At 63.3% G+C, this 57,671-nt stretch carries 52 protein-coding genes and 1 other RNA gene (1 of these 53 running past the window's edge); 36 read left to right on the top strand and 17 right to left on the bottom strand.

The window, feature by feature from the left end; genetic code table 11:
• The 3 genes from E7813_RS02825 to E7813_RS02815 form a co-directional block, all read right to left on the bottom strand.
• Positions 1-191: the 5' end (the start) of an ABC transporter permease gene (locus E7813_RS02825; protein ID WP_291570644.1), read on the bottom strand. 571 nt of this gene lie to the left of the window's left edge; only the first 191 of its 762 coding nucleotides appear in the window; it begins with the start codon at positions 189-191; its stop codon lies off the left edge, out of view.
• A complete protein-coding gene (locus E7813_RS02820) occupies positions 188-1,111 on the bottom strand; it encodes an ABC transporter ATP-binding protein (RefSeq protein WP_291570642.1) in 924 nt (307 codons plus the stop codon). Before E7813_RS02820 ends, E7813_RS02825 begins: the two co-directional genes overlap by 4 nt.
• A 68-nt stretch (positions 1,112-1,179) precedes the next feature.
• Positions 1,180-3,810: a UvrD-helicase domain-containing protein gene (locus E7813_RS02815; RefSeq protein WP_291570640.1), complete on the bottom strand. Its 2,631-nt coding sequence runs from the start codon at positions 3,808-3,810 to the stop codon at positions 1,180-1,182.
• A 297-nt stretch (positions 3,811-4,107) separates the two neighbouring features.
• On the opposite strand from E7813_RS02815, the gene E7813_RS02810 reads away from it, so the two are divergent.
• Positions 4,108-4,281: a DUF1328 domain-containing protein gene (locus tag E7813_RS02810; protein ID WP_291570638.1), complete on the top strand. Its 174-nt coding sequence runs from the start codon at positions 4,108-4,110 to the stop codon at positions 4,279-4,281.
• 7 nt (positions 4,282-4,288) lie between these two features.
• On the opposite strand, the gene E7813_RS02805 is transcribed toward E7813_RS02810, so the two are convergent.
• On the bottom strand, positions 4,289-4,801 hold the full coding sequence (locus E7813_RS02805) for a thioesterase family protein (protein ID WP_291570637.1): 513 nt from the start codon (positions 4,799-4,801) through the stop codon (positions 4,289-4,291).
• 77 nt (positions 4,802-4,878) lie between these two features.
• On the opposite strand from E7813_RS02805, the gene E7813_RS02800 reads away from it, so the two are divergent.
• Positions 4,879-6,297 carry an FAD-linked oxidase C-terminal domain-containing protein gene (locus tag E7813_RS02800; RefSeq protein ID WP_291570635.1) on the top strand — a complete coding sequence of 473 codons (1,419 nt, stop codon included), beginning with the start codon at positions 4,879-4,881 and terminating at the stop codon, positions 6,295-6,297.
• Between the two features lie 45 nt (positions 6,298-6,342).
• The gene (locus tag E7813_RS02795) at positions 6,343-6,756 is read left to right on the top strand and encodes a hypothetical protein (RefSeq protein ID WP_291570634.1); all 414 of its coding nucleotides are present in this window, start codon (positions 6,343-6,345) and stop codon (positions 6,754-6,756) included.
• 43 nt (positions 6,757-6,799) lie between these two features.
• On the opposite strand, the gene E7813_RS02790 is transcribed toward E7813_RS02795, so the two are convergent.
• Positions 6,800-8,131 (bottom strand): chloride channel protein, encoded by a 1,332-nt coding sequence (locus E7813_RS02790; protein WP_291570632.1) that lies wholly within the window; start codon positions 8,129-8,131, stop codon positions 6,800-6,802.
• Between the two features lie 269 nt (positions 8,132-8,400).
• Here E7813_RS02790 and dctP point away from each other — a divergent pair, with 269 nt between their 5' ends.
• From dctP to E7813_RS02765, 5 genes are all read left to right on the top strand, one after another.
• Positions 8,401-9,435, top strand: a complete 1,035-nt coding sequence (gene dctP, locus E7813_RS02785) for a TRAP transporter substrate-binding protein DctP (RefSeq protein WP_291570630.1) — start codon at positions 8,401-8,403, stop codon at positions 9,433-9,435.
• Between the two features lie 2 nt (positions 9,436-9,437).
• Complete coding sequence (locus E7813_RS02780) at positions 9,438-10,019, top strand: TRAP transporter small permease (RefSeq protein WP_291570629.1); 582 nt, start codon at positions 9,438-9,440, stop codon at positions 10,017-10,019.
• 24 nt (positions 10,020-10,043) lie between these two features.
• Positions 10,044-11,321 carry a TRAP transporter large permease gene (locus tag E7813_RS02775; protein ID WP_291570627.1) on the top strand — a complete coding sequence of 426 codons (1,278 nt, stop codon included), beginning with the start codon at positions 10,044-10,046 and terminating at the stop codon, positions 11,319-11,321.
• 93 nt (positions 11,322-11,414) lie between these two features.
• The gene (locus tag E7813_RS02770; RefSeq protein WP_291570625.1) at positions 11,415-12,365 is read left to right on the top strand and encodes a FecR family protein; all 951 of its coding nucleotides are present in this window, start codon (positions 11,415-11,417) and stop codon (positions 12,363-12,365) included.
• 40 nt (positions 12,366-12,405) lie between these two features.
• Positions 12,406-13,698, top strand: a complete 1,293-nt coding sequence (locus E7813_RS02765) for an MFS transporter (protein WP_291570623.1) — start codon at positions 12,406-12,408, stop codon at positions 13,696-13,698.
• 71 nt (positions 13,699-13,769) lie between these two features.
• Here E7813_RS02765 and E7813_RS02760 read toward each other — a convergent pair whose 3' ends face one another.
• Positions 13,770-14,381, bottom strand: a complete 612-nt coding sequence (locus E7813_RS02760) for a TetR/AcrR family transcriptional regulator (protein WP_291570621.1) — start codon at positions 14,379-14,381, stop codon at positions 13,770-13,772.
• A 142-nt stretch (positions 14,382-14,523) separates the two neighbouring features.
• On the opposite strand from E7813_RS02760, the gene E7813_RS02755 reads away from it, so the two are divergent.
• Both E7813_RS02755 and E7813_RS02750 read left to right on the top strand, forming a co-directional pair.
• A complete protein-coding gene (locus E7813_RS02755; protein ID WP_291570619.1) occupies positions 14,524-15,756 on the top strand; it encodes a cytochrome P450 in 1,233 nt (410 codons plus the stop codon).
• Positions 15,757-15,962: 206 nt separating this feature from the next.
• Positions 15,963-19,628 carry an AsmA-like C-terminal region-containing protein gene (locus E7813_RS02750; RefSeq protein ID WP_291570617.1) on the top strand — a complete coding sequence of 1,222 codons (3,666 nt, stop codon included), beginning with the start codon at positions 15,963-15,965 and terminating at the stop codon, positions 19,626-19,628.
• Positions 19,629-19,708: 80 nt separating this feature from the next.
• Here E7813_RS02750 and E7813_RS02745 read toward each other — a convergent pair whose 3' ends face one another.
• The 5 genes from E7813_RS02745 to ssrA form a co-directional block, all read right to left on the bottom strand.
• Positions 19,709-19,960 carry a ribbon-helix-helix domain-containing protein gene (locus E7813_RS02745; protein WP_291570616.1) on the bottom strand — a complete coding sequence of 84 codons (252 nt, stop codon included), beginning with the start codon at positions 19,958-19,960 and terminating at the stop codon, positions 19,709-19,711.
• Positions 19,957-20,145: a DUF4169 family protein gene (locus E7813_RS02740; RefSeq protein WP_291570614.1), complete on the bottom strand. Its 189-nt coding sequence runs from the start codon at positions 20,143-20,145 to the stop codon at positions 19,957-19,959. The genes E7813_RS02745 and E7813_RS02740 overlap by 4 nt, the downstream gene beginning before the upstream one ends.
• A gap of 270 nt (positions 20,146-20,415) precedes the next feature.
• A complete protein-coding gene (fumC, locus tag E7813_RS02735) occupies positions 20,416-21,834 on the bottom strand; it encodes a class II fumarate hydratase (protein WP_291570612.1) in 1,419 nt (472 codons plus the stop codon).
• Between the two features lie 105 nt (positions 21,835-21,939).
• The gene (locus E7813_RS02730) at positions 21,940-22,443 is read right to left on the bottom strand and encodes a ClpXP protease specificity-enhancing factor SspB (protein ID WP_291570610.1); all 504 of its coding nucleotides are present in this window, start codon (positions 22,441-22,443) and stop codon (positions 21,940-21,942) included.
• Between the two features lie 162 nt (positions 22,444-22,605).
• Positions 22,606-22,964, bottom strand: a transfer-messenger RNA (tmRNA) gene (gene ssrA, locus E7813_RS02725).
• Between the two features lie 97 nt (positions 22,965-23,061).
• Here ssrA and E7813_RS02720 point away from each other — a divergent pair.
• The 8 genes from E7813_RS02720 (at position 23,062) to E7813_RS02685 (ending at position 29,878) form a co-directional block, all read left to right on the top strand.
• Positions 23,062-23,664, top strand: coding sequence for a chromate transporter (locus E7813_RS02720; protein ID WP_291570609.1), 603 nt, complete (start codon positions 23,062-23,064; stop codon positions 23,662-23,664).
• Positions 23,661-24,194, top strand: a complete 534-nt coding sequence (locus E7813_RS02715) for a chromate transporter (protein ID WP_291570607.1) — start codon at positions 23,661-23,663, stop codon at positions 24,192-24,194. The genes E7813_RS02720 and E7813_RS02715 overlap by 4 nt, the downstream gene beginning before the upstream one ends.
• A gap of 141 nt (positions 24,195-24,335) precedes the next feature.
• Entirely contained in the window at positions 24,336-25,130 is a 795-nt protein-coding gene (locus E7813_RS02710) for a thymidylate synthase (protein ID WP_291570605.1), read from the top strand.
• Entirely contained in the window at positions 25,127-25,657 is a 531-nt protein-coding gene (locus E7813_RS02705; RefSeq protein ID WP_291570603.1) for a dihydrofolate reductase, read from the top strand. The genes E7813_RS02710 and E7813_RS02705 overlap by 4 nt, the downstream gene beginning before the upstream one ends.
• Positions 25,658-25,821: 164 nt before the next feature.
• Positions 25,822-26,979 carry an FtsH protease activity modulator HflK gene (gene hflK / locus E7813_RS02700; protein ID WP_291570601.1) on the top strand — a complete coding sequence of 386 codons (1,158 nt, stop codon included), beginning with the start codon at positions 25,822-25,824 and terminating at the stop codon, positions 26,977-26,979.
• Positions 26,976-27,899, top strand: a complete 924-nt coding sequence (gene hflC, locus E7813_RS02695) for a protease modulator HflC (RefSeq protein ID WP_291570599.1) — start codon at positions 26,976-26,978, stop codon at positions 27,897-27,899. The genes hflK and hflC overlap by 4 nt, the downstream gene beginning before the upstream one ends.
• A 93-nt stretch (positions 27,900-27,992) precedes the next feature.
• The gene (locus E7813_RS02690) at positions 27,993-28,193 is read left to right on the top strand and encodes a DUF2065 domain-containing protein (RefSeq protein ID WP_291570597.1); all 201 of its coding nucleotides are present in this window, start codon (positions 27,993-27,995) and stop codon (positions 28,191-28,193) included.
• 188 nt (positions 28,194-28,381) lie between these two features.
• On the top strand, positions 28,382-29,878 hold the full coding sequence (locus tag E7813_RS02685; protein ID WP_291570595.1) for a DegQ family serine endoprotease: 1,497 nt from the start codon (positions 28,382-28,384) through the stop codon (positions 29,876-29,878).
• A 176-nt stretch (positions 29,879-30,054) separates the two neighbouring features.
• On the opposite strand, the gene serB is transcribed toward E7813_RS02685, so the two are convergent.
• On the bottom strand, positions 30,055-30,948 hold the full coding sequence (serB, locus tag E7813_RS02680; protein WP_291570593.1) for a phosphoserine phosphatase SerB: 894 nt from the start codon (positions 30,946-30,948) through the stop codon (positions 30,055-30,057).
• A 5-nt stretch (positions 30,949-30,953) separates the two neighbouring features.
• Here serB and miaA point away from each other — a divergent pair, with 5 nt between their 5' ends.
• The 12 genes from miaA (at position 30,954) to E7813_RS02620 (ending at position 44,758) form a co-directional block, all read left to right on the top strand.
• Entirely contained in the window at positions 30,954-31,907 is a 954-nt protein-coding gene (gene miaA / locus E7813_RS02675; RefSeq protein WP_291570591.1) for a tRNA (adenosine(37)-N6)-dimethylallyltransferase MiaA, read from the top strand.
• A gap of 326 nt (positions 31,908-32,233) precedes the next feature.
• Positions 32,234-34,009: an acetolactate synthase 3 large subunit gene (locus E7813_RS02670; protein WP_291570589.1), complete on the top strand. Its 1,776-nt coding sequence runs from the start codon at positions 32,234-32,236 to the stop codon at positions 34,007-34,009.
• A 59-nt stretch (positions 34,010-34,068) separates the two neighbouring features.
• A complete protein-coding gene (gene ilvN / locus E7813_RS02665; RefSeq protein WP_291570587.1) occupies positions 34,069-34,611 on the top strand; it encodes an acetolactate synthase small subunit in 543 nt (180 codons plus the stop codon).
• Between the two features lie 3 nt (positions 34,612-34,614).
• Positions 34,615-35,310, top strand: a complete 696-nt coding sequence (locus E7813_RS02660) for a class I SAM-dependent methyltransferase (RefSeq protein ID WP_291570585.1) — start codon at positions 34,615-34,617, stop codon at positions 35,308-35,310.
• 11 nt (positions 35,311-35,321) lie between these two features.
• Positions 35,322-36,227 carry an EamA family transporter gene (locus E7813_RS02655; protein WP_291570583.1) on the top strand — a complete coding sequence of 302 codons (906 nt, stop codon included), beginning with the start codon at positions 35,322-35,324 and terminating at the stop codon, positions 36,225-36,227.
• 7 nt (positions 36,228-36,234) lie between these two features.
• Entirely contained in the window at positions 36,235-36,837 is a 603-nt protein-coding gene (locus tag E7813_RS02650) for a LysE family translocator (protein ID WP_291570581.1), read from the top strand.
• Between the two features lie 145 nt (positions 36,838-36,982).
• Positions 36,983-38,002: a ketol-acid reductoisomerase gene (ilvC, locus tag E7813_RS02645; protein WP_291570579.1), complete on the top strand. Its 1,020-nt coding sequence runs from the start codon at positions 36,983-36,985 to the stop codon at positions 38,000-38,002.
• A gap of 275 nt (positions 38,003-38,277) precedes the next feature.
• On the top strand, positions 38,278-39,585 hold the full coding sequence (locus E7813_RS02640; protein WP_291570576.1) for an MFS transporter: 1,308 nt from the start codon (positions 38,278-38,280) through the stop codon (positions 39,583-39,585).
• Between the two features lie 188 nt (positions 39,586-39,773).
• The gene (locus E7813_RS02635; RefSeq protein ID WP_291570574.1) at positions 39,774-40,625 is read left to right on the top strand and encodes an SDR family oxidoreductase; all 852 of its coding nucleotides are present in this window, start codon (positions 39,774-39,776) and stop codon (positions 40,623-40,625) included.
• Positions 40,626-40,815: 190 nt separating this feature from the next.
• Positions 40,816-42,525, top strand: coding sequence for a sulfatase-like hydrolase/transferase (locus tag E7813_RS02630; RefSeq protein ID WP_291570573.1), 1,710 nt, complete (start codon positions 40,816-40,818; stop codon positions 42,523-42,525).
• A gap of 139 nt (positions 42,526-42,664) precedes the next feature.
• The gene (locus tag E7813_RS02625; protein WP_291570571.1) at positions 42,665-43,651 is read left to right on the top strand and encodes a VOC family protein; all 987 of its coding nucleotides are present in this window, start codon (positions 42,665-42,667) and stop codon (positions 43,649-43,651) included.
• Between the two features lie 174 nt (positions 43,652-43,825).
• Positions 43,826-44,758 (top strand): aspartyl/asparaginyl beta-hydroxylase domain-containing protein, encoded by a 933-nt coding sequence (locus E7813_RS02620; protein WP_291570569.1) that lies wholly within the window; start codon positions 43,826-43,828, stop codon positions 44,756-44,758.
• Between the two features lie 29 nt (positions 44,759-44,787).
• Here the strand turns inward: E7813_RS02620 and E7813_RS02615 are convergent, their stop codons facing one another.
• Both E7813_RS02615 and E7813_RS02610 read right to left on the bottom strand, forming a co-directional pair.
• A complete protein-coding gene (locus tag E7813_RS02615) occupies positions 44,788-46,362 on the bottom strand; it encodes an ABC transporter permease/substrate-binding protein (protein ID WP_291570567.1) in 1,575 nt (524 codons plus the stop codon).
• Positions 46,359-47,159: an ATP-binding cassette domain-containing protein gene (locus E7813_RS02610; RefSeq protein WP_291570565.1), complete on the bottom strand. Its 801-nt coding sequence runs from the start codon at positions 47,157-47,159 to the stop codon at positions 46,359-46,361. Before E7813_RS02610 ends, E7813_RS02615 begins: the two co-directional genes overlap by 4 nt.
• A gap of 142 nt (positions 47,160-47,301) precedes the next feature.
• On the opposite strand from E7813_RS02610, the gene E7813_RS02605 reads away from it, so the two are divergent.
• Positions 47,302-48,129, top strand: a complete 828-nt coding sequence (locus E7813_RS02605; protein ID WP_291570563.1) for an ABC transporter ATP-binding protein — start codon at positions 47,302-47,304, stop codon at positions 48,127-48,129.
• Positions 48,130-48,277: 148 nt separating this feature from the next.
• Entirely contained in the window at positions 48,278-49,066 is a 789-nt protein-coding gene (locus E7813_RS02600) for an ABC transporter permease (protein ID WP_291570561.1), read from the top strand.
• Between the two features lie 140 nt (positions 49,067-49,206).
• Here the strand turns inward: E7813_RS02600 and E7813_RS02595 are convergent, their stop codons facing one another.
• The gene (locus E7813_RS02595) at positions 49,207-49,662 is read right to left on the bottom strand and encodes a cupin domain-containing protein (protein ID WP_291570560.1); all 456 of its coding nucleotides are present in this window, start codon (positions 49,660-49,662) and stop codon (positions 49,207-49,209) included.
• A 248-nt stretch (positions 49,663-49,910) separates the two neighbouring features.
• On the opposite strand from E7813_RS02595, the gene E7813_RS02590 reads away from it, so the two are divergent.
• Genes E7813_RS02590 through E7813_RS02575 form a run of 4 tightly spaced genes read left to right on the top strand, consistent with a single transcriptional unit; the run spans position 49,911 to position 53,035 of the window.
• A complete protein-coding gene (locus tag E7813_RS02590) occupies positions 49,911-50,939 on the top strand; it encodes an ABC transporter substrate-binding protein (protein WP_291570558.1) in 1,029 nt (342 codons plus the stop codon).
• Positions 50,940-50,953: 14 nt separating this feature from the next.
• Positions 50,954-51,655 carry an NUDIX hydrolase gene (locus E7813_RS02585; RefSeq protein ID WP_291570556.1) on the top strand — a complete coding sequence of 234 codons (702 nt, stop codon included), beginning with the start codon at positions 50,954-50,956 and terminating at the stop codon, positions 51,653-51,655.
• Between the two features lie 18 nt (positions 51,656-51,673).
• Positions 51,674-52,624 carry a polyphosphate kinase 2 family protein gene (locus tag E7813_RS02580; protein ID WP_291570554.1) on the top strand — a complete coding sequence of 317 codons (951 nt, stop codon included), beginning with the start codon at positions 51,674-51,676 and terminating at the stop codon, positions 52,622-52,624.
• Between the two features lie 15 nt (positions 52,625-52,639).
• Positions 52,640-53,035, top strand: coding sequence for a cupin domain-containing protein (locus E7813_RS02575; protein ID WP_291570552.1), 396 nt, complete (start codon positions 52,640-52,642; stop codon positions 53,033-53,035).
• 60 nt (positions 53,036-53,095) lie between these two features.
• On the opposite strand, the gene E7813_RS02570 is transcribed toward E7813_RS02575, so the two are convergent.
• Positions 53,096-53,971, bottom strand: a complete 876-nt coding sequence (locus E7813_RS02570; RefSeq protein WP_291570550.1) for a J domain-containing protein — start codon at positions 53,969-53,971, stop codon at positions 53,096-53,098.
• 393 nt (positions 53,972-54,364) lie between these two features.
• Positions 54,365-57,025: an adenylate/guanylate cyclase domain-containing protein gene (locus E7813_RS02565; RefSeq protein ID WP_291570548.1), complete on the bottom strand. Its 2,661-nt coding sequence runs from the start codon at positions 57,023-57,025 to the stop codon at positions 54,365-54,367.
• Between the last annotated feature and the right edge of the window lie 646 nt (positions 57,026-57,671).

The following is a 57,671-nucleotide window of genomic DNA, read 5'->3' as shown; positions in this document are numbered from 1 at the left end:
ACCAGTCCCGGCACGATGAAGGTGCCATAGCTGACGCCTTCGATCTGGGTGATGCGCGAACCGATCGCGGCGCCGAACACCACGAAATACAGCGAGGTCGAAACCACCGGCGAAACGATGCTTTGCAGCAGCGTACGCCAGGTTCGCGCCATTTCGAACAGATAGATCGCGCGGACCGCCCTGAAATTCATGACGCCCTCACCAGGCTGACGAAGATGTCTTCCAGCGAACTCTTGACGGTGTCGAGGTCGGAAAAGCGGATGCCGGAATTTCTGAGATCGCTGAGCAGGCTGGTGATGCCGGTGCGCTCGCCATTGGTGTCGTAATCGTAGGTCAGCTCGCAGCCCTCGTCGGACAGTTCGAGGTTATACGCCGCCAGCGCCGCCGGGATCGCGTCGATCCTGTTTTGCAGATGCAGCTTCAGGCGTTTCTTGCCGAGCTTCTGCATCAGCGTGGCCTTGTCCTCGACCAGCACGATCTCACCCTTGTTGATGACACCGATGCGGTCGGCCATCTCCTCGGCCTCTTCGATGTAATGGGTGGTGAGGATGATGGTGACGCCCGAGGCGCGCAATGTCCGCACCACCTCCCACATGCCCTTGCGCAGTTCGACATCGACGCCGGCAGTCGGCTCGTCGAGGAACAGGATCTGCGGCTCGTGCGACAGCGCCTTTGCGATCATCACCCGGCGCTTCATGCCGCCGGACAGCGTGACGATCTTGGCGTCCTTCTTGTCCCACAGCGACAGATCCTTGAGCACCTTTTCGATATGCGCCGGATTTTTCGGCTTGCCAAACAGACCGCGGCTGAAGCTGACGGTGGCCCACACCGATTCGAAGGCGTCAGTGTGCAGTTCCTGCGGCACCAGACCGATGCGCGAACGCGCGGCGCGATAGGAGGTGATGATGTCGTGGCCATCGACGGAGACCTGGCCTCGGCTCGGATTGGCGATGCCGCAGATGATGCTGATCAGCGTGGTCTTGCCGGCGCCGTTCGGTCCCAGCAGCGCAAAGATCTCGCCGCGGTTGATTTCGAGGTTGATGTTATCGAGCGCCTTGAAGCCGGAGGCATAGGTCTTGGACAGATTGGCGACGGATATGATGGATGGCATGGGGACTTAAGGCAGGAGGGGGTGTCGGGCATCAACAGATAGGAACGCTCGCGCAATTGCGCAATCGCTCACGCCCGTTCCACAAAACTATCGACCACCTTTTTCTCGCCGGCTTTTTCGAACGCGATGGTGAGTTTGTTGCCGTCGATTTTGACCACCTGGCCGTAGCCGAATTTCTGGTGGAACACCCGGTCGTGCAACGAGAACTCCGACGTGGTGCCGGTCGATTTCGCGACCAGCTCGCCTTCGATGGTCATGGGGCTGCGCTTGTTGCGCGCGCCGGAGGCATCGCTTCGCGAGCCCGAGGTATCGCTACGCGAACCTGAGGATTCGCCGCTGGATGAAAATGGTGACTGGCTTTCATTGAAACCGCCGCCGGCCTGTCCTTTGCGGCCGCTTTGGTTGCGCGCCCGGTTGGCCTGCGCGCGCTGCCAGCCCGGCGTCGTGTAGCTGGAGCCGAACGATTCCACATTGTCGAAGCGCGAGGGGCCGTAGCCGCTGCTGCCGCCCCAGCCGGAACCGCCCTTGGATTCCGTGATCTCGACATTGTGTACCGGCAGTTCATCAAGAAAGCGCGACGGGATCGTGGTCGACCACGTCCCGTGAATCCGCCGGTTGGTGGCGAAGTAGAGCTTGGCGCGGCGGCGGGCGCGGGTCAGCCCGACATGGGCGAGGCGTCTCTCTTCTTCCAGTCCGGCGCGGCCCTGTTCGTCGAGGGTGCGCTGGCTCGGGAACAAGCCCTCTTCCCATCCGGGCAGGAACACGTTGTCGAACTCCAGCCCCTTGGCCGAATGCAGCGTCATCAATGACACCGCCTCGTCCTCGGCGCCGCCGTCGCGGTCCATCACCAGCGAGATGTGTTCGAGAAAACCTTGCAGGTTCTCGAATTCCTCCATCGAGCGCACCAGTTCCTTGAGGTTGTCGAGGCGGCCGGCGGCATCGGCCGAGCGATCCTTCTGCCACATCTCGGTGTAGCCGCTCTCGTCGAGCACGATTTCGGCCAATTCCGTATGCGAAGTCACCTCGCGTTGCGCACGCCAGCGATCGAAACTGACCAGCAGATCGCGCAACGATCCCCGCGCTTTCGGCTTCAGCTCATCGGTCTCGACCACGGCGCGCGCGGCCTCCGACAGCGGAATCCGGCGCTTGCGGGCGTGGTCGTGCAGCAGCTGCACCGTGGCGTCGCCAAGGCCGCGCTTCGGCACGTTGACGATGCGCTCGAAGGCGAGGTCGTCGGCCGGCGAGTTGATCACCCTCAGATAAGCCAGTGCGTCGCGGATTTCGGCGCGCTCGTAAAACCTCGGACCGCCGATCACGCGATAGGGCAGGCCGAGGGTGACGAAGCGGTCCTCGAATTCGCGCATCTGGAACGACGCCCGCACCAGGATCGCGACCTCGTTGAGATTGTTGCCGGCGCGCTGCAACTCCTCGATCTCCTCGCCGATGGCGCGGGCTTCCTCCTCGGAATCCCAGGAGCCGGTGACGGTGACCTTTTCGCCGTCGACATCTTCGGTGCGCAGCGTCTTGCCGAGCCGTCCCTCGTTATGCGCGATCAGGTGCGAGGCCGCGGCCAGGATATGGCCGGTGGAGCGGTAGTTGCGCTCGAGCCTGATCACCTTGGCGCCGGGAAAGTCGTGCTCGAAGCGCAGGATGTTGTCCACCTCGGCCCCGCGCCAGCCGTAGATCGACTGGTCGTCGTCGCCGACGCAGCAGATGTTCTTGAGGGGCGAGGAGGGCGCGCCTATCTGCTCCCTCGCCCCGCTTGCGGGGAGATGGTCGGGGTGAGGGGGACTCTCAGCGGGCACCGCGTTCGCGTTTGGCTCCCCCTCACCCGACGCACTTCGTGCATCGACCTCTCCCCGCAAGCGGGGCGAGGTAAGAAAACTCGGCGGCTGCGACAGCAGCCGCAGCCACAGATACTGTGCGACGTTGGTGTCCTGATATTCATCCACCAGGATGAACTTGAAGCGGTTCTGGTATTGCCGCAGCACGTCGGGATGTTCGCGAAACAGCCGGATGTTTTCCAGCAGCAGATCGCCGAAATCGGCGGCGTTGAGGATCTTCAGCCGTTCCTGATAGCTCGCATAGAGCTTGCCGCCGCGGCCGTTGCCGAACACTGCGGCCTCGGCCGGCGGCAGTTGAGACGGCGTCAACCCGCGGTTCTTCCAGCCGTCGATCAGGCCGGCAAGCATCCTCGCTGGCCAGCGTTTGTCGTCGATATTGTCGGCCGTCAGAAGCTGTTTCAGCAGGCGGACCTGGTCGTCGACATCGAGCACGGTGAAGTTGGATTTCAGCTGCACCATTTCGGCATGAAAGCGCAGGATACGCCCGCCGATCGAATGAAAGGTGCCGAGCCACGGCATGCCTTCGACGGCCTGGCCGAGCATGTGGCCGAGCCGCAGCTTCATCTCGCGCGCCGCCTTGTTGGTGAAGGTCACCGACAGGATTTCATTGGGGCGCGCCCGGCCCATGCTGAGGATGTGGGCGATGCGCGTGGTCAGCACCCGGGTCTTGCCGGTGCCGGCGCCCGCCAGCACCAAGACAGGCCCGTCCAGCGTTTCCACCGCCTCGCGCTGCTCGGGATTGAGCCCTGCGAGATAGTGCGGGGTCGCCGTCGCGCGCGCGCGCGCGGCGATGCCACCGGCCGCGGGCTGATGGTCGGGCACGCCGTGATGGGGCAGCTTGTTCGGCTCGGTCATGCGAATCGTCTTGGCCCCACGATGGCACCGTGAGGCGGTGGAGGGGAGCCTTCATAGCAGGATTGAAGGGCATATAGGGCTTCGGCGGGCGATTTGACAGCAGTTATCCCGCCGCGCGGGCCCGCACCGGTTCGGCCACCGGCGCGGATTTGTTCCTTCGGAGGCGGCCTTTTTTCGCCGTTGCAGGCCGGCGGCCCCGCCGGAACCTTTGTTCCGATCCCGGCTTATTTTAACAATCCGCGCGGCGGCTTCGGCCGCGCCGATGTCGAAACAGAATGTGGAAACAGAGGTCGTGTCATGCTGAGCTGGGTCGTTACGTTCCTGATCGTCGCGCTGATCGCCGGCGTGCTGGGCTTCGGCGGTATCGCCGGGGTATCCATCGAAATCGCCAAGACCATCTTCTTTATCGCGGTGGTGCTGTTCCTGATCTCGGCCGTGATTGGGCTGGCGCGCGGACGCACCCGCGTCTGACGTTTCGCTATTTCGAAGGCATCGCAATCTTCCGGCCGATGCCTTCGGGGCGCGCGATGGCGCGGTGGGCATTCGCGACCGCCTTGATGCGGGCGCGGATATCGGGAGGAAACGGCGCGGTCTTTCGCGCAATCATGTCGATGTGAATGGTCATGTTTTCCGATGTGGCGGAGAGCCAGCCTTCGCTGGCGTGACGCAATTCCTCGAACGTATGTAGCCGCTTCTCGTCGGCTCCGACCAGCAGGATCGAAACCTGGACGGGATCACCGAGATGGATCTCCCGCAAATAGCGCACGTGGCATTCGGCGGTGAAGGTCGAGCCGTTTCGCGCCTTCATGTAGCCGGGGCCGATCCCGAGCTTGAGCCATAATTCGTCGATGGCGCGGTCGAACATCACATTGTAATAGGCCATGTTGAGATGGGCGTTGTAGTCGATCCATTGCGGCTCGATCTGCATCACCGACGACAAAAACGGCGCCGGCCGCAGCAGTAGTTCGTCGGCGGCGGCTTCGCGCGTCATTCCCGTCTCCATTTGTCCGATGATCCCTTGACCCCTTATATATCCTTTGCCACGGTCCTGGAGCGGGAGGATATCGCGTGGGTTTGACCGTCACCAATCACTTGAAGCGGCCGGAACCGGCGGCGCTGGCGAGCACCATTGAAGCGCTGGCCGCGCGGTTCGGCAACCGCCTGATCACCTCGCAGGCGGTGCGCGACCAGCACGCGCATACCACGACCTGGCTGGCGCCGCAGCCGCCGGATGCCGTGGTGATGGCGCAGGAGACAGCGGACATTCAGGACGTGGTGCGGATCTGCGCTCATTTCGGCGTTCCGGTGATCGCATTCGGCACCGGCACCTCGCTGGAGGGGCAGGTCAACGCCCCGGCCGGCGGCGTCTGCATCGACCTGCGCGACATGAACAAGGTGCTTGAGGTCCATGCCGAAGACCTCGATTGCGTGATCCAGCCCGGCGTCACCCGCAAGGCGCTGAACGAGCATCTGCGCGACCAGGGCGTGTTCTTTCCGATCGATCCCGGCGCCGATGCCTCACTGGGCGGCATGGCGTCGACCAGAGCCTCCGGCACCAACGCGGTGCGTTACGGCACCATGCGCGACAATGTGCTGGCGCTCAAGGTGGTGCGCGGCGACGGTGGCATCATCAAGACCGGCACGCGCTCGAAGAAATCCTCCGCCGGCTACGATCTCACGCATCTGTTCGTCGGCGCCGAAGGCACGCTCGGAATCATCTGCGAACTTACCATCAAGCTGCGCGGCATTCCCGAGACCATCGCCGCCGCGGCCTGTTCGTTCGACAGCGTGCGGGGCGCCTGCCAGGCGACCATCCTGGCCATTCAAACCGGCATTCCCGTCGCGCGTATCGAGCTGCTCAACGCCGAGCAGGTCCGGGCCTGCAATTCCTATTCGAAACTGTCGCTGCCGGAGACGCCGCTGCTGCTGCTTGAATTCCATGGCAGCGAGAACGAGGTCGCCGAGCAGTCGAAGAACTTCCACGAGATCGCCAAGGAGTGCGGCGGCGGCGATTTCACCTGGACCACCAAGCCCGAGGACCGCACCAGGCTCTGGCAGGCGCGCCACGACGCCTATTGGGCGGTGAAGGCCTTGCGTGTCGGTTCCGGCGTGGTGGCGACCGATGTCTGCGTGCCGATTTCGCGGCTGGCCGATTGCGTGACCGAAACCGAAGAGGATTTGAAACGCCTCAATCTGCAGTCGCCGATCGTCGGTCATGTCGGTGACGGCAATTTCCACTGTTCGCTGCTGTGCGATGTCGATGACGCCGACGAGATGGCGCGCGGCGAGGACTTCATGCATCGCCTGGTGGAGCGCGCGCAGGCAATGGGCGGGACCTGCACCGGCGAGCACGGCATCGGGCAGGGCAAGCAGAAATATCTGGAAGCCGAACTTGGACCAGAGGCGATCGACGCCATGCGCGCGCTGAAGCGGGCGCTCGATCCGCAGAATATTTTCAATCCCGGAAAGATCGTGCCGGCGGTGTAGGCCTGTATTCACAATACACCGCTGCGAATTGTACCATGGCGATTTATGCTTGAGGGTATTCAGGGCGGGGCGATGTGGTGGTTCAGCAAGGACAAGCGCGAGGAAGTCTGGGACGAAGCGATCCAGTGGCCGATCGGCGATATCGAAGCGGCTCACAAGATACGCGACATCTGCCGCTCGGCTACCGATAGTGCCGAAAAAGTAGCCGCCTTTACCGGCCGCCCGGATAACAAAAAGCACCAATACGAGAGCGAAAGGTACGAACACGCCGCCAAGACCGCCATGGAAATCGCCATCAAGATTTCCGATGACCTGTTGCGCGATTCCTCGGTACGCCAGATCGTGAACCTGTGCGTGACGGCCAATAATTTGAGGACAGCGCGGGTACTGTTTCGCGCGATTCAGGCGGTCTCGATGAGAGAAGACGTCCTGAACGAGCATCCGATACTGCGGGAGTGAGCTTGCTTCGACTGCGCAGCCTCGTCGGAAAGCGTGTGTTGGGTTAGCGCTTCGCCGGCTCACGCAGTTTTTGTCTTTGCGCGATCTCTTCGTCGGTCAATCTTGCATCATAGATCGAGCGCGGTTCGATCAATCGCGAAACCAGCGTCGCCATCACCACGGCAAGCAATAAAGGCACGATGAATGACCGGTCCTGCCCGGTCAGTTCCATCATCAACACGACAGCCGAAATGGGTCCCTGCGTGGTCGCGGCCAGCACAGCGCCGGCGCCAACAATGGCAACGAGTGCCGGTTGCACGTCCGGCCAAACGAGAGCAAAGACTTGGCCGACAACCGCGCCGAGCAGCGCCCCCAGCGCCAGCGATGGCGTAAACAAGCCTCCGGGCACGCCGCTCCCCAGGCACAGCACGGTCGCGGCCGGTTTGAGAACCAGCAAGGCCAGCAAAAGCGCGAACGGAATCTCATTGGCGAATGCAAGCTGGGCGATGTCCTTGCCGTTCCCAAGCAATTGCGGGAACGGGATCGATACGAGCCCGAGCACTCCGAGCGCCAGTACCGGAGCAATTAATCGCCGCCCGTGCCTTGGCCTGTTTCGATCGGCCCATGCGATCGTTCGCACAAACCCAACCGACACGAGACCGGCTATCGGTCCAACAAGCAGCGCCAGGGCCAGATTGATCGCTGAACTATCGAAATGAGGAATGATGTAGGTCGGCGCATCGGGCAAAACCACAAACGCGGTTGCCGTTGCAATGAGCGAGGTCAAAAGCGCCGGCAACACCAGCCTCAAAGCCAGCATTCCGCGCAGGACTTCGAGCGCGAACAACGCGCCGCCCAGCGGTACGCCGTAGGCCGCAGCCATGCCGGCTCCCGCCCCGCAAGCAACCAGCAGTCGGCGTTGTTCGTCGGACAGGCCGGTTTTGTCCGACAGGACATTGGCGATGACCGCGCCGGCCTGCTTGGGCGCGCCTTCGCGTCCGAGCGAAGCACCCATTCCAACCAGAATAACGGACAACACCGCACTGCCCAATGTGCGTAATGCCGGCAACCGCCCCGCGGAAAACCAGATTGCTTCGGTGATGTCGATGCTGTTGCTGCTGGTCAGACGCACCAGGACGATCTGGCCGGCGCCCGTCACGAGTCCCGCTCCCAAAAGTACGACAATGTGCCGCCAGGGCGTTGCCTGGGCAGCGGCGTCCAGCAAAGTTGCAGCGTTACCGGGCCACATGATGTGCTGGACGGCCTGCAGCATCAGCGTCAGTGCCGCAGCGCTTGCGCCGGTGCCAAGACCGGTGAGCACGATCGCCAGCCAAAAGCGCCAGCCGGCATTCGGACCAAGCCTCGATATCGTCGCGCCGGGAGAATCGTCGCTCACTTCGTTCAAGGCCCTGTTACAAAAGTCCTCATACATTCTGTAACCATGACGCTTCCGAACTGCACGTTTTGTTTATAGAGGCAAACGGACATCTCCCCGTTATCTCGCCGTCCGCCATTCGAGGTCAATTAGTCGAACACCAATCCCCCGGGCATGATTGCGCGTTGCCGATCCGGGGGCGGCAAGGTTATGCTCCCGTCAAAGCGTCCGGCGGTCCCAGCTTTTTGAGGTTGCCGGCTGGCACAATTAACGCATCGGGAGGATATAAAATGACACAGCGTCTATCACGCCGCAGTTTTGCCCTCGCTTCGGTTGCCGCCATTGCGGCGCCGGCGTTTATCCGCTCCGCGCGGGCCGACGAGCCCATGCGCCTGCGGCTGTCGCTCGATACCGCGCCTTCGCATCTGCGCAACGTCTCGATGAAGGACTATCTCGGCAAGGTCGAGGCCGCCGCGGGCGGCAAGATCAAGACCGAAATCTTTGAGAGCGGACAGCTCTATCCCGATCTCGAAGTCGGCAAGGCGCTGATCCAGGGCCAGGTCGAGATGGCGGCGCCCGGCAGCTGGACCATCACCGGCATCGTCTCCGACGCGGATTGTTTCCAGCTTCCGGTGCTTTACGGACAGCCGATCGACCTCATTCACAAGGTCATTGACGGCAAGCCTGGCCAGTATCTCAACGGCCAGATTCAGCAAAAGCTGCGTTCGCACGTGCTCGGGCCGTATCTCGATCTCGGTTTTCAGAACTGGTACAGCTCCAACAAGCCGATCGCCAGCCTGACTGACCTCAAGGGCATGAAGATCCGCAACTCCGGCGGTGCAGGCCAGGCGTGGCGCGCCCGCTTCCTCGGAGCGATCCCCAATACCACGGCGTGGCCCAACGTTCCCCTGGCGCTGTCGCAGGGCACCTTCGATGGACTGGTCAGTTCGAACGAAAGTCTGGTCAGCGCCAAGCTCTGGGATTCCGGCGTCAAATATGCGCTGGAGGATCATCAGTTCATCGCCGAATATATTCCGCTGGTGAGCCAGGTGTTCTGGGACAAGCTGTCGCCCGATCTGCAGAAGACGATGACGGACGTATGGGCGCAGAACATCCCGGCCTATCGCGCCAACATGGCGGCGGCCCAGACCAAGGCGCGCACCACGCTGCAGGAGCATGGCATCAAGTTCTCCGACCCGACCGCCGAGCAAAGCGCTGCGGAACGGAAGCAGATGATGGCCGAGCAGGACCAGATGGCGAAAGAGATCAAGGTCTCGCCCGAGATGGTCAAACTCATCGTGGCTGAAACCACCAGCGGCAGTTGAGCATGGCATCGACGGGGGCCTGGTCGAAAGCGTCGGCCGCACTCGGCTGGTGGGATTGGATCGAGGAGACCCTGGTGGGCCTTCTCGGTCTTGTCGCGCTGGTGATCGGGCTGCTGCAGGTGATCGGACGCTACATCGATCCCGGGCGGGCCATCAGCTACGCCGAGGAAGTGATCGTCTATCTCATCATCTGGGCGATCATGATCGTCTCCAGCCAGCTCGTGCGCCGCGACGGCCATGTCCGCCCCGACCTGGTGCTGCGGCTGCTGCCGCCGCGATACCTGCGCCTCGTCGAGATCTTCAATTGCCTCGTCGCCATCGTGTTTTGCGGTTCGCTGATCTGGTACGGCTGGCAGATCGTCGACACCTCGCTGTTGATCGACGAGACCAGTTCGACCGACCTGCAATTTCCGATGTGGATTTACTATCTCGCTTTGCCGGTAGGCAGCGCGCTGATGCTGCTGCGTTACATCATGCGGCTGGTTCGCTTCACGCTGTATTTCGATCCGGCGACGATGACCGTCGGCCATGTGTTTCAAGAAGAAATGCCGAGCGGGTTATCGCCTCCGCTCGCCGACCGCTAGAAGGGCGGATCGCCGGTCCCCAGCATGCTGACCCTGCTTTTCCTGGTGTTGTTCTTCGGGCTGCTCGCAGCGGGGATGCCGATCTTCCTGGTGCTCGGCATGTGCGCCGGCATCCTCTACATCGCCACGGGCCAGCCGCTGATCGGCGCGGCGCAGATGGTGATCAACAAGCTCAACTCGACCACCCTGATGGCGTTGCCGCTGTTCGTGATGGCGGCCGCCTTCATGCGCTCGGGCGGCGTCGCCAAGGCGCTGGTCGATGTCGCCACCGCGTGGCTCGGCGGCATCAGGGGTTCGCTCGGCCTCGTCACCGTGGTGGCATGCACGCTGTTTGCGGCGATCTGCGGCTCGAGCGTCGCGACCGCGCTGGCGATGGGAACCATCCTGGTGCCGGCCATGATCGAGCGCGGTTATCCGCGTTCGTTTGCGCTCGGCGTGGTCGGCGCTTCCGGCACCATCGGCATTGTGGTGCCGCCGAGTCTCGCCCTCATCCTGTACGGCATCGTCGCTGAGCAATCGGTGCCGCGGCTGTTTCTGGCCGGCGTTCTGCCCGGCCTGCTGCAGGCGGCGGCGTTCGCGGCGTGGGTGCTGTACGACGCAAGGCGGCGCAACTTCCCGGTCGAGCCGTCGCTGCCGATGGCCGAGCGGCTGCGCGTCACGGCGCGGGCGGTCCCGGCGCTGGCGGTGCCGCTGGTGGTGACGGTCGGCATCTATGGCGGCGTCGTCACCGTCACCGAGGCGGCGGCGCTGTCGGCGGCGGTGGCGTTACTGGTTTCGCTGATCTTCTACCGCGGCTTCCACTGGACCCAGACCCTGAAGGTGATCACCGACGGCATCCGCAGCGCCGCAACCATCATGCTGATCGTGGCGACCGCGCTCGCCTTCGGCCACTGGATGACCGAGTCCGGAATCCCCAACCAGCTTGTGACCTTCGTGGTCAATCACGGTTTTTCCACCTGGCAGTTCCTGCTCATCATCAACGGCCTGCTGCTGGTGCTCGGCTGTTTCCTCGAGGTCACCGCGACGCTGCTGCTGGTGCTGCCGATCCTGGCGCCGGCGCTGAAGCCGCTCGGGGTCGATCCCGTGCATTTTTCGATCATCTTCACCCACAACATGGAAATCGGATTGGTCCATCCGCCGGTCGGTCTCAATCTTTTTGTGCTCGCGACCATTTCGTCGGCGCCGATCGGCGAGGTGATCCGCGGCATCCTGCCGTTTCTCATCCTGCTGCTGATCGTGCTCGGCATCATCACCTACGTGCCGATCCTGACGCTGTGGCTGCCTAACGCCGTATTCGGCTGAAGAACCCGCCGCCCTGCCGGCATTGCGAAACTATCGTCGTTCGCCAATAGTGGCTCGAATCGCCGCCCCAAATCGATGTGGAACAAAGACTTGATGAAATCCGTGATGTTGAATGCCACGGTCGCTCTGGTGGCGGGACCTATGGCGATGATGGCGTCCGCCATGGCCCAGCAACCGGTGAAGGTCGGCCAGGCCGAAATTATCCGCAACGAAGTATTGAATGTGGGGGAAGCCCAGTTGATTCCGATCAACATCGGCGATGTGGTGGTGCGCGACGAGGTCGTCCGTACCAGCGCCGACAGCGATGCAAGAATCGGCCTGCTCGACGACACCAAACTGACGCTCGGCCCGGTCTCGACCCTCAAGATCGATCGGGCGGTCTATTCGGGCGAGACCAGTTACAAGCAGATCACCATCCGGCTCACCACCGGTGCTTTTCGATTCATCACCGGGGATTCCGACAAGAAATCCTACAAAATCGAAACGCCGTTCGCGTCAATCGGAATCCGCGGCACCATTCTCGATATCAAGGTGACGGCGAACCAGACGCTGGTTTCGCTGCAGGATGGAAAGGCAAGCGTTTGCGCCGGCACGCAATGCACGCAGCTCCTGAAACGGGGAGAGACCGCAAACGTGCTGCGTGAAAATGGCGTCACGCAGATCACGCGCGAGTTGACTCCGTCGTGGACTTTTGCCTCGGTCTGCGCGGCCAATTCCGCATTGTGCGCGCCGCTCCCGGTCGCGAACGTGCTCAAGAAGGCCAGCTTGCCGGTGCCGGTGCTGCCGGGAAACAAGCCGGCTAAAATTGGCAAAATTACCCGATTTTGTCCGAACGGCCAGCCGACGGTGAACGGTCAATGCGGACCCACGCAAACCGCGCGCGATAGTTCGTTGTCGCTTCTCAACGATCCCGCGCGCGACAGCACGCTGCCACTTCTCAACGGCCCGCTTTCTCCTTCCACACCTTCGCCGCTCGGTGGAACGGATCTGCCGCAAGTCAATCCGCCCGGCGGCCGGTTATCAATCCCGACGCTCAGGCGGTAGAATTCCGCCGCAGCCGTTGGACTCGAACAAAAGGCCTCCGATGCGGCTTCCTTTTTTTTACGGATGGATCATCACCGCCGTGACGTTCGTCACCATGGCGATCGGCGTCAACGCCCGCACCTCGTTCTCGCTGTTCTTCCCGCCCATCATCGATGAGTTCGGATGGGAGCGCGGCGTCACCGCGGGCGCCTTCTCGTTCGGCTTCGTGGTCTCCGGAGCCGTCAGCCCGCTGATCGGGCGGATGATGGATCGTTCCGGTCCGCGCGCGGTGATGGAACTCGGCGTCGCGCTGATGGCCGGAGGCCTGTTGCTGGCGCCGCTGACGACGCAGCCATGGCATCTGTATGTCACGATCGGCGTCATGGTCGGCGCCGGGAGCATCTGCCTCGGCTACTCCGGTCAATCCCTGTACCTGCCGAACTGGTTCAACCGGCGGCGCGGCCTTGCCATGGGATTGGCATTTGCCGGTGTCGGAATTGGTTCCGTCACCCTGCTGCCGTGGGTGCAGCACATGATCGAGCAAACCGGCTGGCGCACGGCCTGCACGGCGATGGGCATTGTGGTTCTGGTAGTGCTGGCGCCGATCAACCTGCTGCTGCGCAAGCGGCCCGAGGACCTCGGGCTTCTGCCGGATGGCGACGCGGCGCCGTCGGCATCGTCTCCCAGGCCGGTATCGAACATCGTGGATTCCGACTGGGCCAGCATCGACTGGACCCTGCAGCGCGCGCTTCGCACCGCGCGGTTCTGGTGGCTCGCACCCGGCTATTTCGGCGGCTTGTATATCTGGTACGCGGTGCAGGTTCACCAGACCAAATATCTTCTCGACATCGGCTTCAGCCCGAACGTCGCGGTCTGGGCACTGGGGGCGGTCAGCCTGCTCGGGATTCCCGGTCAGATCGTGCTCGGACATCTGTCCGACCGGTTCGGGCGTGAATGGATCTGGACCGTGAGTTGCCTGGGTTTTGCGATCTGCTTTGCGGCGCTGATCGCGCTGGCGCATGTTCCGAGCCTGCTGCTGGTCTACCTCATGGTTCTGGCGCAGGGCGCGCTCGGCTACGGCCTGACCTCCATCATGGGGGCGGTGGTGGTCGAGATATTCCAGGGCAAACACTATGGCAGTATTTTCGGCACCATCATGCTGGCCGCTCTCGCCGGAGGTGCGGCGGGTCCCTGGGTTACCGGCATGCTGCACGACCTTTCAGGGAGCTATACCATTGCCTTTGCAATCGGGATTGCGGTGAGCGGATCATCCGCGGTGGCGATCTGGCTGGCGTCGCCGCGGAAAATTCGCGCGGTGGCCGGGCAATTACACAAGGCTGGCGCCAGCACCTAGGAACAGCAGTCAATATATTCGCCTGATATTCGCTTGCCGCGGCGGCTGTATTATTCGATTGAAACCTTTCGTCAGGCCGGGGAAATCCCCATGGTCCTCTGCAGATCGCCGATCGCGCGCAGGAAACTGTCGGCCGGCGTGGTCTCCGGATCGATCAGGCGGTGCAGACGAAAGCCGTCCTCCAGCGCCAGCAGTATGGCCCCGGTCCATGTCGGGTCCAGAGCCCCGTTCTTTCCGCTGTTCTTCAGCGTGGCCTCGACGATATCGGTGATCAGTTTTCTCCGGGCGCGCAGGCGTTTGGCGAGGTCGGGCCTGCGCTTTTCGGCGCGGGCCACAAACAGGATCATCTCCATATGCAGCAGCGGCGCACGGCCGAGCGGATCCTGCCAGCTGCGGTCCATGCTCTTCAGCGCATCGATGAAATCCGCGATGTTCTTGTGCCTTGCGAGAAGTTCAAGATTGCGCCGGATGGATTGCTCGACGTGATCCTCGAGCATGGCGATGATCAACTCCTCCTTGCTCTTGAAATTCGAATAAAACGCGCCGCGCGTGAAGCCGGCCGCGGCGGCGATGGCCTCGACGCTGGCGCCCCCGATGCCCTGTTCCTCGAACACGCGCGCCGCCGCCTCGAACAGCTTTTCGCAGGTGTCGTCGCGGGTCGGTCTCGTTCGAACTCTTGACATCCGCCCATTTTAGGTCAGAATGCAACTCGATACAATAGTGTATCGAATTTGGAAGGTCCGGACGACGATACCCATCCGGCGCCCGGGCAGGCCGATGCCCCGGATGCGGGCGTCCCAGCGCGGCAACCGATTGAGGGATCCCATGAACGAGCATGTTCAGACCGCGACGACTGAGCCGCTTTTCAACCCGTTGTCGCCGGAGTTCATCCGCGATCCCTATCCGCATTACGAGCGGCTGCGCACCACCGATCCGATGCATCTCACGCCGCTTGGCGCGTTTGTCGCGAGCCGCCACGCCGAAGCCAGCCTGGTGCTGCGCGACAAGCGCTTCGGCAAGGACTATGTCGAGCGGACCAAGCGGCGTTACGGACCGCAAATCATGGAAGAGCCGATCTTCCGCAGCATGAGCCACTGGATGCTGCAGCAGGATCCGCCCGACCATACCCGCTTGCGCGGTCTGGTCGTAAAAGCCTTCACGGCGCGCCGGGTCGAGGACATGCGTCCGCGCATCCAGCAGGTCGTCGATCAAACGCTCGACGCCATTGCCGGTCAGGGCCACATGGATCTGATCGAGGATTTTGCGTTCAAGCTGCCGGTCACGATCATCTGCGACATGCTCGGTATTCCCGAGGACCACCGCGAAATTTTCTACAAGGGCTCGCGCGATGGCGGCCGCATTCTCGAACCGGTGCCGTTGTCGCCGGCCGAAATCGAGCAGGGCAATGCCGGCAACGCCATGGCCCAGATGTATTTCCAGCAGCTGTTCGAACTGCGGCGCAAGAGCCCGGGCAATGACCTGACCACGCAGCTGGTGCAGGCCGAGGAAGACGGCAGCAAGCTCTCCAACGAGGAACTGACCGCCAATATCATCCTTCTGTTCGGCGCCGGCCACGAGACCACCGTCAACCTGATCGGCAACGGGCTGCTGGCGCTTCATCGCAATCCCGACCAGCTTGCGCTGCTCAAGGCCAATCCGGCTCTCATCACCAACGCCATCGAGGAATTCCTTCGTTACGACTCCTCGGTGCAGTTGACCGGCCGGGTGACGCTGGAAGACATCGAGGACCTCGGCGGCAAGAAAATCCCGAAGGGCGAAAGCGTGCTCTGCCTGCTGGGTTCGGCCAACCGCGATCCCGCGGTCTATCCCGATCGCCCGGAACAACTCGATATCACCCGTCCCAATGTGCGTCCGCTGTCGTTCGGCGGGGGCATTCATTTCTGCCTCGGCGCCCAATTGGCGCGGATCGAGGCCGAGATCGCGATCTCGACGCTGTTGCGCCGCCTGCCGGAACTGAAGCTGGACGACGCCGAGAACCCGGAATGGCGGCCGACCTTCGTCTTGCGGGGCCTCAAGAGGCTGCCCGCAAGCTGGTGACGCGGCCCCCGAAGCCGTCGCCAGCCGCGCTGCTGTGACTTCGCCACAGTTGTCTTTATATATGACGTGGCTCCGGCGTTGATTTCAGCGCGGCCGGCGGCAATTGGTTTCGGCTCTCCCTTGCGAAGGTCTATGCTGCCTCGCGACCGGATGGCGCCATGCTCCGCAAGGCAGGTGGAGCCGGTGCGTGCTCAAGGGGAGACGCCGTGCAGACGACGCTGCTCGGATTGGCGATTGCTTTTATCATTGCGTTGATTGCCGCGTTGGTCGGGCCGTATTTCATCGACTGGAACCAGTTCCGGCCGCAGTTCGAGGCTGAAGCCACGCGGGTGATCGGCGCGCCCGTGCGCGTCGCCGGCGCGCTGGACGCGCGCCTGCTGCCGACACCGTCGCTGCGGCTGCGCTCGGTGACTGTCGGCGGCGCCAATGATCTCGGCAAGGTCCGCGCCGACAAACTCGATGTCGAGTTCAGCCTGGGTTCGCTGATGCGCGGCGAATGGCGCGCCGACGAGCTGACGATCAACGGCATGGGACTTGATCTCGGACTCGATTCCTCGGGCCGGATCGATTGGCCGGCATCGACCGGGAAGTTCAATCTGGGGTCGCTAGCGATCGATCGCCTGAACCTGACCGGCCGCATCGCGCTGCATGACGCCGCCAGCCACGGCACGCTCGAACTGAACGATATCGCCTTCAGCGGCGATGTGCGCTCGCTGGCCGGCTCGGTGCGGGGCGATGGCAACTTCATGCTGTCGGGAACGCGCTACCCGTTTCGGGTGTCATCAGGCCAGAGCGTCGACGGAAACGGCACGCGCATTCATCTCAACATCGATCCTGGCGCGCGCGCATTGTCCGCCGATCTCGATGGCGTGCTCAGTTTCGAGGCGCGGGCGCCCCGCTTCGAAGGCGCCTTGATGCTGGCTGCACCGGCCGCAACCAAAGCGAGAGGCGCCGCCGACGATGCATCGCCGACGCCGTGGCGAATATCGGCCAGGGTCAAGGCCGACCCCGCCGCCGCGCGGCTTGAGCAACTCGAGACCAGCTACGGCTCCGAAGAGACCGCGCTGAAATTTTCGGGTGCGGCGGACATTCGCCTTGGCGCATCGCCATTGCTCCATGCCATGCTCTCGGCGCGGCAACTCGATGCCGACAGGTTTGCCGCCCGGGACAATAACGCCGTCGAGCCGATGCGATTGTTGCCGGGGCTGCGCGCGCTGCTGACGGCGATCCCGCGGGCGCCGATTCCGGCGCAAATCGAATTCAGCTCCGAACAGATCATGCTGGGCGGACGACCGCTGCAGAATCTCGGCGCCGAGGTGCATGCCGATACAAAATCCTGGTCGATCGACCGGCTGGATTTTCGCGCCCCCGGCGCCACCACGGTGTCGCTGACCGGCGCCGTTGCGCAGCCCGGTCCGTCCGGCAATTTCAACGGTGCGCTCAGCGTCGAGTCCGGCGATCCCGATGTCCTGACGGCATGGCTGCAGGGTCGCGGCGAGGTCACCTATCGCAGTCAGAAGCCGCTGCGCCTGCGCGGCGATCTAACGGTGACCGCGGACCGCGTGGCCATCGAAGCCATGAACGCCGAAATCGACGGCGGCGCGGTCGAAGGGCGGGTTGCGGTTTCGAACCAAACCGCCGGCGGCGGCTCCCGTTTCGATGCGGAGTTGAAGGCCGAACGTCTCGATCTCGATGCCGCGACGGCATTCGTCCGTTCGCTGGCGGGCGCGCAAGCGGAGTGGCCGGAGGAGGCGCGGCTGGCGCTGGATATCGGCCGCGCCACCTCGGCGGGCCAGGAGTTACGTCCGTTCACCGCGAAGCTGGGTTACGGCCCGAAGACGATCGCGCTGGAGCAGTTGAAGATCGGCGAGGCCGGCGGCGTGACGACGGAAGGTGCCGGCAATTTCGACCGCGGCAATGCAACCGGAAAACTGACGCTGAATGCAAGCTCGGCATCGCTCGATCAGATCACCGGACTGATCGCGCCGTTCGCGCCGGCGCTGGCGTCGCGGTTCAGTGCGATGGAAGCCGTTCCGGGTCCGGCGCACCTCAAACTGACGCTCGATCTCGACAAGAATTCCGACCATGCAGATCGTGCCAATGCGCGCGCCGTTCTTGACCTTGATACGCCGCAGTTCAAGGGCGTCACCACGATCACGGCGCAGCCCGATATCGCCGCCCTGCGCGGGATCGATCTCGACGCGCTTCGGCGCGGCGAGATTGGCGTTGAATCAAAATTGTCGTCGGAGCGCGGCCGCTCGCTGCTGGCCCTTTTGGGGCTCGATCGCGCGATCGCGGCCGAAGGCCCGGCGCAATTCGAGGCTTCGGCGACCGGCATGTGGCGTGCGCCGTTGCGATTGAAGGTCAGGTTGTCGGGGAGCGGATTGGATGCGGACGCGCAGGGTAGCGCCGAACCGTGGGCGTCGGAGCCCCAAGCCAGCGTCAATCTCAGGGTTCGCGCCGCCAATCTCGCGCCGCTGTTCGATCTCAAGCCATCCGACACCTTTACGCAAAACATCAGCCTGTCGTCGCGGGTTTCGCTGGCGGGCGACAAATTGACCTTCGACGATCTCGACAGCGCGATGTCAGGTTCGCGGCTGCGCGGGCGCCTTTCGGTGACGCTTGACGACCAGAGGAACGTCGAAGGCGAAATCGGCCTCGACACGCTGGATCTCGCACCGGCTCTTGCTTTTGCCATCGGCGCCGCCGGGCGCGACGCCGCCGAGCCGCTCGGTTCCGGATTGTTGAAGGGCTGGCGCGGCCGCATCGCGTTCCAGGCGCTGCGCGGCGAACTGCCAGGCGGCGGCGAGTTGCGCCCGGTAAGCGGCACGGTCAGGAGCGATGGCCAATCGCTGACCCTGGACGGCATCAAGGGCACGATCGGTGGCGGCGAGGCGACGGCCAGTATCGACGCGAAGCCGGCCGCGAACGGAATTACGCTCAATGCGCGCGTTCAGCTCAGCGGCGTCGATGGTGCGGCGCTGCGTTATCGCGCGCTGGCGATGCCCGGGGGCCGCGTCTCGATGCAGATGACGCTGGCGAGCCTGGGCCGCAGCGCGTCGGCGCTGACGGGCGCGTTGTCCGGAAGCGGAATCGTGACGCTGGAATCCGCCCGCATCGCCGGGCTTGATCCGCGCGCCTTCGATGTTGCGATCCGCGCCAGCGACGACGGACGGGCGACGGATGACGCCAAGCTGCGGAAGATCGTCGAGCCGGTATTGTCGGCCGGCGCGCTGTCGGTGGCTTCGGCGCAGATTCCATTCAATGTCCGGGACGGCCGGATTCGCGTCGGCGCCACTACGCTCGATGCCGAAGGCGGCCGCGCCATCATATCGGGTGGCTACGATATTCCCGCCGACCAGGCCGATATTCGCGCCAGCCTTGCCTCGACGGCGACGGGACCCGCGGCCAGCCGTCCGGAAATTCAACTGTTCGCGGCGGGCTCCCCCGACGCGCTCGATCGCACCGTCGACGTTGCGGCGCTGTCGTCGTGGCTGGCGGTAAGGGCGATCGATCGCGAGACCCGCCGGCTGGATTCGATCGAGCGCGGAGATCAGCCGCCGGCATTGCCGGCTTCGCTTCCGCCGCCGGCGTCTGCGCAGCCTCCGGCCGGAGCGCAGTTCGCGGTTTTGCCGGGCCAACCGCTTACCGATGTTCCAGCTCCAGGCCGCGATCCGCGCCGGCCTGTACCGAAGCCCAGGGTGAGTGCTCCGCGTCCGCCGGCCGTACCGCCGGGCCCCAATGCACCTGTTGTGAGCCAGCAGGCGGCGCCGTTGCCGCCGCCGATCGAGGTGCGTCCCGCGCCGGCGCCGGTACGGCAGCCCAGGCCTCGGCAGCCGCTGGTGTTGACGCCGCCGGCGGCCAATCCATAGCCGGGATCGGGGTTCTGGCTGGCGCGGGGCCGATAGATGCTGGAGATGTCCTCAAGCAGGGATGGCGAAACATCCGTCAGCTAGCCTTGCGGCTTCGGCTCCGCAGTGGCAGACATCGCGCGGGTCCGGAAATAATCGAGGACGAACAGACGTATGGCGGAAGACAGGTTGCCCTGCTGGCGGTTTCTGTCGATTTCGCCCACCAGTTCGGACAGCGTCATGTCGCGCAGTCCCGAAATTTCCTTCATGCCGTTCCAGAACGCCTCTTCGAGGCTGACGCTGGTCTTGTGACCCCCGACCACGATCGAGCGTTTCACGACAGGCGATTTCATGACGCGTCCTCGCCGTCGATTCGATGCTGATCCAGTAACTCGCTGGCGCGTTTGCCGCGCTGTTCGTCGATCGCGCGTTCGGATTTGGTACGGCCGAACCGCGCCCGGTTGGTTTCGGCCTGTTGCTCCGATCGATGCCGCTCGGCGCGCTTCCTGAACCGCTTCAGACTGACGATGTCCCCCATGCCTGTCCTCATGATGCGACGAGTTGGAGGCATACGACACTTTTGCGAATGCGTGAGTGGTCGCGACAGGTCGGCTCGGTCGTCATTCCCGGAAAATCCCCGTGGTCGCCCTGTGATAGCATCAAAAAAATGTTCCGCCTTCCGAAAACGAAAACTTTTTTGCTCTTACACGGCCTCGCGCAACGGCGATAGCTGAGCGGCCTTCGTGTTCGCCGTCATGAACTACAACATAACAACAGGCCGTGCGTCCCGAGGATAGATTCGCGAGCATCAGCCGGGGTGTGTCATTTTGTCCGGCTGCACCAGCCGGTCGAACTCCGCGGCGGTGACAAAGCCCAGCCGCACAGCCTCTTCTTTCAAGGTCGTGCCACGGGCGTGGGCGGATTTCGCGACCTTGGCGGCGTTGTCGTAACCGACTTTCGGCGCCAGCGCGGTCACCAGCATCAGCGAGCGTTCCATCAGTTCCCGAATGCGTTTTTCGTCGGCGCGTATTCCTTCGACGCAATGCTCGGTGAAGGAGCGCACCACATCCGACATCAATTGGATGGAATGCATCATACAATATGCCAGCACCGGCTTGTAGACGTTCAACTCAAAGTGCCCCTGGCTGCCTGCGACGGTGATAGCGGTGTGGTTGCCGAACACCTGGCAGCAAACCATGGTCACCGCTTCGGACTGCGTCGGGTTGACCTTGCCCGGCATGATCGAGGAGCCCGGTTCATTCTCGGGCAGGATCAATTCGCCAAGGCCGGAACGCGGACCCGAACCCAGCAGGCGGATGTCGTTGGCAATCTTGAACAGGCCGGTCGCCATCGAATTGATGGCGCCGTGGGCGAACACGTAGGCGTCGTTGGAGGCCAGCGCCTCGAATTTGTTGGGCGCGCTGGTGAACGGCAGCTTGGTCAGCTTGGCGACCTGCCTGGCAAACAGGCGAGCGAATTTCGGCTTGGAATTGAGACCGGTGCCGACGGCGGTGCCGCCTTGCGCCAGCGGATATAGATTCCTGACCGCCTCGCGCAGCCGCGCGATGCCGCTTTCGACCTGCGCGGCGTAGCCGGAAAATTCCTGGCCGAGCGTCAGCGGCGTCGCGTCCTGGGTGTGGGTGCGGCCGATCTTGACGATATGCGCGAATGCCTTTTGCTTCTTGCGCAGCGCGCGCAGCAACCCGCCGAGTGCCGGAATGAGATCGGCGACGATGCTTGCTGCCGCCGCGATGTGCATCGCCGTCGGGAACGAGTCGTTCGACGACTGGCTCATATTGACGTGATCGTTGGGATGAACCGGCCGCTTGGCGCCGAGTTCGCCGCCGAGCAATTCGTTGGCGCGATTGGCGATCACCTCGTTGAGGTTCATGTTGGTTTGGGTGCCGGAGCCGGTCTGCCAGACCACCAGCGGAAAATGATCGTCGAGCTTGCCGTCGATCACCTCGCGCGCGGCGCGGACGATGGCGCGGGCGCGGCGCTGGTCGAGCAGCCCAAGCTCGCGGTTGGTTTCCGCCGATGCCAGCTTGACGATGCCGAGCGCGTGAACGATTCCAATCGGCATCCGGTCGCGGCCGATACGAAAATTCCGCCTGGAGCGCTCGGTCTGCGCGCCCCAGTAGCGATCGGCCGCGACCTCGATCGGACCGAAGCTGTCGGTCTCGGAGCGTGTAGAACCGGGTCGCGATGGAGTTGCCGATCGAGCCATGAATCATGTCCGTTACGCGAGGCCGCCCCGGAGCCGGGCGATGCCCGTTCCGCGCGGTCGCGGCATGTTCACTCTACACGGTGATGCGCGTTTATTGCGCCGGGATTATTTCTTGCGGAAGCGATCCAGCCGCACCACTTCGGCGCCCTCGCTCGGCTTTGCCGGTCCGTCCTGATTTTCGGCCGCGGGTGTCTGAACCGTCAGGGCTGCCGGCGCAGCAGCAGCCGGAAGTTTTGCCTCCGGTGTTTCCTCATCGGCCGGCTGGAACTCGAGGCTGAATGGCACCGACGGATCCAGGAAGCTCTTGATGGCATTGAATGGAACCACCAGGCGCTCGGGAATTCCACCGAACGACAGGCCGACCTCGAAGCGATCCTCCGTCACCGTCAGGTCCCAGAACTGGTGCTGGAGAATGATGGTCATCTCCTGCGGATGCTGCGCCAATAGCCGCGGCGGCAGCTTGACGCCCTCGGCGGTGGAGAAAAAGGTGATGAAGAAATGATGCTCGCCGGGCAGGCCGTGTTCGGCGGCGTCGGTCAATACGCGGCGCAGCATCCCGCGCAACGCATCGCGCGCCAGTACGTCGTATCGGATGTGGTCGGTCGCCATTGGTCGATCCTGTCGCGTTCAGTTGCCACCGGCGAATCGGCGGCTGGTCCGTGGCCCGACTCGCGGCCTTTGCGCATGCTACCCCGGTCGCGGCGCAAGGTCAGCAGTCGTTGCCGCCGGTGGTGAAAATTCCAGCACAATGGCCGACTTTGACACAAATGAAGTGGAGGCTTCTGTTGCCAGGTGCCTCCGAACCCCGCCAAATGGAGCTTAACCCATCAGGACTTTAGACTTGGTTTTTCAAACCGCTTACGCGGCCTGAGCAACCGGAGCATAGTTGTCGTTTGCAACTATTGCATAGCCCGATAACGGCGGAACCATACCGGGAAAAAACACGCCCTTTACGCCCTCGTCGATCCTGTTTCGCCCCCGCCGAAACCCGCGCTTTTCGCGGGCGGGCTTGGGTGGAGGCGCCGGGTGCTGCCCCCGGGTCCGAACGGTTTATTGCGACGGCAATTTATTTCCATAGCCGGCGAACCGGCCCCCTCAATATAGGGCCCAAATGTTGAGAAAAATAGAGCCCATGAAAGGCCTATTCGGGCCCGGAACGCCTCCCGCAGGGGTGGAATACGCCGAATTTGGGTTGGCCTTGCGGAGCCGCCGTTCTAAATCTCGGTGATGCCCCCGGATTCGCCGCCGGCCGCCGTTCCGGCGCCCGATATCCTGACATCACCGCCGCCCGGACTGGTCGACCTGTTCGTGGCGTTCGCCGGGATGTCGGTCGCGGGCTTCGGAGGTGTGCTGCCCTTTGCGCGGCGCGGCATCGTCGAAAAGCACCGCTGGATGACCGCCGACGAATTCAACGAAACCTTCGCGCTGTGCCATTTTCTGCCCGGCCCGAACATCGTCAATTTCACGATGGTGTTCGGATCGCGGTTTCGCGGCGTTCTCGGCGGCATCGCCGCCTTCACCGGGCTGCTCGGTCCGCCCGTGGTCATCATGACGATCCTGGCCGCGCTCTATCAGCGCTTCGGTGAAATCGAAGCGCTGCGGCATATCCTGGCCGGGGTGTCCTGCGCGGCGGTCGGCCTGCTGTTTTCCGTGGTGTTCCGGATGATGACGCCGCTGGTCAAGCGCCGCGATCTGGTCGCGCTGGTCGTCATGGCCGCCGTGTTCGTCGCCATCGGCATATTGCGGCTGCCGCTGGCCGCCGTATTGCTGGCGGCGATCCCGGTCAGCATCGCCATCACCTATGTCATGCGCCGGCGGGCCGCGGCATGAATCCGGATGGCAACCCTGTTCTGACGCTGGCATGGACGTTCGGGTTGATGTCGCTGTTTGCGGTGGGTGGCGCGAATTCCGCGATTCCGGAAATGCACCGGGTGGCGGTCGATGTTCAGCACTGGATGACCGACAAGCAATTCGCCGACGTGTTTGCGATATCGCAGTTGTCGCCGGGACCGAATGTGCTGATCGTGACCCTGATCGGCTATTCCGTCGGCGGCATTGCCGGAGCGCTGGTGGCAACGCTTGCGATGTGCGGCCCGACCGCGATCCTCGCTTATTATGTGAGCCGGCTGCTCAGGCGATCGAGCCATTCGCGCTGGCCCGCCCTTATTCAGACCGCGCTGGTTCCGCTTTCGATCGGGTTGATGGCCGCCAGCGGCCTGATTTTGGCGCAGACCTCGGATCGGGCCTGGCCGGCCGCCCTGTTCACGGTTGCCGCCGCGGGGCTTGCCTTTGCGACCCGGCTCAATCCGTTCTGGCTGCTGCTGGCCGGCGGCTGCCTGGGTTTTGCCGGGCTTATCTGACCCTGGATCCTGCCCTTGCCGTTTATAGGCCGGATAGTCATTTTTCCGGGTATAATCGGTGGCATCAGCCGAATCGCCGCTGTCGACCGGCCGCTCCGACCGCTAGTTTCGCCCGTTCCCAGGGGTTCACAACGTCACGCCATGAATCAGTATCACGATCTGCTTGAACGGATCCTCAGCGACGGCGCGGAGAAGCGCGACCGTACCGGCACCGGCACGCTGTCGATCTTCGGACACCAGATGCGCTTCAATCTGGCCGCGGGTTTCCCGATGCTGACCACCAAGAAGCTGCCGCTGAAATCGATCGTGCACGAACTGCTGTGGTTTCTCGCCGGCGACACCAACATCAAATACCTCAGGGATAACGGCGTCTCGATCTGGGACGAATGGGCCGATGCCAATGGCGACCTCGGCCCGGTCTATGGCTCGCAATGGCGGTCGTGGCCGGCGCCCGACGGGCGCAGCATCGACCAGATCTCCAATGTCATCGACATGATCAAACGCAACCCGGATTCGCGGCGTCTGATCGTAACCGCGTGGAATCCGGCCGATGTCGACAAGATGGCGTTGCCGCCCTGTCATTGCCTGTTTCAGTTCTATGTCGCGGGCGGCAAATTGTCGTGCCAGCTTTACCAGCGCTCGGCCGACGTTTTTCTCGGCGTGCCCTTCAATATCGCGTCCTATGCGTTGCTGACCATGATGGTCGCGCAGGTGACGGGCCTGAAGCCCGGCGACTTCGTTCACTCGCTCGGCGACGCGCATCTCTATTTAAATCACCTTGAGCAGGCCCGGCTGCAACTGACGCGTCCGACGCGCCCGCTGCCGGTGATGAAAATCAATCCCGCGGTGAAGGACATCTTCGCGTTCCGCTACCAGGACTTCGTGCTCGAAGGCTACGATCCGCATCCGCACATCAAGGCCGAGGTCGCGGTGTGACCGCGACGGTCGACGTTGGTCCGGAAATCGTCCTCATCGTCGCAGTTGCCGACAACGGCGTGATCGGCTCCGGCGGCACTATTCCGTGGCGGCTGAAGACCGATCAGCAGCGCCTCAAGACGATGACGCTCGGCAAGCCGGTGGTGATGGGCCGCAAGACCTTCGTTTCGCTGCGGCGGCCGCTTCCCGGACGAACCAATATTGTGGTTACACGCGATGCGGATTTCCGCGCCGCGGGCGCGGTGGTGACGACGTCGTTCGCCGATGCCCGCGCGGTCGCGACCGGCGATGCGCTGCGGCGTTCGGCAGGCGAAATCGCCGTGATCGGCGGCGCGGAAATTTACGCGCAATGGATCGGCATCGCCGACCGACTGGAAATCACCGAAGTTCATGCCCGGCCGAACGGCGATACGTATCTGGCCGCAATCGAGCCTGCGCACTGGGAAGAGGTCGCGCGCGTGCGGAATTCGGCCGGTCCGGACGACAACGCCGACTTTTCCTATGTGACATATCGCCGACGAAAGTAGCATTAACTGCGTTGGACGAGGTTTACATTGACAATTACCGGTTCGGGCATAGCTGCTTCGGGCGAGAAGCCGCGTTGTAAGGGCCCGGGCGGTCCCCTATAAAGCCGTGAAAGCTATTGCGAGGCCCGGGCGTTCAGCCCTTAAGCCCGCGGAGGAGACTGTCGATGCCGTGGAAGAATCAAGGCGGAGGAGGTCCATGGGGTTCGGGTCCGAAAGGGCCGTGGGGCTCCGGCCCGCAGTCGGTGGGACCAAGGCCGCCCGATCTTGAAGACCTGCTGCGCCGCGGCCAGGACCGGCTTCAGCAGCTGTTGCCCGGCGGATATTTCAGCGGCATCGGCATCGCGATCATCCTGCTCGCGGTGGCCGCGATCTGGCTGATGTCCGGATTTTATCGCGTTCAGTCCGAAGAACTCGGCGTCGTGCTTCGCTTCGGCAAGTATGTGCGCGATGCCCAGCCCGGGCTGAACTACCATCTTCCGTTTCCGATCGAGCAGGTATTGTTGCCGAAGGCGCTGCGCGTCTCGACGCTGAGCATTGGCATGACGCTGATCGACGATCCGGCGCGCCGCGGCAGGACCATGCGCGACGTGCCGGAAGAAAGCCTGATGCTGACCGGCGACGAGAATATCGTGGACGTCGATTTCACCGTGTTGTGGCGCATCAAGCCGAAAGGCGTCGCCGATTATCTATTCAATATCCAGAACCCCGAGGGCACCGTGAAAGCGGTCGCCGAAAGCGCGATGCGTGAAGTCATCGGCAAATCCAACATCCAGCCGATCCTCACGGGTGCCCGCACCGCCAACGAACTGGCTGTGCAGGAACTGATGCAGAAGACGCTCGACGGCTACGGCTCGGGCATCCTAGTACAGCAGGTGCAGATGCAGAAGGTCGATCCGCCGGCACAGGTGATCGATTCGTTCCGCGACGTGCAGGCCGCGCGCGCCGATCTCGAGCGACTGCAGAACGAGGCCCAGACCTATGCCAACCGTGTCGTTCCCGACGCCAAGGGGCGCGCCGCGCAAATCCTGCAGGTCGCCGAGGGTTACAAGCAGCAGGCGGTCGCCGAGGCCAAGGGCCAGAGCGCGCGCTTCCTGAAAGTCTACGACGAATACAAGAAGGCCCCCGACGTGACGCGGCAGCGCATCTATCTGGAGACCATGGAGCGCATCCTCGGCAGTTCCGAGAAGCTGGTCTATGACGGCGGCGGTTCGTCGTCCGGGCAAAGCATCGTGCCGTATCTGCCCTTGAGCGAGTTGACGCCACGACGCCCGCCGGCTCCGACAACGGGTCAGCCGCAACAGCCGAGCGGAGCCACGCGATGAGGAATCCGGTTACAGGTATTGCCGCGCTGTTGGTGCTGTTGATCGTCCTTATCGTCGTCTACAGCTCGGTCTTCACCGTGGCGCAAACCGAACAGGTGCTGGTGGTGCGGCTTGGTGAGCCGGTCAAGGTGGTGACCGAGCCCGGTCTGAATTTCAAGGCGCCGTTCATCGATACCGTGATCGACATCGACAAGCGCATTCTCGATCTCGAAAACCCGTCGCAGGAAGTGATCGCGTCGGACCAGAAGCGGCTGGTGGTCGATGCCTTCGCGCGTTACCGCATCAAGGATGCGCTGCGATTCTATCAGAGCGTCGGCTCGATCCAGGCCGCCAATATCCAGTTGACGACGCTGTTGAACGCTTCGCTGCGCCGGGTGCTCGGCGAGGTCACCTTCATCCAGGTGGTGCGCGACGAACGCGAAGCGCTGATGGGACGAATTCGCGACCAGCTCGATCACGAAGCCGGCGGCTACGGCATCCAGGTGGTCGACGTGCGGATCAGGCGGGCCGACCTGCCGGAGCAAAACAGCCAGGCGGTCTACCAGCGCATGCAGACCGAGCGGCAGCGCGAAGCCGCCGAGTTCCGCGCCCAGGGCGGCCAGAAGGCGCAGGAGATCAGGTCCAACGCCGACCGCGAAGCCACCGTCATCGTCGCCGAAGCCAACTCGACCGCCGAACAGGTGCGCGGCGATGGCGACGGCGAACGCAACCGGTTGTTCGCGGAGGCCTATGGCAAGGATCCCGACTTCTTCGCGTTCTATCGCTCGATGACGGCGTACGAGAACGGCCTGAAGAGCAACGACACCCGATTCCTGCTGCGGCCCGACTCCGATTTCTTCAAGTTCTTCAGTAATTCGTCCGGCAAATCGCCGGCTGCGCCGGCACAGGCTGCCGCACCTGCAGTCGCACCGAAGCCGTAGGAATCGTGAACTGACAAGACAGGGCGGAGCGAAACCTCGCTTCGGCCGGATAATAAAAGCAAAACAAGTTCACATGGGGGAGGTTCCAGTTCGATGAGGTCCATAGCGTTCGCCGACTTCCTCATCGGTCTGGGAATCCTGTTTGTGCTGGAAGGGCTGCTGTTCGCGGCAAGCCCGGGCTGGATGCGCCGGGCCATGAAAAGCGCGCTGGCGACGCCGGACAATATTCTTCGGGCAGTCGGCCTCGGCTCCGCGGTCGCCGGGCTGATCCTGATATGGCTGGTCCGGCATTGATCGGCCGGTTAGCTTCTGCGGAAAACACTGTGGGATCAACGCCATCGTGAGCGGCGCCGCCGGTTTTTCGCCGTATTCAACAGCATTCTTGTGAACGAAATGTCCCGCCCAAATGCTTGCGCCGTAACCCCGTTCGGGCGCACTGTGGCGTTCAAATTCCGACCTGTTTTTCCGGAGAAAGATCAGACATGACCGGTGCGATTCCAGCCTTGAGCCATCGCCTGCGCCCGTGGTTGGCCGCGATCTGCCTTGGCGCAACGAGCGTTCTCATGTCGGCGCCGGCTTTCGCACGCGGCCCCGACGGCATTGCCGATATCGCCGAGAAGGTGATCGACGCAGTGGTCAACATCTCGACATCGCAGACGGTGGAGGCCAAGTCCGGCGGTGGCGGCGGCGAGGGCAGTGGCGCGATGCCGCAATTGCCCCCGGGCTCGCCGTTCGAGGAATTCTTCGATGATTTCAAGAACCGCCGTGGCGGCAAGGGCGGTGACCTGCAGCCGCGCAAGACCAACTCGCTCGGTTCCGGCTTTATCGTCGACACCTCCGGTATCGTCGTGACCAACAATCACGTCATCGCCGACGCCGACGAGATCAACATCATCATGAACGACGGCTCCAAGTTCAAGGCCGAGCTGGTAGGCGTCGACAAGAAGACCGATCTTGCGGTGCTCAAGTTCAAGCCGAACAAGCCCCTGATCGCGGTCAAGTTCGGCGATTCCGACAAGTTGCGGCTCGGCGAATGGGTGATCGCGATCGGCAATCCGTTCAGCCTCGGCGGCACGGTGACGGCGGGCATCGTGTCGGCGCGCAACCGCGACATCAGCTCGGGTCCCTACGACAATTACATCCAGACCGACGCCGCCATCAACCGCGGCAATTCCGGCGGACCGCTGTTCAATCTCGACGGCGAAGTGATCGGCGTCAACACCCTGATCATCTCGCCGAGCGGCGGCTCGATCGGCATCGGCTTTGCGGTGCCCTCGAAGACGGTCGCCGGCGTGGTCGATCAGCTCAGGCAGTTCGGTGAGCTTCGCCGCGGCTGGCTTGGCGTCCGCATCCAGCCGGTGACCGACGAGATCGCCGAAAGCCTCAACATCAAACCCGCGCGTGGCGCATTGGTCGCAGGTGTCGAGGACAAGGGACCGGCAAAACCCGCAGGCATCGAGCCCGGCGATGTCGTCATCAAGTTCGACGGCAAGGATATCAAGGAGCCAAAGGATCTGTCGCGCGTGGTGGGCGACACCACGGTCGGCAAGACCGTCGACGTCGTCGTCATCCGCAAGGGCCAGGAGCAGACCAAACAGGTCACGCTCGGCCGCCTCGAGGATGGCGACAAGGCGGTGCCGGCTTCGGTCAAGACGCAAGAGCCCGCCGAAAAGACCATGACGCAGAAGGCGCTCGGCCTCGATCTCGCCAGCCTCAGCAAGGACCTGCGCAGCCGCTACAAGATCAAGGACAGCGTCAAGGGCGTCATCATCACCAATGTCGATGGTTCTTCCGACGCCGCTGAAAAGCGGCTTAGCGCGGGCGAGGTCATTGTCGAGGTGGCGCAGGAGGCGGTGACCAACGCCGCCGACGTCAAGAAGCGGGTCGACCAGTTGAAGAAAGACGGCAAGAAATCCGTCCTGCTGCTGGTGTCGAACGCCGACGGCGAATTGCGGTTCGTGGCGCTGAGCGTGCAGTAGTCGACGGTTCTTCTCCCTCGCCCCGCGCTCTTGTCCGTCGAAGCCCGCCTTCGGGCGAAGGCGGATGCGGGGAGAGGGTCGGGGTGAGGGGCTCTCTCATCAGCCGGACTCGCGGATGGTCCCCCTCACCCGGCGCTACGCGCCGACCTCTCCCCGCAAGCGGGGCGAGGTTGGAATTATTCTCCCGTAAACTCCTCACGCCGATATCCCTGCGCGTAAAGCAGCGCGGTGAGATCGCCGTGATCGATCCGCGCGGCCGCCGCCGCGGCGACCGCGGGCTTGGCGTGGTAGGCGACGCCGAGGCCGGCATTCTCGATCATGCCGAGATCGTTGGCGCCGTCGCCGACTGCCAGCGTATCGAGATTGTCGAGGTCGAAGGATTCGCGCAGCTCGACCAAGGTTGCCAGTTTGACAGCGCGGCCCAAAATCGGCTCGGCGACCTCGCCGGTGAGCTTGCCGTCCTCGATCTTCAATTCATTGGCGCGATTTTCCTGGAAGCCGATCATCGCCGCGACCGCGTTGGTAAAAAGCGTGAACCCGCCCGAGATCAGGCAGGTGTAGGCGCCGTGGGCGCGCATGGTCGCGACCAATTCGCGGCCGCCCGGCGTCAACGTGATGCGCTTGGCCAGCACCTGGTCGACCACGCTGGCCGACAGGCCCTTGAGCAGCGCGACGCGTTCGCGTAGCGCCGGTTCGAATTCGATCTCGCCGCGCATCGCGCGTTCGGTGATAGCTGCGACATGTGCCTTCAGGCCGGCAAAGTCCGCCAGTTCGTCGACGCATTCCTGGCCGATCATGGTGGAATCCATGTCGGCCAGCAAAAGTTTCTTGCGCCGGAACGCCTGAGGCTGCACGACAATGTCGATCGGCAGGTCGCCTCGCGCCTCGCGCAGGCGGGCGACGATGGCGGCGATGGCCTCGCTGCCGGTGAACGGGATATCGACCGCGACTTCGTCGAACAGCCATTGCGGGGGAGCGGGTGAGGGAAGCACGGCGCACGCGCCATCGACGATCGTTGAATCGAGCGCGGGGTCGGCAGGATTGCAAATGAGCGTGGCGACGAGAGACATGTGACGTGAATTCGCTTGAGGAAAACCGCAGCGCCGTTCTTATCGCAGGGCCGACCGCCAGCGGCAAGTCGGCGCTGGCGCTTGCGCTGGCGAAGGCAACCGGCGGCGTCATCATCAACGCCGATTCCATGCAGGTGTATCGCGACCTGCGGATTATCACGGCGCGGCCGACGCCGGAGGAAGAGGCGGCCGTGCCGCATCGGCTCTATGGTCACGTCGATGCCGCGGTGAATTTCTCCGCCGGCAGTTGGGTAGCCGATGCCGCGGTGGCGCTCGGCGAAGCACGCGCGCAAAACCGGCTGCCGATATTTGCCGGTGGCTCGGGGCTGTACTTCAAGGCGTTGACGCGGGGTCTGTCGGCGGTGCCGCCGATCCCTGTCGGGATCCGCGAAAGCGTGCGAGCACGGCTGGCGCGCGACGGCGTCGAGGCGCTGCAGGCTGAACTGGCGCGGCGCGATCCCGCGTCCGCCGAACGGCTGAAGCCGCGCGATCGCACCCGGCTCGCGCGTGCGCTGGAGGTGGTCGAGGCTACCGGGCGTTCGCTCTCCGACTGGCATCGCGAGGGATTGCCGCCGCTGTTGCCACCGGGTCGGTTCCGCGCGGTGTTTCTCGAGGTCGATCGCGACCAGCTTTACGCGCGGATCGATGCGCGCTTCGAGGCGATGCTGATGGCGGGGGCACTGGAGGAGGTCGCAGCGCTGGCGGCGTGGCGGCTCGACCCGCTGTTGCCGGCCATGAAGGCCCATGGCGTGCCGGCGCTGATCCGGCACCTGCGGGGCGAGATCGCGCTGGAGGAGGCGGCCGCGATCGGACGTGCCGACACCCGTCATTACGCCAAGCGGCAGTTCACCTGGTTCCGGCACCAACTGCCTGAATTCGAATGGGTCAGACCGGAAGCTGTAGGGCGATGGCTGGAGACCGTCATTCCGGGTCTGGTCTTTCGGACCATGCCGGAATGACAGTGGAAAAACCCCCGGAACCCCGCTAAGCTCTGGTTTGAAGCGCAGACCACCGCCTCCCTTGACTTTCAGGGCGTGGCTTGTATGTTCCGCGCAACCTTTGGGAAGTCTGAGCCATCCAATGCGTAATAAAATTACCAAACTCCTTATCGTCGTCGTACCCAGGCGCACCGCCGGGGATGGCTAGGCCATCCACATTCGGGCGGTGTGCATGGGGCCTCTTGGGCCCTTTTTTATTTTCTGAAAATCCAACCGAACGACGCGAGCCGAACTGAACCAGTCTCAACTAAAGCAAGCCGCTGACAAAAGCGCAGCCGGAGCCAGCCATGAGCGACAAGAGCCACGATCCGAACCAGATGACCGGCGCAGCGATGATCGTCCGCGCGCTGATCGATCATGGCGTCAAGCATATCTTCGGCTATCCCGGCGGAGCGGTGCTGCCGATCTATGACGAGCTTTTTCAGCAGGACGAGGTCGAGCACATCCTGGTGCGGCACGAGCAGGGCGCCGGCCACGCTGCGGAAGGTTATGCGCGCTCGACCGGACGGCCGGGTGTGGTGCTGGTGACCTCGGGGCCGGGCGCCACCAACATGGTGACGCCGCTGACCGACGCGTTGATGGATTCGATCCCGCTGGTGTGCATCACCGGGCAGGTGCCGACGCACCTGATCGGCAATGACGCGTTCCAGGAATGCGACACCGTCGGCATCACCCGGCCCTGCACCAAGCACAACTGGCTGGTGCGCAATGTCAACGATCTGGCCAAGGTGCTGCACGAGGCGTTCTACGTCGCCAGCACGGGCCGTCCCGGGCCTGTGGTCGTCGACGTGCCCAAGGACGTGCAGTTCGCGGTCGGCACCTATCACCCGCCGCGCAAGTCGGACGTGCACGTGTCGTACGCGCCGCGGGTCAAGGGCGACGCGTCGCAGATCAGGAAAGCCGTGGCGCTGCTGGCCTCCGCCAAGCGCCCGGTGATCTACAGCGGCGGCGGTGTCATCAATTCCGGCCCCGAGGCTTCGAAACTGTTGCGCCAACTGGTCGAAGCCACCGGCTTTCCGATCACCTCGACCTTGATGGGCCTTGGCGCTTATCCGGCGTCGGGCAAGAACTGGCTCGGCATGCTCGGCATGCACGGCACCTACGAAGCCAACATGGCGATGCACGGTTGCGACGCCATGCTGTGCGTCGGCGCCCGCTTCGACGACCGCATCACCGGGCGCATCGATGCATTTTCGCCCGGCTCGAAGAAAATCCATATCGACATCGACCCGTCCTCGATCAACAAGAACATCCGCGTCGATATTCCGATCATCGGCGACGCCGGCAACGTGCTGGGCGACCTGCTGCAGGTGTTCAAGGCGGAAGCGAAAAAGCCCGATATCCGGCCCTGGTGGCAGGAGATCGCAAAATGGCGCGCGCGCAATTCGCTGTCCTACAAGAAGAACAGCGATGTCATCCTGCCGCAATTCGCGATTCAGCGCCTGTTCGAGGCGACGCGTGGGCGTGACGTCTACATCACCACCGAAGTCGGCCAGCACCAGATGTGGGCGGCGCAGTTCTTCGGCTTCGAGCAGCCGCACCGCTGGATGACCTCGGGCGGTCTCGGCACCATGGGCTACGGTCTGCCGGCGGCGATCGGCGTCCAGGTCGCGCATCCGGGCAGCCTCGTGATCGACATCGCCGGCGATGCCTCGGTGCAGATGACGATGCAGGAGATGTCGACCGCGATCCAGTATGAGCTGCCGGTCAAGATTTTCATCCTGAACAACCAGTACATGGGCATGGTGCGGCAGTGGCAGCAACTGCTGCACGGCAACCGGCTGTCGCACACCTATTCGGAGGCGCTGCCGGACTTCGTCAAGCTCGCGGAAGCCTTCGGCTGTGTCGGCATCCAGGCGATCAAGCCCGGCGATCTCGACGGCGCCATCAAGGAGATGATCAACGTCAAGCGTCCGGTGCTGTTCGATTGCCGGGTGGCGGCGCTGGAGAATTGCTTTCCGATGATCCCGTCCGGCAAGGCGCATAACGAAATGCTGCTGCCGGCCGAAGCCAACGACGAAGCCACCGCCGCGGCCTTTGCCGGCGGCAAGGCGCTGGTGTGAGGATCGATGTCCGGCACCAAGGCCGGGCACCGCGAACGAGACAACGACGAGGATTTGCAATGAACCAGCCCGCATCCGCCTACTTCATGGAAGAGCGCCATGATCCGATCGAGGCGCATACCCTCTCGGTGCTGGTGCAAAACGAGCCGGGCGTGCTCGCGCGCGTGATCGGGCTGTTCTCCGGGCGCGGCTACAACATCGAGAGCCTCACCGTCTCGGAGACCGAGAACCAGAAGCACGTCTCCCGCATCACCATCGTCACCACCGGCACGCCGATGGTGATCGAGCAGATCAAGCACCAGCTCGACCGCATGGTTCCGGTATATCGGGTCGTCGACATGACGCTGTCCGGCCGCTCGATTGAACGCGAGCTTGCGATGGTGAAACTGCGCGGCACCGGCGAGCATCGCGTCGAGGCGCTGCGGCTGGCGGAGGCGTTTCGCGCCCGGGTGATCGACGCCACCACCGAGAGCTTCGTGTTCGAGATCACCGGCAACTCCGCCAAGATCAACCAGTTCATCGACCTGATGCGCCCGCTCGGCCTCGTCGAGGTCTCGCGCACCGGGGTTGCCGCCATCGCGCGCGGACCCGAGGGGATGTGAATCATGCTGGCGCGCGACTGGTATTACAGCGAACGGCGGCAGCTCGGTCTGGATTCCGCGGTCGCCTCGATCTGCGACCGCCACGATGACAGCGACGCCCGCGCCCGTGCGGTGCTGACCATGCTCGGCGTGCAGCCCGGCTGGCGGATAGCCGATATCGGCTGCGGCAACGGCGTGCTGGCCTGCGAGGCGGCCCAGCTGGGGGCCGAGGTCGACGCCATCGATATCTCGCCGGCGATGCTGGCGCTCGCCGAAATCCAGGCGCGCGACCGCAAGGTCGCGATTCGGACCCAGTCGGCGGGACTGTTGAGTTTCGCCTATCAGCCCAATTCCTACGACCTCGTCGTCAGCGAGTTCGCGCTGCATCACCTGCCGGATTTCTGGAAAGCGGTGGCGCTGTCGCGGATCTACGGCGCGCTGAAGCCGGGCGCCTGCTTCTTCCTGCGCGACATCGTGTTCGTCAGCATGCCTGACAGTCCCGAACGCAGCGTCGAGGCGTGGGCCGACTTCAACATCAAGAACCACGGTTTTGCGCGCGACAGCGTGATTACCCATATGCGCGACGAGTATTCGACCTTCGGCTGGGTGATCGAGCGCATGCTGACCGACGTCGGCTTCACGCTGATCTCGGCCGATTATCATGCGCCGCTGCATGGCACCTACCATTTGCGGAAACCGAAATCCGGCGAGCAGAGCTAGGACGGACGTCGATGAAGCCAGCCGACGTTTTCCTGGCCGTCCTGGTCGCGGCGATCTGGGGACTTGCCTTTGTCGCAAGCCGGATCGCGCTCGACGAGTTTTCGCCGGAACTGATGACGGCGCTGCGGTTCGCGATCGCGGCGTTGCCGTGCCTCTTGGTGCCGCGGCCGAAGGTTTCGTGGCCGATCCTGATCTCGATCAGCTTCACGCTGTTTCTCGGCCAGTTCCTGGCGCAGGCCTACGGCATCGCGCACGGCGTTCCCGTCGGCCTGTCCAGCGTGATCGTGCAAAGCCAGGCACTGTTCACCATCGGCTTTGCCGCGATCGCGTTCCGGGAGCTGCCGACGGCGCGCCAGACCGCCGGCATCGTCATCGCGGCCATCGGCCTGCTGATGATCTGCGGCACCGTCGGCTATGATTTTTCGGTCGGCGCCTTCGCGGTGCTGATGGTTTGCCCGATCAGTTTCGCGATCGGCAACCTGCTGCTGCGCCGGGCCCAGGGCGTGCGGATGTTCGACCTGTTTGCCTGGCTGTGCCTGGTGGCCGCGATCCCGCTGTTCGCATTGACGCTGGTGGTCCACGGACCGGAGGCGACCTGGCATGCGCTGTGGCACATGTCGCTGACCGGCCTCGTCTGCATGCTGTGCCTCGGGGGAATTTCCACCAGCATCGCCTATTGGCTGTGGGGCCGCCTGCTGCGCGATTACACCGCCGCGCAAGTGGTGCCGTTCGCGCTGCTGGTGCCGTTCGTCGGCGCCGCGGCGTCCAGCATCGTGTTCGGCGAACGGTTCGGGCCGCTGCGGCTGTCCGGCATGGTCATCGTCGTCTGCGGCATCGCCATCATGCTGCTGTCGAAGCGGCCGCAAGCCGGAACAGAACCAGCCGCGTCGAAGCAAATTCTGCCGGAAATCGCCTGAGTGCCAGATGTCGCAGCCGCTTTTCGTCGCCTTTGTCGTGTTCGCCGCCGTGATGTATTTCACGCCGGGGCCGAACAACATCATGTCGCTGTCGGCGGGACTGACCTATGGCTTTCGCCGCACCTTGCCCCAGATCGCCGGTATCACGATCGGTTGCGCCTTCATGGTCGCAGTGGCGGGGCTCGGCTTCGGGACCGTCTTCATCGCCTATCCGCTGCTGCAAACCGTCCTCAAATATGCCGGCGCGGCCTATCTGGTCTATCTGGCGGCCATGATCGCTCTGGCGGAGCCGGTCGCGCCGGGACAGGACAACCGGCGCGGTCCGATGAGCTTCTGGGGCGCGGCGATGTTCCAGTGGGTGAATGTCAAGGGCTGGGTCATGGTGATCGGCACCATCACCGCCTATGCCGGCATTGCCAGTTTCCCCTGGAACATCGTTATCCAGGTGGCAGTCAACCTCGTTCTGGGCGTGGTCGCCACGTCGGCCTGGGCGCTATCGGGCAGTTCGCTGCGCTCGTTCATGACCTCGCCCCGGATGGTGCGAGCCTTCAATATCGTGATGGCCATGCTGCTGCTGGCCTCGCTCTATCCGGTCTTCATGGAGGCATGACGTGGCCTTGTGCCATGCAGAAACGGGTTTCCCCTCGGGGAGAAAATGCTCTAGACAACGCCGGAAATTTGCAGGCGACCGGCGGTCCCGACGATCACGACGCCTCATCAATCGGCCTACTGCGGCAACTTAAAAGGAAACGACCATGCGTGTTTATTACGATCGCGACGCCGACCTCAACCTGATCAAGGGCAAGAAGGTCTGCATCGTCGGCTACGGCAGCCAGGGCCATGCCCATGCACTGAACCTGAAGGATTCCGGGGTCAAGGAAGTCGCCATCGCGCTGCGCAAGGGCTCGGCGTCCGCCAAGAAGGCCGAGGCCGCCGGTTTCAAGGTGATGGAAGTCGCCGAGGCCGCCAAGTGGGCCGACGTGATGATGATGCTGACGCCGGACGAATTGCAGGGCGACATCTACCGCGATCATCTGCACGCCAACATGAAGAACGGCGCGGCGCTGTTGTTCGCGCACGGCCTCAACGTGCATTTCAACCTGCTGGAGCCGCGCGCCGATCTTGACGTGCTGATGATCGCGCCGAAGGGCCCCGGCCATACCGTGCGCTCGGAATACCAGCGCGGCGGCGGCGTGCCCTGCCTGATCGCGATCCACAAGGACACCTCGGGCAACGCCCATGACCTCGGCCTCAGCTACGCTTCCGCCATCGGCGGCGGCCGCGCCGGCATCATCGAGACCTCGTTCAAGGAGGAATGCGAGACCGACCTTTTCGGCGAACAGGTGGTGCTGTGCGGCGGCCTGGTCGAACTGATCAAGGGCGGCTACGAGACGCTGGTCGAAGCCGGCTACGCGCCCGAGATGGCCTATTTCGAGTGCCTGCACGAGGTCAAGCTGATCGTCGACCTGATCTATGAAGGCGGCATCGCCAACATGAACTACTCGATCTCCAATACCGCCGAATACGGCGAATACGTCTCCGGCCCGCGCATCGTCACCGAAGAGACCAAGAAGGAGATGAAGCGCGTGCTCAACGACATCCAGTCCGGCAGGTTCGCGCGCGACTGGATGCTGGAGAACAAGGTCAACCAGACTTCGTTCAAGGCCACCCGCGCCAAGCTCGCAACCCACCCGATCGAGCAAGTCGGCGCCAAGCTCCGCGACATGATGCCGTGGATCAAGAAGGGTGCTTTGGTCGACAAGACCAGGAACTGAGACGCGTTCCGGCGCTGATTGCCGCACCGCACACGCGTCTCGCGACAAATCGCTCTCGGCCGCCGGTCGCTTTCAGTCGACCGGCGCGCCTGCTATCGTCGCATCCGACAACAAACCTGAAGCAAACTGTCCGGCATGAAGCCGTCTCGTCCCGCATCGCGGCGAAGAGTGACTTCGCCTTTTAGACTGATGCGCTAGCCGCGCGTTGTGTTACCCTAACACCATCAAAACATCGGCATAAGCCGGGCTGGCCATGAAATTCCGGGGAGGAAACAATGGACCGCACGCTCGAGCGCTCGACCATGCGCAAGGTCTATCTGCGTCTGCTGCCGTTTGCAGTCTTGTCTTACGTGCTTGCCTACATCGATCGGATCAATGTCAGCTTCGCCGGGCTCACCATGCGCAGCGATATCGGCATGTCGGCCGGCACCTTCGGATTTGCCGTCGGGATGTTCTACTGGGGGTATTTCATCTTCGAGGTGCCGAGCAACGTCATCCTGGAAAAGATCGGCGCCAGAATATGGATTGCCCGGATCATGATCACCTGGGGAATCCTGGCGGGGATGACCGCCCTGGTTACAGGTTCGACGAGCTTTGCGATCGTGCGCTTCCTGCTGGGCGTCGCCGAGGCCGGATTCTTTCCCGGCATTATTCTTTACTTCACCTACTGGTTTCCGAGCCAGCATCACGCCCGCATCGTCTCGGGCTTTCTGGTCGGGCTGCCGGTTGCGGTGGCACTCGGCGCGCCGATATCGACGGGGCTGCTCGGCCTCGACGGCCTGTTCGGCCTGCGCGGATGGCAAGTCATGTACATCGCCGAGGCAATCCCGACGGTGGTGATCGGGGTGATCACATTGTTCGTGCTCACCGACCGGCCTGAACAGGCAACATTCCTCACCGCCGAGGAACGCAACTGGCTCGTCACCACGATTGCCGCCGAACGCCGCGCGACCGAAGCGGTGCGCAAATTCACGCTGTGGCAGGCGCTGTACAATCCGAAAGTGCTGCTGCTGGCGTTGAACTATTTCGGCATCGTCACGGCAAGTCTCGGCATGCTGATCTTCATTCCGCAGATGATCAAATCGCTGGGCGACTACAGCAACATGACGGTCGGCTGGCTCACCATGATTCCCTATATCTGTGGCGCCATCGCCATGGTGGTGTGGGGGCGGATATCCGACCGCATGAACGAGCGGCGCTGGAATCTGTTCATCGGCTGCGTGTTCTCGACCGTCGGGCTGGCGATCGCCGGCATGACGATGGGAACGTGGTGGGCGCTGGTGGGAATGTCGATCGCCGCGATGGGTTTTTATGGCTCGAAAGGCCCGTTTTTCGCCATGCCGCCGATGTTCCTCAGTGGCGCCGGACTGGCGGCGGGCATCGCCTGGATCAACTCGATCGGCAATCTCGGGGGCTTCTTCGGGCCCTGGTATGTCGGCGTCATGAAAGACCTGACCGGCAATTACTCGGGTGGTCTTTATGGACTGGCGTTGCTCGGCCTGATCGCTGCAATCGTTTGCGCGCTGTTTCTGCACATTCCCAATCGCTTGCCGTCGTCGGCGATCGGCGCACCTGCGGAATGATGATGTTGAAAGCTGCGTGGTGCTAACCTCTCCCCGCGCGCGGGGCGAGGGAGCGCACCGCCGCAACGGTTCCTCGGTTTCGCTGCCGTCACTGAAGGTGCTATCGTCGTCATTGCGAGGAGCGTGAGCCACGAAGCAACTTAATTCTCCTGTGCGGCTTGCGCTCGCCATGACGTGAAGGGTCAATCATGCAATCTGTTGTCATTACCGGGGCGTCGACCGGCATCGGCTGGGCGACTGCCAAATTGCTGCTCGACCGCGGCTTTCGGGTGTTCGGGAGCGTGCGCAAGCAGGCCGACGCCGATCGCCTCAAGGGCGAATTCGGCGCCAACTTCACCCCTTTGCTGTTCGACGTCACCGACGAGGCGGCGGTGTTGGCCGCCGCCCGCGAGGTCTGCGCGGCGCTCGGTGGCGAGACGCTGTCTGGCCTCGTCAACAATGCCGGCGTTGCGGTGGCGGGACCGCTGCTTGAATTGTCGGCCGACCAGTTCCGCCGCCAGATGGAAGTGAATGTCATGGGACCGGTCATCGCCACCCAGGCGTTCGCTCCGCTGCTCGGGTCCGACCGGTCGCTGAAGGGAAAGCCGGGACGGATCGTGATGATCAGCTCGGTGGCCGGCAAAAGCGGCAACCCGCTGTCGTCGGCCTATGTCGCATCCAAGCACGCGATCGAGGGACTGTCCGAGAGCCTGCGCCGCGAACTGATGCTGTTCGGGATCGACGTCATCACGGTGGCGCCGGGCGCGGTGAAGACGCCGATCTGGGCCAAGGGCGACGAGGTCGACATGTCCGCCTACAGCAACTCGCCGTATTTGCCGGCGCTGGAAAAGGTCCGCCAGTTCACCAAATACCTGAGCCGGATCGGATTGCCGCCGGAGAAGGTGGCCGAACGGATCGCGCAAGCCCTGACCTCGGCCAATCCCAAGGTGCGCTATTCCATCACCCCGGATCCGATGCGGCACCTGATCACGGCCATCCTGCCGAAGCGGATGGTCGACAAGATCATCGCCAAACGCCTCGGGTTGCTGCCGCCGGCCTGATCCCGCCCGCGGTAAGGTTGCCAGGCGGAAATTGGCTGCGGGATCCAGGAATCCAACCGCTTCTGTTGCGCCGCGATGACGGTTCCACTACATTTTTATGACATGCCACAGGTTCCGGCTGCGGCGTCCGCCTTCTGGTCATCGCCAGCCAAGGCCCTTCAGGCAGTGCCGGGTGTAGTTGCGTCCCGCCATGGCGTCCGCGCCAAATCCAGGTCCGTCCGCTACCGTCGCCGCCACCGGCCTCGCCGCAATCGGCATCTGGCGGCTGCTGGCGGTCGCCGCACCGCACCTGGCGGCGCTGGCCGTCATGCTGCAGACCGAAACCGATTTCGGTTCGCGCACCGGCTTTCTGCTGTCGTGGGGCATCCTGAACTTCTTCTGGATCGCGTTGCTGAGGCGTCCGGCTTTGTCGGGCGCGCTGTCGCTGACCCTGGTGGTGGTGCTGATCCTGCTGTCGCGGCTCAAGCACGACATCGTGCAGATGACCGCCAACTTCGTCGACCTGATGGTGATCGACCGCGACACCGCGGCGTTCCTGTTTACCATCTTCCCCAATCTGCGCTGGTCGGTGATCTCTGCGGGGTTCCTCGTCGTTCCGCTGATGTACGCGCTGTGGTGGCTCGATCCGTTCCGCATCCGCCGGCTGCCGGCGGCGGCCGGTGCGCTGGCCTGTCTTGCCGCGCTGGTCGGATATTCCTTTGCGTGGCCCGACGAAGCGTGGCGCGGCTATTACGATGACGGCTACCTGTCGAAGTTTTCCCGCTCCGGCGTGATCGCGGTATCGGATTTCATCAATTACGGCTTCATGGAATCGGACGCGGTGGCGACCGGGCGTCTCAAGGTGCCGCTGCTGGATTCCTGCCATCCCGCCGGGCGGCGGCCCAACATCATAATGATCCATGATGAATCCAGTTTCGACGTTCGCGAGGCCGATGGCGTCAAGGTGCCGGCGGGCTATGGCAGCCACTTCAACTCGTACGACGGCAAGGAGCGCAAGTTCCTGGCCGAGAGCAGTGGCGGCCCGAGCTGGTTCACCGAATACAACGTGCTGGCCGGGCTGTCGTCGCGCTCGTTCGGCCGGTTCGCCTATTTCGTGACCCGCATCGCGTCGAGCCGCGTCGAGCGCGGACTGCCGCTGGCGCTGCGCCGCTGCGGCTACAATACGCTTTCGCTCTATCCGGCCTTCGGCGCCTTCATGAGCGCGCGCAGTTTCCAGTTGACCACCGGCATCCAGCATTTCTTCGACGCGCACGATCTCGGCGCCAGGGATGTCGAGCCCGACAGTTTCTTTTACGATTCGGCGCTGAAGCTGATGGCGCAGGAAACGCCTGATGCGCCGCTGTTCGCCTTCGTCTATCTCGCCGCCAATCATTTCCCGTGGGAGACGAGATTCCGCCCCGACCTGATGCCGTTCTGGCGCCGGCCCGGCAATGAGCCCGTGGTCGACGAATATCTGCGCCGGCAGGCGATGAGCGCCGGCGATTACACCGCCTTCATCGCCGGCCTGAAAAAGAAATTTCCGGGCAAGCCGTTTCTGATCGTGCGCTACGGCGATCATCAGCCGGAATTCTCGCCGCATCTGCTCGATCCCGGTCTCGATGAAGCCGGCGTCGGCAAGAAGCTGGACAATTACGACCCGCGTTACTACGCGACCTATTACGCCATCGATGCGATCAATTTCGAGCCGGTCAAGAGCCCGGTGGTGATGGATACGATCGACGGACCCTATCTGCCGCTGGTGATCCAGGAAGCCGCCGGCATCCCGCTCGATCCCTCGTTCGAGGAGCAGAAGAGAATCATGCTGCGCTGTAAAGGCCTGTTCTATGCCTGCAAGGACGGCGCCGAAGCCCGGCGCTTCAACCGGTTGTTGATCGACGCCGGCCTGGTCCACGGATTATAGGGCTACCGGACTCTAACGACGTTCCGCACAGCTGGAAGCTACAACCCCCCTTATCGGCTTGTCACCGGATACCCAATACTCCGGTTGCAATGACGTTCGCCGCCTCTTACCCTTGTGTGGGAACGGGGAAGAAAAGTGCATGGAAATCCAGGCTTTTGGCTATCTTGGCTTAGGCGCATCGAACCTTGACGACTGGGCGGCTTTCGCCACGTCTACGATCGGCATGCAATCCGCGGACCGGGCCAGCTCGATGCGCGCCTTCCGCATGGACGACCGCAAGCAGCGCTTGTTTATCGATCGCGCCATCGAAGCTGGCACCCAGGTCTTCGGCTGGGAAGTCGCCAACGCCGCTGCACTCGACTCACTCGCCGGCCGCCTCGAAGCCGGCGGTGTCGCCGTGAAACGCGAACCCGCGGCTCTTGCTGACCAGCGTTGCGTGACGGGCCTGATCTCTTTCACTGACCCTGCCGGCAACCGCCTGGAAGCCTTCCATGGCGCCCATATCGCCGACGCTACCTTCAAGCCCAGCCGGGACGTCTCCGGTTTCCGCACCGGCCCGCAAGGAATGGGACACACTCTTTTGACCGTCCCAGACATCGACGCTGCCCTGGCTTTCTACAAGGACCTGCTCGGCTTTCGCATCAGCGACTTCATGGTCGCGCCGTTGAAGGCCTATTTCATGCACGTCAACGCGCGCCATCACAGCGTTGCCATCGTCGCGGCACCGGTGCGCAGCATGCATCACCTGCTCGTCGAGTACTATCAGCTTGACGATGTCGGACAAGGCTATGACCTGCTGCAGAGTACCCCAGAGAAAATCGTCGCCACACTCGGTCGCCATCCGAATGACCTGATGACGTCGTATTACATGCGCACCCCGTCCGAGATTTACGTAGAGTGCGGCTGGGGCGGCAAAGAGGTCGACGACACAACGCCGCCTGTGGAGATGGCCAGCGTAGGCAGCTTCTGGGGCCACAAGGGCCTATTTGAGGACATCGGAGCGCCGCCCTCGGTTGTGCCCGATGTCGGTACGCGTCGCGCCCCCGTTCAGGTCATGGAAGGCAACTACCAACGCATGGCCGGCATCTGCCCCTGGTGGGACGCGACGCGAGGCAAAGGGCAATAGAATTCTTGCGGCTCGAACTCTTGGTCGAGAGTGCCCAGATACACCGCAGGATAATTTCCACGGCCTGCAGGCGGCCGGACTCAAAACATATTCCGCACGGCTGCCTCGCCGATGCCGTATTGAGCGAAGCCATTCAATGCTGTTAGTCTTGACGCGGAAGGGTTTTCTCTCGCTATGCTGATGCGTCTGTTCACACCGCAGTTCCTGATTTTCGCCTGGGGGATAGGCACGGCCATCGCGGTGCATTTTCGCGGCAAGGTGCGGCTCAAATACTGGCGCCAGCTCTCCGATCATTCCACGTTCATGGCCCCCTACAACGTGCTGATGTACCTGTTTTCGGCGGTACCAAACCAGCCGATCCTGCGCCAGGACGCGATCCCCGAACTCACCTTGCTTCGCGACAACTGGCAGGTGATCCGCGAGGAAGCGCTGGCGCTGTTCGCCCGGGGACAGATCAAGGCCGCCGATAAATATAACGACGCGGGCTTCAACTCGTTCTTTCGCGGCGGCTGGAAGCGGTTCTATCTGAAATGGTACGAACAGCCGCTGCCGTCGGCGATCGCCAACTGCCCGAAGACGGTCGAACTGGTGAGTGCGATCCCGAGCGTCAAGGGCGCGATGTTCGCCAGCCTGCCGTCCGGCGGCCGTCTGTTCGAGCACCGCGATCCCTATGCCGGCTCGCTGCGTTATCATCTGGGATTGCTGGTGCCGAAATCGCCGGGCGAATGCCGGATCTTCATCGACGGCGAGCCTTATAGCTGGCGCGAAGGCGAAGACATTCTGTTCGACGAGACCTATGTGCATTGGGCCGAGAACACCACCAGCGACAACCGCATCATCCTGTTCTGCGACGTCGAGCGCCCCTTGCACACCAAGGCGATGACCGCGGTCAACCGCTGGGTCAGCCGCCACATCATCAACGAAAGCGCCACCCAGAACGAAGAGGGCGAGCGTGTCGGCCTGGTGAACCGGATCTTCGGTTACGTCTACCATATACGGCTGGTCGGCAAGCGGATGAAGGCCTGGAACAGGCGGGTCTATTACGCGGTGAAATACCTGCTGCTGGGCGGGATATTCGCAGCGTTCCTGGCCACCGCGTTCCTTTGACGCGGCGCGCGTGTGTGCGTGCCGCGTCGCTATTGCTTTTGCGCCCCGGTCTTGCCGATCTTGTCCCATAGCCAGCGCGCCACTGCATCGGGCGACGAGGCGCCGTCACCGCCGGCGGCGCGCAGGTTGGCCTCGCGCATATCGGCGATATCGATGTGGCCGAGCAGCGGCTGCAGCGCCGATCGCAGCGCCTGATCGGCGGCGCGTTTCGGCGAAATCAGCACGATCGCATCGTAGGGCGGGATCGCGTGCCTGGGGTCGTCCAGCACCACTAGGTCGTATTTCGCGATCAGCCCGTCGCTGGTGTAGCCGGCGATCACATCGACCTCGCCGGAGGCGACCGCGGCATACATGAAGTCCGGCTGCATCTGCCGCTGCGCGCGAAACGACAGGCCGTAGGCCTCGCGCAGCCCGGCCCATTCCGGCCGCGAGAAGAACTCGTAATCGGCCGCCATCGACATCGTTGCCGCATGGGCTGAAAGATCGGCAATCGAGTGAATGCCGAGCGCATCGGCGCGCTGGCGCGGCATCACCAGCGCATAGGCGTTCTCGAACCCGAGTTCGCCGAGCAAGGTGATTTTCTGCTGTGCCAGTGTCGCCGTCAGGTCGCCGAGCAATTCCGCGCGCGGCTTGATGTCGGTATGGTGAAACTGGTTGGCCCACAGCGTGCCGGAATAATCGACATAGACGTCGATGTCGCCGGATGCCAGCGCATCGAAGATCACATTGGAGCCGAGGCCCTCGCGCGAGCTGGCGGTCAGTCCCGCCGCCCGCAGCCGCTGTGCGATCAGCGCCGCCAGCACATATTGCTCGGCAAAGGTCTTGGCGCCGACGATGTAGCTCGACGGCGAACGCGCCAGCGAGGGCGCCAGTGTCGCCGCGACCAGCGCCGCGATGCCGATGCCGCCTGATATCACGCGCAGGCGGCTGCGCCGGCGCAGGCCGGTCTCGATCAAGGCCAGCAATTGATCGACCGCCAGCGCCAGCACGGCCGCGGCGAGGCAGCCGAACAGCACGAACACCCAGTTCTGGGTTTGCAATCCGGCAAAGATGTAATTGCCGAGGCTGGTCTGGCCGATCGGGGTGGAGAGCGTGGCGGTGCCGATCACCCACACCGCCGCGGTGCGGATGCCCGCCATCATCATCGGCAGCGCCAGCGGCAATTCCACCATGAACAGCGACTGCCGCGCTGTCATGCCGACGCCCTGGGCGGCTTCCAGGATCGCGGGGTCCACGCCTTGCAGGCCGGTGATGGTGTTGCGCAGCACCGGCAGCATCGAATACAGCGCCAGCGCCAGCACCGCGGGCAGGAACCCGAACGCCGAGAAACCAGCTCCGAACCAGGCCAGCGACAATGCCGCCAGCGCCAGCAGCAGCGGGTAGAACAGCGCGAGCAGCGCCAGGCCCGGCACCGTCTGCACGATGCTGGCAAGGCCGAGCAGCACGCCGCGCGATATGCGACGGTTGCGGACCGCAATCGCCAGCGGCAGGCTGACCAATAATCCCAGCGCCAGCGCCGTCAGGCTGACGCGGACGTGATTGCCGAGATAATCCGGCAGATGCGCCAGCGCCTCGCTCCAGCGCGGATCGGAAAATAGGCTCATGCCGCGCCATCCCGCGGCAGCAACATTCTCAGCCGCTCGGCCTGCCGTCGCGGCGTGCGCAGGAGCTCGCCGACATAAGCGTCGCCGCTGGCGGAAAGCTCCGATGGTGTGCCGAGCGCCGACAGCCGTCCGTCCCGCATCACCGCGACGCGGTCGGCAAGCAGGATGGCCTCGGTCATGTCGTGGGTGATCATGACCGTGGTCAGCCCGAGCTTGCGATGCAAAGCGCGGTAATCGTCGCCGAGCGCGTCGCGGGTGAGGGGATCGAGCGCGCCGAACGGCTCGTCCATCAGCACGATGCGGGGTTTGGCCGCCAGCGCCCGGGCGACGCCGACCCGCTGGCGCTGGCCGCCCGACAGCTCATGCGGAAACCGGTCGCGGTGCTGGCTGCGGTCGAGCCGCACCAGGTCGAGCAGCTCATCGACGCGCGCGGCGATCTCCGCCGCCGGCGTGCCCAGCAGTTTCGGCGTGATGCCGATATTGCCGGCGACGCTCATATGCGGAAACAGCCCGCCGCTCTGGAACACATAGCCGATGCGGCGGCGCAATCGAACCGGATCGGCCGCGCGCACATCCTCGCCCTCGATCCGGATGCTGCCGCTGTCGGCCTCGATCAGCCGGTTTGCCAGCCGCAGCAGCGTGGTCTTGCCCGAGCCCGAGCCACCGACGATGGCGAGGAATTCGCCCGCGGCGACCTCGAGCGAAACGTCGTTCACCGCCACGACCGGCCCGGCGCCGCGGCCGCCGTCGAAGCTCTTGCCGACATGCGCAAATGCGATCGGGGGTGCGTCTTGCATTCAGTCTTTTCCTTCACCCTCCCCTGGGGGGATCTGGAGGGGAGGGTGGAGAACAGCGTTAGCCTCACTTACCACGTTGTAGCACTTCGTTGAACTTGTCGCGCCAAGGCGCTAATGCATCGTCCGAACCTGGAGGGGCGCAGTGGATACGGCAAAGCCGGCGGCGGTCGTGCTGGAGGACGCGACGGTGGCGTTTCGCCTGGCCGATGCGCGCGTCTATACCGCGGTCGAGCGCGCCGCGCTACGGATCGAGCATGGCGAGTTCGTCGCCATCGTCGGTCCGACCGGATGCGGAAAGTCGACGCTGCTGAACGTCGCCGCCGGCCTGCTCAAACCGGTATCGGGCGCGGTTCGAATCTTCGATTCCGCGCTGACCGGGCTCAATCGCGAGGCCGGCTACCTGTTTCAGGCCGATGCGCTGTTCCCGTGGAAGACCGCGCTCGACAATGTCGCCATCGGCCTCGAAGTATCGGGCGTGGCGCGGGCCGAAGCGCTGGCGCGGGCGCAAGGCTGGCTGGCATCGGTCGGGCTCGGCGCGTTCGGCGGCCGCTATCCGCACATGCTGTCGGGCGGCCAGCGCAAGCGCGTCGGGCTCGCCCAGGTGCTGATCCGCGATCCCCGGATTCTGCTGATGGACGAGCCGTTCGGGCCGCTCGATGCCCAGACGCGCCAGATCATGGGCAACCTGTTGCTGGAGCTGTGGAGCGCCGACCGCAAGGCGGTGCTGTTCGTCACCCATGACCTCGAAGAGGCGATCGCGCTGGCCGATCGCGTCGTGATCATGTCGGCGGGACCGAGTGCGCGCATCATCGGCGACTGGCGCGTGCCGCTGGCGCGGCCGCGCGACATCATGGAGGTGCGGCTGGAAAAGGAATTTCACGCACTTCACCGCGAGATATGGAGTGTTCTCAAGGATGAGGTCTTGAAGGGCTACGCGCAGGCGTCGCAAGCCGCGGAGGGAGCCGCGTGACAGGCCTTTCTCACGTCGTCCCGGCGAACGCCGGGACCCATAATCCCGATTTTCGTTGTTTTGGAAGATCGGTAGGAAATCGCTCAAACGACAGGACGCGGCGTATGGGTCCCGGCGTTCGCCGGGACGACGCTGGGAGAGGATGGTCATGTCGCGCCTGAAGCTGCTCGTCTGCCAGATAGCGGTCGCCGTCGTCATGCTGGGGCTGTGGCAGTTGCTGGCCACCGTGCCGGTGTTCGGCCGCATGCTGCTGCCGCCGTTCTTCTTTTCCAACCCGGTCGACGTCGGCAGCCAGATCGTCGACTGGTTCGCAAGCGGGGTGATCTGGAAGCACCTGCTGATCACGCTATGGGAGTCGATTCTTGCGTTTGCGATCGGCTCGCTGGGCGGCGTTATGGTCGGCTTCTGGTTCGCGCGTCAGCCCCGGGTCGCGGCGGTATTCGATCCCTATGTGAAGATGGCCAACGCGCTGCCACGCGTCGTGCTGGCGCCGATCTTCACGCTGTGGCTCGGCCTTGGCATCTGGTCGAAAGTAGCGCTCGGCGTCACGCTGGTGTTCTTCATCGTGTTCTTCAACGTCTATCAGGGCGTCAAGGAAGTCAGCGCCACGTTGCGCGACAACGGCCGCATGCTCGGCATGAGCGAACGGCAGCTGCTGCGGCACGTCTACTGGCCGTCGGCGCTGTCGTGGATGTTCTCCTCGCTGCACACCTCGGTCGGCTTCGCCGTGGTGGGCGCTGTGGTCGGCGAGTATCTCGGCTCCGCCGCCGGGCTCGGCTATCTGATCCAGCAGGCCGAGGGCGTGTTCGACGTCGCCGGCGTTTTCGCCGGCATGTTCGTGCTGTCGGCCTTCGTGATCCTGATCGACCTTGCGGTAACGGTGGTCGAGCGGCGGCTATTGGTGTGGCGGCCAGGCGCGGCCGACGGGCGCGGGTAACGCCCGTCCGTCATTGCGAGGAGCCACCGGGTCGCGCGAACGCGCGCCCGATGACAGGCTCCGCGACGAAGCAATCCAGCTTGTTTCAAGAAAGCTGGATTGCTTCGCTTACGCTCGCAATGACGGCTGGAAGACCGTCGTCAATCCGTCAGCAACTTGGTGTCATCCGGTGCCTGCGGCGGCGTCTTGATCGCGATCGCCTTGAACGTCCGGCCGTCCGGCTTGGTGCCGCCATGCGGGGTGCCGTGGGGGATGATGACGAGGTCGCCCGGCTTCACCCTCACTTCCTTGTCGCCGAGCCACAGCGTCCCGGTGCCTTCGAGGATGTACTGGATCTCGTTGGCGACAGGATGCAAATGCTTGGGCGTGTTGCCGTCCTGTATTGCCAACGTAGCGCCGTCGGCGGAAGCCAATAGCTTGTTGCGCATCCCGGATGCATTGGCCGGGCTAAGCGCATCCCCTTCCAACTCGCCGGTGTGAATGACTTGTGCGGTGAAGACATCGGTAGCGGCCTGCGCGGGCCGCAGTAGGTGCGTCACGCCGCAGCCGGCAGCAAACGCAGCCGCGATCGATAACGTCGTAACAATGCGATTCATGGACTCCTCCCTGGCATTTTTTGTGGGGCGGATGCTAAGCCCTGAAACCGCGATTGGCCAGCGGGTGATCTGCCAGGGCGCCAGCGGCCCGATGACAAAAATTTTGCGCGGTCGGTGGAATAAACCCCATCCGGAAGCGCGACGGGTGGCACTTCCGCCTGTCGTGCCCGACACCAGACGTTGGCACCAAAGTCGGCTTCTCAACGCCGGTGGGTTGCTTTACCGTGCCGCCAACGATGGAGGAAACCATGAGAACGATGTTTGGCAGGCTGGCCGCGGCACTTTTGGCGCTGTTTCTGATGTCTGATCTTGCTGCAGCGCAAAGCAAGATCACGATCGCGGTCGGGGGCGGCGCCTGCCTGTGCTATTTGCCGACCGTGCTGGCCAAGCAGCTCGGCGAATTCGATAAAGCCGGTCTTGCCGTCGAACTGGTCGACCTCAAGGGCGGCTCCGATGCGCTCAAGGCGGTGCTAGGCGGCAGCGCCGACGTGGTTTCCGGCTATTTCGACCACTGCGTCAATCTCGCCGCCAAGAAGCAGGAGCTGCAGGCTTTCGTGGTCTATGATCGCTATCCCGGCCTCGTCCTGGTGGTGTCGCCCTCGCACAATGGCGAGATCACATCGATCAAGGATCTGGCCGGCAAGAAGGTCGGCGTCAGCGCGCCCGGCTCCTCGACCGACTTCTTTCTCAAATATCTGCTGAAGAAGAACGGCCTCGACCCGGCCAGCGCCTCGGTGATCGGCGTCGGGCTCGGCGCCACCGCGGTGGCGGCGATGGAGCAGGGCCAGATCGACGCCGCCGTGATGCTCGATCCCTCGGTCACCGTGCTGCAAGGCAGCCATCCGGACCTGCGCATCCTCAGCGACACCCGCACGCAAAAGGATACGCTGGCGGTGTTCGGCGGCGAATATCCGGGCGGCGCGCTCTACAGCACCACGGCCTGGGTCGCCTCGCATGACAAGGAAGTGCAGGCCCTGACCAATGCGATCATGAATACGCTGGCGTGGATTCACTCGCATTCGCCGGAAGACATCATGGCGAAAATGCCCCCCGAAATGGTCGGCAAGAACAAGGAGCTCTATCTAGCCGCGCTCAGGAACACGATCCCGATGTATTCGGAAACCGGCAAGATGGACCCCAAGGGCGCCGAAGCGGTGCTTGCGGTGTTCAGCGAGAGCTCGCCCGAGGTCGCCAAGGCGAATATCGACGTCACCAAAACCTACACCAACAAATATGTCGACCAGGCCAAAAAGACCACGGGAATGAATGCGAAATAAAGCTTGATGGCCGCATGACGCCGCCGGTCATTCATCGCGTCACGACGCTTGATTTGAGGTTGCGGCCTTGGCCGTGGCCGTTCGCGGACGAGCGGCGCGGCGATATCGACGCGCATTTTGCGCGCAAGCGCGGCGAGAAGCCGGAAATCTGGAACGGACGCATCCTGATGGCGCGCCATCCCGTCTTCGCCGGACAGCGTTTCAGCGCCAGCTATTTCGAAGTCGATTTCGCCAGTTTCCTGGCGTGGCGCGACTGGGGTTTTCCCGACAAGGACGTGTTCAACGGTTTCGGGATGGGCGCGCTGCGTTCTGCCGACGGCGCCTTCGTGATGGGTGAAATGGGCCGGCATACCGCCAATGCCGGACGGATCTATTTCCCGTCCGGCACCCCCGATCCCGGCGATCTCAGTGGCGGCATGGTCGATATACCCGGCAGCGTCGCCCGCGAGGTCGAGGAAGAAACCGGCCTGACACCGGCCGACTATCGGGCCGGCGCATACTGGGACTGTGTGGTGTCGGGTGCTGCCATCGCGATGATCAGGATATTGAATGTTGATATGACCGGCGACAGGCTGCGCGCCAGGATCGAGGCCAACCTCGCCCGGCAGGACCAGCCCGAACTGGCCGCGATCCAGCTGGTGCGCAACACCAGCGATCTCACATCGGCGATGCCGCGCTTTGTCACCGCGTTCATCGAAGCGCAACTAAACAGCTAGCAGGGGTGTTGTGGTGTCATGAGCAAGAAGTCCTCGCAAAACCTCGCAGCCCGACTTGAGCCTTTCGTGGCGCCGTTCCGCTTCGACGGATCGGGCGAGTTCCACATGCGGTCGCACAAGACCGATGAAAAGGGCGGTCTCGACAAGGACAAGGGCGAAAAGATCATGGAGGCCAACCGCAAGCGGCTGAGCGATTTCCAGGAAAAACTGTACGCGCAGGACCGCTGGTCGCTGCTGCTGATCTTTCAGGGCATGGACGCCGCCGGCAAGGACAGCACCATCAAGAGCATCTTCGAGGGCGTCAACCCGCAGGGCTGCGAGGTCACCTCGTTCAAGCAGCCGACGTCGCACGAACTCAATCACGACTTTCTGTGGCGCAGCATGATCGCGCTGCCGGAACGCGGCCGGATCGGCATCTTCAATCGCTCCTATTATGAGGAATGCCTGGTGACGCGGGTGCATCCGGAACTGCTCAAGGAGGAGAAGATCCCGCCTGTGCTGATGACCAGGAAGATCTGGCGCGAACGGTTCGAGGATATCTCGGCGGTGGAGCGCTATCTTGCGCGCAACGGCACGCTGATCCTGAAGTTCTTCCTCAACGTGTCGAAGGAGGAGCAGCGCCAGCGGTTTCTGGAGCGGCTCGACCAGCCCGCGAAGAACTGGAAATTTTCGATGGGAGACATCACCGAGCGCGCGCGGTGGACGCGGTACCAGGCGGTGTATCAGGATATCGTCAGGCACACCTCGACGGCGACGGCGCCGTGGCATGTGGTGCCGGCCGATCATAAATGGTTCGCACGCGTGGTGATCGGCTCGACGGTCGTCAGCGCGCTTGAAAAACTCGACCTGAGATTTCCCAGGGCCGATGCCGCCTCGCTGCAGGAATTCAAGCGGGTGCGGGCCGCGCTGGAGAATGAGGGCAAGCGGAAGACGAGGAAGGGCGCGACGAAGAAGGCGTCCGGAGCATGAAAAGGAGAACTGGAGATGGATATCAAGCGAGGCGGTTCGCAACCGTCCGGCAAAGGCCCGGTTGAGTATTTTACCGGCGCGGTTCGAATCGATCCCTTGTTCAGTGCGCCTGCTCCGGCGCGCGTGGCCGGCGCCAGCGTGACGTTCGAGCCCGGCGCCCGGACCGCCTGGCACACCCATCCGCTCGGTCAAACGCTGGTCGTGACCGCCGGTTGCGGCTGGGCGCAGCGGGAGGGAGGCCCGATCGAGGAAATCCGGCCCGGTGACGTGATCTGGTTTCCGCCGAACGAGAAACATTGGCACGGCGCCACGCCCGCCACCGCGATGACCCATATCGCCATCCAGGAATCCCTCGACGGCAAGCTGGTCGACTGGATGGAAAAGGTCTCGGACCAGCAGTACCGGCGATAAGGGCGACCCCGGCACGGCGACTGGCGGGGTCCGTTCGCGGCCCCGCCGAACCTTGCGTTTTCAGCGCAATCTTACCGCCGACGCCATCGTTTCTCCCCCGCGCGCCGAATCCTGCGCTGTCATTCGCCGTAGTGGTAGCGGGATCACGGACGTTGTGATTGCGGCCGGAGCAAATGGCCGCTTCCGGGACGTCGTTGGCGCGGATTTGGCGCGGCCTGCCTTTTCGATCCGTTTCGCGCCGGCTATGTCGGGGAATACGGAGTCGGACTTTTCAGTGCGGTAGAAAATGACGCCGGGGTCGACATAGGCCGGCATGAGCTTGGTATCGAGTTGAAAGACGTCATCCATGTCGGCGAGCCTGAGTTTCAGGTCGCTGTTGCCGCAGGCAGAAAGTCCTTCCGCAAGCCTGGATTTCGTCTCGCTTGCGGCAAGGTCGGCAGCCGCGTCGGCATCGGACGCAGGATCGGCCTCCGGGGAGCTTTCGGCCAATACGGCAGGGGTCACGACTGGTTCGCCCGAAACGATTCTATGCTCGGATTTCGGAGGGAATGCGGCTGCCGTCCCGGAACTGATGATCGAGGCAACCGGTGCGGCCGACATGTACATGAACATGAAATATCCTGCCCCCGTCACGGTCGCGGCCCAGGTGATCGCGCTCATGCCGGCAACAATTTTGCGCATCCTGGCGGCGAAGGGGTGCCCAAGCGATTTCTGCTCCAGGCGCGCGAGCTGCAACAGGTCGTCGTACACCGCGCGCTGCTCGGTATCGCCGAGGATTTCGCTGGCGCGAACGATCTCGCGGAATTTCAGCGCCGCATCCGGATCGCCGGGCCTCATGTCGGGATGAGCGCCCTTGACCGCCCTGCGGAATGCGGCCCTGAGGTCTTCGGCGTCATCGCCGGGGAGGGCTTCGAGCAAATCGTAAAGCGTTTTCATCGCGAATTTTACTCAAGCACACATACAAAACTGAACGTTACCGCTCGTGAATATTGTTGATCCAGTGCGGCAGAAGAGTGACCTCTTCGTTGCGGCGGCGGGCGCGGGTTGTGGCACAACCAAGGCGCTCGCGTGACAGGATTCTCGCCCCGATCGAATGAGCCGTGGTCCTAATTCCGGTCTTGCCACAAACCGGACCTCCAGCAACGTCTGACTTGGGTCCGCTCACAGGGGTAAAGCGGACTCTAAGAGCGATTATTTCGCCTTTTGACCCGATCCGGACATGCCACGGTCTTCCGCGGGCGTCAGCTATTGACCGATTGTATTGGTTCTCTTCGGCGTGGAGTTATTTTCCAAGATGCGTTGGTGTGTTGGCCTTTTGGCGACGAAGATTCAAATTTCGCGTTCGACGAGATTTAGTTCGACCTCCCTGGCCGCATACTCAGCCGACTGGCGTAAGTTCATAGCCGCGCCTCTACGGCTTTCTTCATCAAAGGTTCGTTCGCCGAGCGTCTTGCGTAGTCGAACTGTAGCCTCGCGAACACTCGTATGCGAATGGTCCAGCGCCGAAAATGCCGCGAGCGCGCCGCTCAACCGTGCCGCGGCAACTGGAGAGCCAATCCGTTCAAACAGTATGACGAGGCTGGCAATCCCGACGACAGCAATCATCAGGTCCGGAGAGCGCTGTAACATACCGAGCATCTGTCGAAAGCTTCGGAGTGCCGTCGTTGGGTCGTTGCTGCTGGCCTGCAGTGCGGCCATCTGCGGTACCACCATTAATTCAAACAGGCGATTGCCGGTGTCGCGCGCAAGAGTGGCGGCATGCTCGTAGCATGTTAGCGCCTGCACCGGATCGAGGGCAGCCCACGCGTTCGCCTTTCCCCACCAGGCAATGACAATCGAGCAGGGAACGCCGGTGGCTTCCGCTTTCATGATCGTCTCGTCGGCGATCGCTCGAGCCTCCTGATCGCGACCGCAGGCTGCCAGGAAAAACGGCACAAACGCCAGGTTGAAACGCCCGTGCCGATCACCTTCGCGTTCGGCGCCCTTGGTGATCAAATCGACGGCGCTTGCGCCGTCTCCTTCGTACATGGCGATTGTCGCGAGGTCAGAGAACGCCCATGCGAACGGATCGAAGTGCGCATTGTCGGGTAACGAGATGGCCTCGGCGCCATATCGCCTAGCGTCCTGAGTCCGTGCCAGGCTCCAGGCAGTGCTAGCTGCCCACGTCAGCAGGACGATGAGACGCGGGTGCCTGATTGTGCGCGCGGCGTCGACGATCTCTTCCGCCCAGAATGCAGCTTCGTCACGAACCACGAAACGCCCCATGTCACCGATGTTCGAGGCAATGGTGCATGCCAGATCGACGTGGCCAGTGTCCTTTGACCATCGAAACGCAGTACGCAGGTTGTCGATCTCCTGGTCCAGCCACTGGTAGGCAACGGCCTGACGCGGGCTTAGCCACGTCTGGAAATTGCGAGCGGAATCGTCGGCGAAGAATTGCGCGTGGCCCAACCGCACGGCACTGGCTTCGCCGCTCAACGGAAGTTGTTCCTCCCCGAACTGCCGGATAGTCTCCAATAAACCGAAGCGCACCGCTGCGCCCTTGTGGTCGGCCCACACGAGCGATTTTCGTACCAGCGAGTCCAGAAGATTTAGCACATCGTCTGGCTCGATATTGCCGCCGCTACAAACCTTTTCACAGGCTTCCAGAGAAAAACCGCCGGCGAACACCGTAATGCGCGCCAGCAGTGTTCGTTCTTGCGGTGACAGAAGATCATAGGACCATTGTACGGCATGGCGAAGCGTCTGGTGTCGTTCCAGTGCGCGGCGCCCGCCGGTAAGCAGCTGAAACCTTTCGTTGAGACGATCGCGGATTTGGGCGGGGCTTAGACTTCGGGCGCGAGCTGCCGCAAGCTCGATTGCCAGCGGAATGCCATCCAGGCGCCGGCAAATTTCGGCGATCGCTTCGCTATGGTTGTCCGCCTGGAAATCCGGAGCCACGGCGAGAGCTCGATCTACAAATAGGCGAGCCGCCGCCGAGCGGAGGTCATCGCTGACGGAGAGCGAAGCGACTGGCCAATTGCGCTCGCCGTCGATCATCAGCTCCTCGCGGCTGGTGGCGAGCACTACGACCTGTGCGCAGCGCGCCAGGATCGATTGGACGAGCGCCGCAGCGGCTTCGATTAGATGCTCGCAATTGTCGAGCAGCAATAGCAGGCGCTGGCGGCTGAGCGCACCAACAACACTGTCCTCGATCGTTGTGCCGCGTTGTTGCGCAATTCCGAGAACCGCGCCGACCGCGTGCCCAATCGCACCTGGGTCTGTGACATTGCCAAGCTCCACGAGCCAAGCGCCGTCAGGAAAGTCCGGCGCCACATCGGCTGCCACCTGCAGCGCGAGACGCGTCTTGCCGACGCCGCCGACGCCGGTCAGGGTTACGAGCCGGTTTGCGCGCACGAGCGCGGCGAGCTCGACGATGTTCTGCTCGCGCCCGAGAAAGCTAGTCGCCTGAGCCGGGAGATTGCCAGGCAACGCGTTGAGCGTCCGTGGCGCCGGAAAATCCAGTTTGAGACCTTCGATACGCACCTGGAACAGATGCTGTTCCTGCGAAAGGTCGCGAAGGCGATGTCTTCCGAGATCAATAAGATCGATCCCGTTGACTAGCGAAGCGGTCGAGGCAGCAATCAGGATCTGTCCGCCGTGAGCAGCCGACATGGTCCGAGCGGCGCGATTCAATGCCGGCCCAAAATAATCATTGTCGCGCGATTCGACTTCGCCGGTACAGATGCCCATGCGGACGGGCAGAGTGAGTTGCTGTTGTGCAGTTACCGCGGCATCGAGAGCGGCTCTGGGTGATGCAAAGGCGGCGACTACGCCATCGCCGGTATGCTTGAACAAAAACCCACCTGCACTGGCGACGGCTTGCTTGAGCGCGGCATCGTGCTCGGCAAGCTGCCGCCGCATGAGGTCAGGCTGCTCGTCCCAACGGCGGGTTGACTGCTCGATGTCTGTAAAAAGAAACGTGACGGTACCTGCCGGTCGCTCCGCCATCGCCTGCTCCGTCGCCACCTGATTGTGCCGACTATGAGATTAATGCATCTTTTCGATTGATGGAACTGCTGTACTCAGTGCAACGCCAGCTGCGAAGTCTCCTATTGGCACTTTTCGGACATGGCGCGATGTTGGCCTGAGTCCGTTATGAACCGCACAGCGGACATCGGCCGAGTCCGTTCAATTTAGGATTTGCGCCTCTGGGCTACGCGACCCGGCAAATCAGTGAACTGTCAAGTCCCATCAGTAAAAAGATTCTGATTTTCAGAATCACCAAATCAGGCGTATATCTCTCCCATCCCGTCCCACTCAGAGGGGCGTTTCGCGATCGTCATGGACGTTGGAACGGGATGCGGTGGACGCGGATGGCGCTTTGACGAATGCGCCAGAGGCGGACGGCGAAGTCGTGTGGTCCTGACGCCCCGACGCTGGCGTCAAGTCGGCGGAGTGATCCGCTGGCGACGGTGGCAAGAAAGCCCGGTCACCGGGGAGAGCACGAAGGAAACCGTTAAAACCATTGTGCGGGGAATGCCGGGTGATTTCCGGTGTGACCGTGGTGACTGTTACTGGCATGGCTTGTTTTTCTGCCCTGCCAGGCTGCGGGCGCATTGGGCGCCCGGCATTCCCTGCGCCCTCTGATCGGAGG

The sequence above is a fragment of the Bradyrhizobium sp. genome (assembly GCF_004799405.1).
GTDB lineage: Bacteria > Pseudomonadota > Alphaproteobacteria > Rhizobiales > Xanthobacteraceae > Bradyrhizobium.
Note: the sequence above shows the minus strand (reverse complement) of the source record. Positions and strands in the feature narration are given on the sequence as shown.

Coding starts and splice junctions, on each gene's coding strand:
- ilvN (WP_291570587.1), top strand. CDS start 34,069: ATGAACCAGCCCGCATCCGCCTACTTCATGGAAGAGCGCCATGATCCG.
- serB (WP_291570593.1), bottom strand. CDS start 30,948: ATGTCTCTCGTCGCCACGCTCATTTGCAATCCTGCCGACCCCGCGCTC.
- E7813_RS02760 (WP_291570621.1), bottom strand. CDS start 14,381: ATGTCAAGAGTTCGAACGAGACCGACCCGCGACGACACCTGCGAAAAG.
- E7813_RS02720 (WP_291570609.1), top strand. CDS start 23,062: ATGCCCCCGGATTCGCCGCCGGCCGCCGTTCCGGCGCCCGATATCCTG.
- hflC (WP_291570599.1), top strand. CDS start 26,976: ATGAGGAATCCGGTTACAGGTATTGCCGCGCTGTTGGTGCTGTTGATC.
- E7813_RS02670 (WP_291570589.1), top strand. CDS start 32,234: ATGAGCGACAAGAGCCACGATCCGAACCAGATGACCGGCGCAGCGATG.
- E7813_RS02620 (WP_291570569.1), top strand. CDS start 43,826: ATGCTGATGCGTCTGTTCACACCGCAGTTCCTGATTTTCGCCTGGGGG.
- E7813_RS02780 (WP_291570629.1), top strand. CDS start 9,438: ATGGCATCGACGGGGGCCTGGTCGAAAGCGTCGGCCGCACTCGGCTGG.
- E7813_RS02600 (WP_291570561.1), top strand. CDS start 48,278: ATGTCGCGCCTGAAGCTGCTCGTCTGCCAGATAGCGGTCGCCGTCGTC.
- E7813_RS02630 (WP_291570573.1), top strand. CDS start 40,816: ATGGCGTCCGCGCCAAATCCAGGTCCGTCCGCTACCGTCGCCGCCACC.
- E7813_RS02765 (WP_291570623.1), top strand. CDS start 12,406: ATGCGGCTTCCTTTTTTTTACGGATGGATCATCACCGCCGTGACGTTC.
- E7813_RS02685 (WP_291570595.1), top strand. CDS start 28,382: ATGACCGGTGCGATTCCAGCCTTGAGCCATCGCCTGCGCCCGTGGTTG.
- E7813_RS02595 (WP_291570560.1), bottom strand. CDS start 49,662: ATGAATCGCATTGTTACGACGTTATCGATCGCGGCTGCGTTTGCTGCC.
- E7813_RS02635 (WP_291570574.1), top strand. CDS start 39,774: ATGCAATCTGTTGTCATTACCGGGGCGTCGACCGGCATCGGCTGGGCG.
- E7813_RS02770 (WP_291570625.1), top strand. CDS start 11,415: ATGAAATCCGTGATGTTGAATGCCACGGTCGCTCTGGTGGCGGGACCT.
- E7813_RS02580 (WP_291570554.1), top strand. CDS start 51,674: ATGAGCAAGAAGTCCTCGCAAAACCTCGCAGCCCGACTTGAGCCTTTC.
- E7813_RS02715 (WP_291570607.1), top strand. CDS start 23,661: ATGAATCCGGATGGCAACCCTGTTCTGACGCTGGCATGGACGTTCGGG.
- E7813_RS02810 (WP_291570638.1), top strand. CDS start 4,108: ATGCTGAGCTGGGTCGTTACGTTCCTGATCGTCGCGCTGATCGCCGGC.
- E7813_RS02565 (WP_291570548.1), bottom strand. CDS start 57,025: ATGGCGGAGCGACCGGCAGGTACCGTCACGTTTCTTTTTACAGACATC.
- E7813_RS02815 (WP_291570640.1), bottom strand. CDS start 3,810: ATGACCGAGCCGAACAAGCTGCCCCATCACGGCGTGCCCGACCATCAG.
- E7813_RS02690 (WP_291570597.1), top strand. CDS start 27,993: ATGAGGTCCATAGCGTTCGCCGACTTCCTCATCGGTCTGGGAATCCTG.
- E7813_RS02640 (WP_291570576.1), top strand. CDS start 38,278: ATGGACCGCACGCTCGAGCGCTCGACCATGCGCAAGGTCTATCTGCGT.
- ilvC (WP_291570579.1), top strand. CDS start 36,983: ATGCGTGTTTATTACGATCGCGACGCCGACCTCAACCTGATCAAGGGC.
- dctP (WP_291570630.1), top strand. CDS start 8,401: ATGACACAGCGTCTATCACGCCGCAGTTTTGCCCTCGCTTCGGTTGCC.
- E7813_RS02585 (WP_291570556.1), top strand. CDS start 50,954: ATGACGCCGCCGGTCATTCATCGCGTCACGACGCTTGATTTGAGGTTG.
- E7813_RS02615 (WP_291570567.1), bottom strand. CDS start 46,362: ATGAGCCTATTTTCCGATCCGCGCTGGAGCGAGGCGCTGGCGCATCTG.
- E7813_RS02745 (WP_291570616.1), bottom strand. CDS start 19,960: ATGAAATCGCCTGTCGTGAAACGCTCGATCGTGGTCGGGGGTCACAAG.
- E7813_RS02655 (WP_291570583.1), top strand. CDS start 35,322: ATGAAGCCAGCCGACGTTTTCCTGGCCGTCCTGGTCGCGGCGATCTGG.
- E7813_RS02590 (WP_291570558.1), top strand. CDS start 49,911: ATGAGAACGATGTTTGGCAGGCTGGCCGCGGCACTTTTGGCGCTGTTT.
- E7813_RS02610 (WP_291570565.1), bottom strand. CDS start 47,159: ATGCAAGACGCACCCCCGATCGCATTTGCGCATGTCGGCAAGAGCTTC.
- E7813_RS02660 (WP_291570585.1), top strand. CDS start 34,615: ATGCTGGCGCGCGACTGGTATTACAGCGAACGGCGGCAGCTCGGTCTG.
- E7813_RS02570 (WP_291570550.1), bottom strand. CDS start 53,971: ATGAAAACGCTTTACGATTTGCTCGAAGCCCTCCCCGGCGATGACGCC.
- E7813_RS02625 (WP_291570571.1), top strand. CDS start 42,665: ATGGAAATCCAGGCTTTTGGCTATCTTGGCTTAGGCGCATCGAACCTT.
- E7813_RS02775 (WP_291570627.1), top strand. CDS start 10,044: ATGCTGACCCTGCTTTTCCTGGTGTTGTTCTTCGGGCTGCTCGCAGCG.
- E7813_RS02755 (WP_291570619.1), top strand. CDS start 14,524: ATGAACGAGCATGTTCAGACCGCGACGACTGAGCCGCTTTTCAACCCG.
- E7813_RS02730 (WP_291570610.1), bottom strand. CDS start 22,443: ATGGCGACCGACCACATCCGATACGACGTACTGGCGCGCGATGCGTTG.
- E7813_RS02710 (WP_291570605.1), top strand. CDS start 24,336: ATGAATCAGTATCACGATCTGCTTGAACGGATCCTCAGCGACGGCGCG.
- E7813_RS02650 (WP_291570581.1), top strand. CDS start 36,235: ATGTCGCAGCCGCTTTTCGTCGCCTTTGTCGTGTTCGCCGCCGTGATG.
- E7813_RS02805 (WP_291570637.1), bottom strand. CDS start 4,801: ATGACGCGCGAAGCCGCCGCCGACGAACTACTGCTGCGGCCGGCGCCG.
- fumC (WP_291570612.1), bottom strand. CDS start 21,834: ATGGCTCGATCGGCAACTCCATCGCGACCCGGTTCTACACGCTCCGAG.
- E7813_RS02740 (WP_291570614.1), bottom strand. CDS start 20,145: ATGGGGGACATCGTCAGTCTGAAGCGGTTCAGGAAGCGCGCCGAGCGG.
- E7813_RS02820 (WP_291570642.1), bottom strand. CDS start 1,111: ATGCCATCCATCATATCCGTCGCCAATCTGTCCAAGACCTATGCCTCC.
- E7813_RS02575 (WP_291570552.1), top strand. CDS start 52,640: ATGGATATCAAGCGAGGCGGTTCGCAACCGTCCGGCAAAGGCCCGGTT.
- hflK (WP_291570601.1), top strand. CDS start 25,822: ATGCCGTGGAAGAATCAAGGCGGAGGAGGTCCATGGGGTTCGGGTCCG.
- E7813_RS02795 (WP_291570634.1), top strand. CDS start 6,343: ATGCTTGAGGGTATTCAGGGCGGGGCGATGTGGTGGTTCAGCAAGGAC.